Annotated in this window: 50 protein-coding genes, 1 tRNA gene and 1 riboswitch (2 of these 52 running past the window's edge); of the genes, 34 read left to right on the top strand and 17 right to left on the bottom strand. The window is 63.9% G+C overall.

The genetic code is table 11. From position 1 onward, the window contains the following. Positions 1-134, top strand: partial view of a DUF924 family protein gene (locus JI749_RS17180; RefSeq protein ID WP_201656815.1) — the 3' portion only. 412 nt of this gene lie to the left of the window's left edge; only the last 134 of its 546 coding nucleotides appear in the window; its start codon lies beyond the left edge, outside the window; the stop codon is at positions 132-134. 26 nt (positions 135-160) lie between these two features. Here the strand turns inward: JI749_RS17180 and JI749_RS17175 are convergent, their stop codons facing one another. Beyond that, the gene (locus tag JI749_RS17175) at positions 161-1,072 is read right to left on the bottom strand and encodes a sugar kinase (RefSeq protein WP_233280806.1); all 912 of its coding nucleotides are present in this window, start codon (positions 1,070-1,072) and stop codon (positions 161-163) included. A gap of 125 nt (positions 1,073-1,197) precedes the next feature. Here JI749_RS17175 and JI749_RS17170 point away from each other — a divergent pair, with 125 nt between their 5' ends. Beyond that, the gene (locus JI749_RS17170) at positions 1,198-2,667 is read left to right on the top strand and encodes a mannitol dehydrogenase family protein (RefSeq protein WP_201656812.1); all 1,470 of its coding nucleotides are present in this window, start codon (positions 1,198-1,200) and stop codon (positions 2,665-2,667) included. 163 nt (positions 2,668-2,830) lie between these two features. On the opposite strand, the gene JI749_RS17165 is transcribed toward JI749_RS17170, so the two are convergent. From JI749_RS17165 to JI749_RS17140, 6 genes are all read right to left on the bottom strand, one after another. Continuing rightward, positions 2,831-3,151 carry a hypothetical protein gene (locus tag JI749_RS17165; RefSeq protein WP_201656809.1) on the bottom strand — a complete coding sequence of 107 codons (321 nt, stop codon included), beginning with the start codon at positions 3,149-3,151 and terminating at the stop codon, positions 2,831-2,833. A 50-nt stretch (positions 3,152-3,201) separates the two neighbouring features. Then, entirely contained in the window at positions 3,202-4,356 is a 1,155-nt protein-coding gene (locus JI749_RS17160) for an iron-containing alcohol dehydrogenase (protein WP_201656806.1), read from the bottom strand. 149 nt (positions 4,357-4,505) lie between these two features. Then, positions 4,506-5,888: an aldehyde dehydrogenase family protein gene (locus tag JI749_RS17155; protein WP_201656803.1), complete on the bottom strand. Its 1,383-nt coding sequence runs from the start codon at positions 5,886-5,888 to the stop codon at positions 4,506-4,508. A gap of 149 nt (positions 5,889-6,037) precedes the next feature. Continuing rightward, positions 6,038-7,399 (bottom strand): glutamine synthetase family protein, encoded by a 1,362-nt coding sequence (locus JI749_RS17150; RefSeq protein WP_201656800.1) that lies wholly within the window; start codon positions 7,397-7,399, stop codon positions 6,038-6,040. Positions 7,400-7,572: 173 nt separating this feature from the next. Then, positions 7,573-9,081, bottom strand: coding sequence for an amino acid permease (locus tag JI749_RS17145; RefSeq protein ID WP_201656797.1), 1,509 nt, complete (start codon positions 9,079-9,081; stop codon positions 7,573-7,575). A 37-nt stretch (positions 9,082-9,118) separates the two neighbouring features. Then, entirely contained in the window at positions 9,119-9,904 is a 786-nt protein-coding gene (locus JI749_RS17140) for an N-formylglutamate amidohydrolase (protein ID WP_201656794.1), read from the bottom strand. A gap of 77 nt (positions 9,905-9,981) precedes the next feature. Here JI749_RS17140 and JI749_RS17135 point away from each other — a divergent pair, with 77 nt between their 5' ends. Continuing rightward, positions 9,982-10,815: a MurR/RpiR family transcriptional regulator gene (locus JI749_RS17135; RefSeq protein ID WP_201656791.1), complete on the top strand. Its 834-nt coding sequence runs from the start codon at positions 9,982-9,984 to the stop codon at positions 10,813-10,815. Between the two features lie 32 nt (positions 10,816-10,847). On the opposite strand, the gene ppk2 is transcribed toward JI749_RS17135, so the two are convergent. Beyond that, entirely contained in the window at positions 10,848-11,705 is an 858-nt protein-coding gene (gene ppk2, locus JI749_RS17130) for a polyphosphate kinase 2 (RefSeq protein WP_233280805.1), read from the bottom strand. A gap of 90 nt (positions 11,706-11,795) precedes the next feature. On the opposite strand from ppk2, the gene JI749_RS17125 reads away from it, so the two are divergent. Continuing rightward, on the top strand, positions 11,796-13,082 hold the full coding sequence (locus JI749_RS17125; protein WP_201656790.1) for a sensor histidine kinase: 1,287 nt from the start codon (positions 11,796-11,798) through the stop codon (positions 13,080-13,082). Here JI749_RS17125 and JI749_RS17120 read toward each other — a convergent pair. Together JI749_RS17120 and JI749_RS17115 are read right to left on the bottom strand one after the other, a co-directional pair. Then, complete coding sequence (locus tag JI749_RS17120) at positions 13,079-13,525, bottom strand: VOC family protein (protein WP_201656787.1); 447 nt, start codon at positions 13,523-13,525, stop codon at positions 13,079-13,081. The genes JI749_RS17125 and JI749_RS17120 overlap by 4 nt on opposite strands. A 90-nt stretch (positions 13,526-13,615) precedes the next feature. Continuing rightward, positions 13,616-14,188, bottom strand: coding sequence for a GcrA family cell cycle regulator (locus JI749_RS17115; protein ID WP_233280955.1), 573 nt, complete (start codon positions 14,186-14,188; stop codon positions 13,616-13,618). Positions 14,189-14,558: 370 nt separating this feature from the next. Between JI749_RS17115 and JI749_RS17110 the strand changes: the two genes are divergently transcribed. The 4 genes from JI749_RS17110 to JI749_RS17095 all read left to right on the top strand — a co-directional run bounded on the left by JI749_RS17110 (position 14,559) and on the right by JI749_RS17095 (position 20,063). Beyond that, positions 14,559-15,758 (top strand): aspartate aminotransferase family protein, encoded by a 1,200-nt coding sequence (locus tag JI749_RS17110; RefSeq protein ID WP_201656781.1) that lies wholly within the window; start codon positions 14,559-14,561, stop codon positions 15,756-15,758. Positions 15,759-15,877: 119 nt separating this feature from the next. After that, on the top strand, positions 15,878-16,810 hold the full coding sequence (gene argF, locus JI749_RS17105; RefSeq protein ID WP_201656778.1) for an ornithine carbamoyltransferase: 933 nt from the start codon (positions 15,878-15,880) through the stop codon (positions 16,808-16,810). 109 nt (positions 16,811-16,919) lie between these two features. Then, the gene (locus tag JI749_RS17100; RefSeq protein WP_407644893.1) at positions 16,920-17,951 is read left to right on the top strand and encodes an Hsp33 family molecular chaperone; all 1,032 of its coding nucleotides are present in this window, start codon (positions 16,920-16,922) and stop codon (positions 17,949-17,951) included. Between the two features lie 261 nt (positions 17,952-18,212). Further along, positions 18,213-20,063 carry a glycosyltransferase family 2 protein gene (locus JI749_RS17095; protein ID WP_201656775.1) on the top strand — a complete coding sequence of 617 codons (1,851 nt, stop codon included), beginning with the start codon at positions 18,213-18,215 and terminating at the stop codon, positions 20,061-20,063. Here the strand turns inward: JI749_RS17095 and JI749_RS17090 are convergent, their stop codons facing one another. From JI749_RS17090 to JI749_RS17080, 3 genes are all read right to left on the bottom strand, one after another. Then, positions 20,064-21,956: a diguanylate cyclase gene (locus JI749_RS17090; protein ID WP_201656772.1), complete on the bottom strand. Its 1,893-nt coding sequence runs from the start codon at positions 21,954-21,956 to the stop codon at positions 20,064-20,066. Between the two features lie 117 nt (positions 21,957-22,073). Beyond that, positions 22,074-23,696 carry an ABC-F family ATP-binding cassette domain-containing protein gene (locus JI749_RS17085; RefSeq protein WP_201656768.1) on the bottom strand — a complete coding sequence of 541 codons (1,623 nt, stop codon included), beginning with the start codon at positions 23,694-23,696 and terminating at the stop codon, positions 22,074-22,076. A gap of 90 nt (positions 23,697-23,786) precedes the next feature. Beyond that, entirely contained in the window at positions 23,787-24,665 is an 879-nt protein-coding gene (locus JI749_RS17080) for a LysR family transcriptional regulator (RefSeq protein ID WP_201656765.1), read from the bottom strand. Positions 24,666-24,753: 88 nt separating this feature from the next. Between JI749_RS17080 and JI749_RS17075 the strand changes: the two genes are divergently transcribed. The 13 genes from JI749_RS17075 to JI749_RS17015 all read left to right on the top strand — a co-directional run bounded on the left by JI749_RS17075 (position 24,754) and on the right by JI749_RS17015 (position 39,762). Further along, positions 24,754-25,425: a class I SAM-dependent methyltransferase gene (locus tag JI749_RS17075; RefSeq protein ID WP_201656763.1), complete on the top strand. Its 672-nt coding sequence runs from the start codon at positions 24,754-24,756 to the stop codon at positions 25,423-25,425. Positions 25,426-25,569: 144 nt separating this feature from the next. After that, a complete protein-coding gene (gene ytfQ, locus JI749_RS17070) occupies positions 25,570-26,544 on the top strand; it encodes a galactofuranose ABC transporter, galactofuranose-binding protein YtfQ (protein ID WP_201656760.1) in 975 nt (324 codons plus the stop codon). Positions 26,545-26,715: 171 nt separating this feature from the next. Then, the gene (locus JI749_RS17065; RefSeq protein WP_201656757.1) at positions 26,716-28,233 is read left to right on the top strand and encodes a sugar ABC transporter ATP-binding protein; all 1,518 of its coding nucleotides are present in this window, start codon (positions 26,716-26,718) and stop codon (positions 28,231-28,233) included. Further along, positions 28,230-29,234 carry an ABC transporter permease gene (locus JI749_RS17060; RefSeq protein ID WP_201656754.1) on the top strand — a complete coding sequence of 335 codons (1,005 nt, stop codon included), beginning with the start codon at positions 28,230-28,232 and terminating at the stop codon, positions 29,232-29,234. Before JI749_RS17065 ends, JI749_RS17060 begins: the two co-directional genes overlap by 4 nt. Further along, a complete protein-coding gene (gene yjfF, locus JI749_RS17055) occupies positions 29,231-30,208 on the top strand; it encodes a galactofuranose ABC transporter, permease protein YjfF (protein ID WP_201656751.1) in 978 nt (325 codons plus the stop codon). The genes JI749_RS17060 and yjfF overlap by 4 nt, the downstream gene beginning before the upstream one ends. 1 nt (position 30,209) lies before the next feature. Further along, on the top strand, positions 30,210-30,947 hold the full coding sequence (locus tag JI749_RS17050) for a FadR/GntR family transcriptional regulator (protein WP_201656748.1): 738 nt from the start codon (positions 30,210-30,212) through the stop codon (positions 30,945-30,947). 112 nt (positions 30,948-31,059) lie between these two features. Continuing rightward, positions 31,060-31,989 carry an ArsR/SmtB family transcription factor gene (locus JI749_RS17045; protein ID WP_201656746.1) on the top strand — a complete coding sequence of 310 codons (930 nt, stop codon included), beginning with the start codon at positions 31,060-31,062 and terminating at the stop codon, positions 31,987-31,989. A gap of 100 nt (positions 31,990-32,089) precedes the next feature. Next, positions 32,090-33,604, top strand: a complete 1,515-nt coding sequence (arfA, locus tag JI749_RS17040) for an arabinosylfuranosidase ArfA (protein WP_201656743.1) — start codon at positions 32,090-32,092, stop codon at positions 33,602-33,604. Positions 33,605-33,794: 190 nt separating this feature from the next. Beyond that, positions 33,795-35,672 (top strand): ABC transporter substrate-binding protein, encoded by a 1,878-nt coding sequence (locus JI749_RS17035; protein WP_201662982.1) that lies wholly within the window; start codon positions 33,795-33,797, stop codon positions 35,670-35,672. Positions 35,673-35,949: 277 nt separating this feature from the next. After that, a complete protein-coding gene (locus JI749_RS17030) occupies positions 35,950-36,954 on the top strand; it encodes an ABC transporter permease (protein WP_201656740.1) in 1,005 nt (334 codons plus the stop codon). 4 nt (positions 36,955-36,958) lie between these two features. Then, the gene (locus JI749_RS17025) at positions 36,959-37,816 is read left to right on the top strand and encodes an ABC transporter permease (RefSeq protein WP_201656737.1); all 858 of its coding nucleotides are present in this window, start codon (positions 36,959-36,961) and stop codon (positions 37,814-37,816) included. A gap of 3 nt (positions 37,817-37,819) precedes the next feature. After that, positions 37,820-38,845: an ABC transporter ATP-binding protein gene (locus tag JI749_RS17020; RefSeq protein WP_201656734.1), complete on the top strand. Its 1,026-nt coding sequence runs from the start codon at positions 37,820-37,822 to the stop codon at positions 38,843-38,845. After that, positions 38,842-39,762 (top strand): ABC transporter ATP-binding protein, encoded by a 921-nt coding sequence (locus JI749_RS17015; protein WP_201656731.1) that lies wholly within the window; start codon positions 38,842-38,844, stop codon positions 39,760-39,762. The genes JI749_RS17020 and JI749_RS17015 overlap by 4 nt, the downstream gene beginning before the upstream one ends. 98 nt (positions 39,763-39,860) lie before the next feature. Here JI749_RS17015 and JI749_RS17010 read toward each other — a convergent pair. Then, positions 39,861-39,934 (bottom strand) — tRNA-Gly (locus tag JI749_RS17010). Between the two features lie 103 nt (positions 39,935-40,037). Between JI749_RS17010 and JI749_RS17005 the strand changes: the two genes are divergently transcribed. The 10 genes from JI749_RS17005 (at position 40,038) to JI749_RS16960 (ending at position 51,279) form a co-directional block, all read left to right on the top strand. Further along, positions 40,038-41,090 carry an HD domain-containing phosphohydrolase gene (locus JI749_RS17005; RefSeq protein WP_201656728.1) on the top strand — a complete coding sequence of 351 codons (1,053 nt, stop codon included), beginning with the start codon at positions 40,038-40,040 and terminating at the stop codon, positions 41,088-41,090. Positions 41,091-41,598: 508 nt separating this feature from the next. After that, complete coding sequence (locus JI749_RS17000) at positions 41,599-41,946, top strand: STAS domain-containing protein (protein WP_201656725.1); 348 nt, start codon at positions 41,599-41,601, stop codon at positions 41,944-41,946. Beyond that, positions 41,943-42,311 (top strand): response regulator, encoded by a 369-nt coding sequence (locus tag JI749_RS16995; RefSeq protein ID WP_201656722.1) that lies wholly within the window; start codon positions 41,943-41,945, stop codon positions 42,309-42,311. Before JI749_RS17000 ends, JI749_RS16995 begins: the two co-directional genes overlap by 4 nt. Then, on the top strand, positions 42,308-44,365 hold the full coding sequence (locus JI749_RS16990; protein WP_201656719.1) for a chemotaxis protein CheA: 2,058 nt from the start codon (positions 42,308-42,310) through the stop codon (positions 44,363-44,365). Before JI749_RS16995 ends, JI749_RS16990 begins: the two co-directional genes overlap by 4 nt. Continuing rightward, the gene (locus JI749_RS16985; RefSeq protein ID WP_233280802.1) at positions 44,362-44,862 is read left to right on the top strand and encodes a chemotaxis protein CheW; all 501 of its coding nucleotides are present in this window, start codon (positions 44,362-44,364) and stop codon (positions 44,860-44,862) included. The genes JI749_RS16990 and JI749_RS16985 overlap by 4 nt, the downstream gene beginning before the upstream one ends. Then, positions 44,859-46,949, top strand: coding sequence for a HAMP domain-containing methyl-accepting chemotaxis protein (locus tag JI749_RS16980; protein ID WP_201656716.1), 2,091 nt, complete (start codon positions 44,859-44,861; stop codon positions 46,947-46,949). Before JI749_RS16985 ends, JI749_RS16980 begins: the two co-directional genes overlap by 4 nt. Positions 46,950-47,028: 79 nt before the next feature. Continuing rightward, entirely contained in the window at positions 47,029-47,490 is a 462-nt protein-coding gene (locus JI749_RS16975; RefSeq protein WP_201656713.1) for a chemotaxis protein CheW, read from the top strand. 19 nt (positions 47,491-47,509) lie between these two features. Further along, positions 47,510-48,394 (top strand): CheR family methyltransferase, encoded by an 885-nt coding sequence (locus tag JI749_RS16970; protein ID WP_233280801.1) that lies wholly within the window; start codon positions 47,510-47,512, stop codon positions 48,392-48,394. A gap of 6 nt (positions 48,395-48,400) precedes the next feature. Continuing rightward, positions 48,401-49,525 (top strand): protein-glutamate methylesterase/protein-glutamine glutaminase, encoded by a 1,125-nt coding sequence (locus tag JI749_RS16965; protein ID WP_201656710.1) that lies wholly within the window; start codon positions 48,401-48,403, stop codon positions 49,523-49,525. Beyond that, on the top strand, positions 49,522-51,279 hold the full coding sequence (locus tag JI749_RS16960; RefSeq protein ID WP_201656707.1) for a coiled-coil domain-containing protein: 1,758 nt from the start codon (positions 49,522-49,524) through the stop codon (positions 51,277-51,279). Before JI749_RS16965 ends, JI749_RS16960 begins: the two co-directional genes overlap by 4 nt. On the opposite strand, the gene JI749_RS16955 is transcribed toward JI749_RS16960, so the two are convergent. Then, positions 51,276-52,388 carry a 2'-deoxycytidine 5'-triphosphate deaminase gene (locus tag JI749_RS16955; RefSeq protein WP_201656704.1) on the bottom strand — a complete coding sequence of 371 codons (1,113 nt, stop codon included), beginning with the start codon at positions 52,386-52,388 and terminating at the stop codon, positions 51,276-51,278. The two genes, JI749_RS16960 and JI749_RS16955, sit on opposite strands and share 4 nt — an antisense overlap. Before the next feature lie 79 nt (positions 52,389-52,467). Continuing rightward, positions 52,468-52,543: riboswitch (SAM riboswitch) on the top strand. A gap of 42 nt (positions 52,544-52,585) precedes the next feature. Between JI749_RS16955 and metZ the strand changes: the two genes are divergently transcribed. Further along, a complete protein-coding gene (gene metZ, locus JI749_RS16950; RefSeq protein WP_201656701.1) occupies positions 52,586-53,794 on the top strand; it encodes an O-succinylhomoserine sulfhydrylase in 1,209 nt (402 codons plus the stop codon). Positions 53,795-53,945: 151 nt separating this feature from the next. Then, positions 53,946-54,746 (top strand): transporter substrate-binding domain-containing protein, encoded by an 801-nt coding sequence (locus JI749_RS16945; RefSeq protein WP_201656698.1) that lies wholly within the window; start codon positions 53,946-53,948, stop codon positions 54,744-54,746. On the opposite strand, the gene JI749_RS16940 is transcribed toward JI749_RS16945, so the two are convergent. Next, positions 54,740-55,411 (bottom strand): DUF2161 domain-containing phosphodiesterase, encoded by a 672-nt coding sequence (locus JI749_RS16940; RefSeq protein WP_201656695.1) that lies wholly within the window; start codon positions 55,409-55,411, stop codon positions 54,740-54,742. The genes JI749_RS16945 and JI749_RS16940 overlap by 7 nt on opposite strands. Before the next feature lie 12 nt (positions 55,412-55,423). Next, entirely contained in the window at positions 55,424-55,837 is a 414-nt protein-coding gene (locus JI749_RS16935) for a tellurite resistance TerB family protein (RefSeq protein WP_201656693.1), read from the bottom strand. Between the two features lie 136 nt (positions 55,838-55,973). Between JI749_RS16935 and JI749_RS16930 the strand changes: the two genes are divergently transcribed. Continuing rightward, on the top strand, positions 55,974-57,490 hold the 5' portion of the coding sequence (locus JI749_RS16930; protein WP_201656688.1) for a lysine--tRNA ligase. 133 nt of this gene lie beyond the right edge of the window; only the first 1,517 of its 1,650 coding nucleotides appear in the window; the start codon lies at positions 55,974-55,976; the stop codon falls past the right edge of the window.

Genomic DNA, 57,490 nt, shown 5'->3' with positions numbered 1-57,490 from the left:
TGGATTTCGCCACCAAGCACCATGACTGCATTGCCCGCTTCGGGCGCTACCCCTTCCGCAACAAGGCGCTGGGCCGGCAAAGCACACCCGAAGAGCTGGCCTATATGGAAGAGGCCGGACAGCGCGGATTTTAGGCTCTCCCTTTGGGGAGAAGTCGAGGTCAACCCAGCAGCTTGGGATCGACCAATGCACCTTTCTGCCCGATGACGACGCCCGCGACGCGATGGCCCTCTTCGGCGGCTTCGCGCAGCGACTTGCCGGCCAGCCTGGAAGACAGATAGGCGCCATTGAAGCTGTCGCCGGCCCCGGTGGCGTCGACCACCTTGGCGCCAGGCTTGGGGGCCACCTTGACGCGTTCCGACGCAGTGGCAATCAATGCCTCGCCCGCGCCGTCCTTGACCACGACTTCCTCCACCCCGAGCTCGAGATACCGCTCGGCCGTCTCGTCCACGGATTTGTCGCCGAACAGCGGCGCCTCATCGGTGTGGGTGGGCAAGACGATGTCGCAGAGGCTGGCCGCGGCGGTGAGCACCCCCGCCATGACGCGTGGGCTGGTCCAGAGCGCGGGCCGCAGATTGGTGTCGAAGGCAATCCTGGCGCCGGCATCGCGCGCCTTGACGATGGCGCCGAGCAGGCGGCCGCGGGCGCGCGGCGCGAGGATGGCGAGGGTAATGCCGGAGAAATAGACCATGCTGGCGCCGGCGACGGCGGCATGCAGCGCGCCCTTGTCATCGGCCAGCAACTTTGCGGCCGAGGTATCGCGCCAATAGGTGAAGTGGCGATCACCCTTTTCCTGGTGGATCATGTAGAGGCCGGGACGGCGGCCTGGCACGGTGCGGATATGGTCGGTGCCGATATTGTTGGCTTCGAGAAAGGCGCGGATATCGCCGGAATAGCGGTCTTCGCCCAGCCCGGTGAAATAATCGACCGACCAGTCCTTGCCCAGCAGCGCGCGCATGTACCAGGCCGTATTGAGCGTATCGCCGGCATAGCCGAGGCGATATTGGCGATCCTCGCCGCCGCTCATCTCGATCATGCATTCCCCGATGCTGACGAAGCGCTGCTGTGCCAAAATTCCTGCCCTCCAAGGCTGCCGTAAGGCTTATGCCGGGAAAGCCGATTTGGCCGCAAGCCACTATCTTCCATACAAGCCCGGAAGGCCCTATGGTGCGCGCGATTTTACCGCCGGAGACATCCATGACGCGACTGAGCGCCAAGACCCTGAGCAATGTTCCAGCTGGCGTGGCCCTGCCGAAATACGACCGGGCCCAGATCACGCCCGGCATCGTCCATCTCGGCATCGGCGCCTTTCACCGGGCGCATATGGCGGTCTATGTCGATGACCTGCTGGCCGACAATCCGCATTGGGCCATCGTCGGCGCCAGCTTGCGCCGCCCGGACACCAAGGAAGCGCTCGAGCCGCAGGACGGGCTCTATACGGTGGCCGTGCGCGATGCCGCCGGTACCCACCCGCGGGTAATTGGTTCGATCCTCAAGGTGCTCGACGCCAATACGGAGCGCGAGGAACTGCTGGCACTGATGGCCAGCCCGCAGATTCGGATTGTTTCGCTCACAGTCACCGAGAAGGGCTATTGCCACGATCCGGCGACGGGCGAGCTCGATCAGCGCCACCCCGATATTGCCCATGACCTCGCCATTCCGACGGCGCCCAAATCGGCGCCGGGCATGCTGGTCGAAGCACTGGCGCGGCGCAAGGCGGCGGGCATTGCCCCCTTTGCGGTAATGAGCTGCGACAACCTGCCGAGCAATGGCGCTACGGTGAAACGGATCGTCACCAAATTCGCCACCCTGCGCGATGCGGCGCTGGGCGAGTGGGTCGGCAAGGTTGCCTTCCCCGGCACCATGGTCGATCGCATCGTGCCTTCGACGACAGATGCCGATCGTGAGACGGTCGCCGGCCTGATCGGCGCCGAGGATGCCTGGCCGATCATGACCGAGCCCTTCACCCAATGGGTGATCGAGGACCATTTTCCCCAGGGCCGTCCGCCCTTCGAAAAGGTGGGTGCGCAGCTGGTGGAGGATGTCGAGCCTTTCGAGCGCATGAAGCTAAGAATGCTCAATGGCAGCCACTCGACCATGGCCTATCTCGGCTATCTCTCAGGCTACGAGTACATCTCCGACGTGATGGGCGACGCCGATTTCGTCAAGCTGATCCACGGCCTGATGACCGAGGAGGCCATGCCGACGCTCGACATGCCCGGCGTCGACCTCGGCGCTTACAGGGACCAATTGCTCGATCGCTTCCGCAACCCCGCCCTCAAGCACCGCACCTGGCAGATCGCCATGGATGGGTCGCAGAAGCTGCCGCAGCGCCTGCTGGGTACGATCCGCGAACGTTTGAAGGCAGGGCAACCCTTTGACCGGCTCGGCCTCGGGGTGGCGGCATGGATGCGCTACGTCACCGGCATCGACGAGAAAGGCGAAAGCATCGACGTCCGCGATCCGCTGGCCATGCGCATGATGGCGATTGCGGCCGATGCAGGGAATGACGCCGAGGCGCTCTATGAGGGGCTGGTGGCGCTGACCGAAGTGTTCGGCACGGACCTGGGCGAGAACCAGGTCTTCGGCGAGACCGTGGCGACCCATCTCGACGAACTGTTCGAGGTGGGCGTGAAGGCAACTGTGGCGGGGGTTGTGGGCGGCTGACGCCCCAACCACAGCGTCATTCCGGCGAAGGCCGGAATCCAAATCCGTTGGCTCTTCCCACACGCCACGTCCGCGGAGAAATGCGGACATGGATCCCGGCCTTCGCCGGGATGACATCGCGTGTGGGCGAAGGGGGCTGCCAAGCCCGGCCTTCCATCCCCGGCTAGAAGCTGATGCAGCCGACCTCGCTGTTGAAGTCGGGATGATAGATGATGAAGCTGTCGCCTTGTTCGGCTCGGCTTTCGGCAACGTCGCGCGGCAGCCATTCGGTGACGATGACAGGCGCAAAGGGGTTGCCAGGCGTATCTGTCGTGACCAGGCAGACTTCCTCCACCTCCGGCGGCGGCGCCACGATCACCAGGTCCGGCGGCAGCAGCTTCTTGGCCTGGCCGGGCGGCATGGGGTGGCCGGGCTTATGATGCGCCGATGCATTGGTTACACCGGCGATCAGGGTGAGACAGGTCGCAAGCAGGATCGCGCGCATATCGGGTACTCCATGTGTCCCCGGTCGAACGCACGGTCATCTTGTTCGTTTCAGACCCGGCCCTCCATCGCCCGGTCGAAAATTTCCAGTGCGCGATCCTTGGTCAGTTCCACCGGATTGCCGCCCGCGGTGGGGTCGACGATCGCCATATCCCCGATCAGGTCGCGCTTGGAGCCATCGACCTTGAAGTCGGCCAATGTATGCGGCACGTCGAGCCGGAGGCGCAGGCCGATCACGGCATGCTGGAACGCCTCGAAGCTGGGCGCCAGGCCGAGATAGGCGGCCAGGCGGGCAATTCGGGCCTCGATGGCGGCTTTGTTGACCGCCAGCACATAGGGCATGAACACCGCATTGGTCATGCCGTGATGGGTGTCATAGAGCGCGCCGACAGGGTGGCTGAGTGCATGGATGGCCCCCAGGCCCTTCTGGAAGGCCGTGGCGCCCATGGCGGCGGCGCTCATCATGTGTCCGCGGGCTTCGACGTCGGTCGGGTCGGCATGCACCTTGGGCAGGTTCTCGAACACAAGACGAATGCCTTCAACCGCGATGCCATCGGCCAGCGGGTGATAGCCCGGTGCGCAATAGGCTTCCAGGCAGTGCGCCAACGCATCCATGCCGGTACCCACGGTGATGAATTTGGGCATGCCGACGGTGAGTTCGGGGTCGGCAATGACCACCTTGGGCATCATCAGCGGATGGAAGATGACCTTCTTGGTGTGGGTGGTCTCGTCGGTGATGACGCCAGCGCGGCCCACCTCCGAGCCGGTGCCGGCGGTGGTCGGCACGGCGACGACGGGGAAGATGCCCTTGGGATCGGCGCGGGTCCACCAGTCGCCGATATCCTCGAAATCCCACATCGGCCGGGTCTGCCCGGCCATGAAGGCGATGACCTTGCCGACATCGAGCCCCGAGCCGCCGCCAAAGGCGATGACGCCATCATGTCCGCCCTCGCGCAGCACCTTGATGCCGGCTTCGACATTGGCCGAGATCGGATTGGGCTTCACATCGGCGAATAGACCAACCGGAATGCCGGCGGCCTTGAGCTGGGTCAGCACATTCTGCGTCACCGGCAGGCTGGCAAGCCCGGCATCGGTGACCAGCAGCGGCTTGCTTATCCCTGCCGCTTTGAGGGCCTCGGGCAACTCGGCGATGCGGCCGGGGCCGAACTTGACTGCGGTGGGGTAGTTCCAGTTGGCTTTGGTCATGGCGCTCTGCTTTCACATTCGCGGTGTCATTCCGGCGAAGGCCGGAATCCATGCGGTGGGCGTGCCACACGCTGGATGTTGCCGATAACCACGGACATGGATCCCGGCCTTCGCCGGGATGACGCCGTGGGTAGAATGGTCCGCGGGGTTCATACCCGCTTCAGGTGATAGCTCTTGGGCTGGGTCAAATTCGCATAGCCGATCTCGCTTAGACCCCCGCCCTTGCCGGTGTCCTTGACGCCGGTCCACACCAGTGCTGGATCGAGATAGTCGCAGCGATTGGCGAAGACCGTGCCGGTCTCGACCTGGCCGCCGATGCGGGCGGCTGCGTCGAGATCTTCCGTCCAGATCGAGGCGGTGAGGCCATAGGGGCTATCATTCATCAGGGTGACGGCCTCGGCATCGTCGGCCACCTTCATGATGCCGACGACCGGGCCGAAGCTCTCCTCGCGCATGACGGACATCTGGTGGTTGACGTTGGTCAGCACCTCCGGTGCCAGGTAGGGCGAGCCGGGCTTATCAAGGTCATGTTTGGTGTTGAGGTGGCGCGTGGCGCCGCCGCGCAGCGCCTCTTCGGTCTGCTGGCGCACATGGTCGGCAAAATTGCCGCGCGCCATGGGGCCGACAATTGTGTCCGGGTCGAGCGGATTGCCCAGCGTCCAACCTTTGGCATTCTCGATGAAGCGCTCGACGAAATTGCCGTAGACGGCCTCATGCACATAGATGCGCTCGACCCCGCAGCAGCTCTGGCCGGAATTGAAGAACGATCCATCCACCAGGTTCTCGACCGCGTTGTCGAGATTGGCGTCGGCCCGCACATAAGCCGGGTCCTTGCCGCCCAGTTCGAGGCCGAGCGTGGCGAAGGTGCCGGCCGCGGCCTTCTCGATGCGGCGGCCGCCTTCGACCGAGCCGGTGAAATTGATGTGGTCGATCTGGCCCGAAGCGATGAGCTTTTCCGTGTCGGCATGGCCGAGCACCAGGTTCTGGAACAGGCCCGCTGGCAAGCCGGCGCTTTCGGCGGCGGCGGCAAAGCGCTCGCCCGCCAGCAGGGTCTGGCTCGCATGCTTGAGGATGATGGAATTGCCGGCCATCAGGCCCGGCACGATGGAATTGACCGCCGTCAGGAACGGGTAGTTCCACGGCGCGATGACCATGACGGTGCCCACTGCCTCGCGGGTGATGTAGCGGGTGAAGCCTTCCTTCTCTGGCTTGATCGACGGCGCCAAAGCTTCGGCGGCCAGTTCGATCATGTAGCGGCTGCGCTCGTCGACGCCGCGCTTCTCGCCGCCGAAGCGGACCGGGCGCCCCATCTGCCACGCCAGTTCGGGCACGATGTCGTCATTCATGAGCAGCAGGGCATCGACGAAGTGCGTCAGAATTTTCTGACGCTCGGCAACGGTGGTTGCCGACCAGCTGGCGCGAGCGGTCTTGGCGCGGATGACGGCGCTGTCGATCTCGGCGGGCGAAGCGACAGCGCGTTCGGCATAGACGCTGCCATCGATGGGGGAGATGATCTTGACCGTTTCGGTCATGGTGTCGGCCTCTTCTTTCCACGGTGTCATTCCCGCGAAGGCGGGAATCCATTCTTTTTTGCCAGAGTGGATTCCCGCCTTCGCGGGAATGACGTCTTGGGTGGTTAGTCGCGTGGTGTTTAGTGCGCGCTCAGTGCGGCGGCAATCGGTCAGCTCCGCTCGAACCCGCGCTTGAGTTCCCAATCGGTCACCCGCCGGTCGTATTCGAACTGTTCCCATTCGGCGGTATGCACGTAGTGGCCGATCACCGCCTCCCCGAATGCGTCCTTGAGCATCTTGCTCTTGCGCAGGGTGTCCGTCGCCTCGCGCAGCGTCTTGGGGATTTCGCGCAGGCGCTTGGTGGAATAGGCGTCGCCGATGAAGACCGGCTCGAGCTCCAGCTTGTCCTCGATGCCCTTGATGCCGGCGGCCAGCAGGGCCGCGAGCGCCAGGTAGGGGTTGAGATCGGCGCCGCCCATGCGGCATTCGACGCGGATCGATTTGCTGTGCTCGCCACAGAGGCGGAAGCCGGCCGTGCGGTTATCGGGCGACCAGATGGCCTTGGTCGGCGCGAAGGTGCCGGCCTGGAAGCGCTTGTAGCTGTTGATATAGGGCGCGAGGAAATAGGTGATGTCGCGCGCATAGGCGAGCTGGCCGGCCATGAAATGCTTCATCAGGTCGCTCATGCCGCGCTCGTCCTTGCTGTCGGCAAAGAGCGGTCTGCCGGATTTGTCGGCCAGCGACATGTGGATGTGGCTCGACGAGCCGGCCAGGCCATAGTCCCACTTGGCCATGAAGGTCACCGCCTTGCCCTGGGCCCAGGCAATTTCCTTGGTGGCGTTTTTCAGCACCACATGGCGGTCGGCCATGGTCAGGGCATCGGCATATTTGACGTTGATCTCTTCCTGGCCCGGACCCCATTCCCCTTTCGAGCTTTCCACCGGAATGCCGGAAGCCTGGAGGTGCTTGCGCAGGGCGCGCATCACGCCTTCTTCCTTGGTGGTCTGGAAGATGTGGTAATCCTGGATGTAGTCGCCAGCGGTCTGCGCCTTGGCGTGACCCTTCTGCGCGATGGTGCGGTAGTCCTCATCGAAGAGGTAGAATTCGAGTTCGGTCGCCGCATTGGCGGTATAGCCCATGGCGGCAAGCCGCTCGAGCTGCCCCTTGAGAATAGCGCGCGGGCTATGGGCGATCGGCTGGTGGTGATGGTGGTCGCTGAGGTCGCAGACCACGATCGCGGTGCCCTCGAGCCAGGTCGCCTTCATCAGAGTATTAAGGTCCGGCTTCATGACGAAATCGCCATAGCCCTTGCCCCAGTTGGCGGCCTCGTAGCCGGGCACCGGCTCCATGTCGATATCGTCGGCCAGCAGGTAATCGCAGCCATGCGTCTCGTCATTGGCCACTTCGAGGAAATATTCGGCCTGGAAGCGCTTGCCGATCATGCGGCCCTGCATGTCGGGAAAGGCGACGAGCACGGTATCGATGGCTCCGGCCGCGACGTCCTTCTTCAGGTCGGCAAGGGTATAGGGCATTGGATTCTCCTCTTTGGTCATTCCCACAGGGTCATCCCGGCGCAGGCCGGGATCCATGTCCGTGATGTTCCGCAACAACCAGCGTGTAGATGGGTCACCGCATGGATTCCGGCCTGCGCCGGAATGACATCGTGGGGGTGGGAGGGCGCGGTGCCCAACCGCGCCCTCATTGCTTACGCCTTGTGCTCGAGCGCGAACTCTTCTTCGGGCGACATGATCAGCTTGTGGCGGCCGATCACGGCGAAGTAGGCGATGCCCACCGCGCACCACAGCACCACCCAGATTACGCCCTTGAAGAAGTTCGGATCCTGCAACTGGTAGAACAGCGTCACCGCGGCAATGATGATGGTCAGGATAGCGCCGGGCACGCCCACCGGCGAGCGGAAGGGCCGCTCGATATTGGGCAGCTTGCGGCGCAGGATGATGAAGCTCAGGGCCTGCATGATATAGCTCAGCATCGCGCCGAACACCGCCATGTTGAGCAGCACCGAGCCGATGATGTCGTCGCCCAGCTGGGTTTCGCCCGGGCCGCCGCCGCCATTGACGAACCAAATGGCCAGCATGACCACAAGGCCGAGCAGGGCGCCCGCAATCATGGCGACATGCGGGGTCTTGTACTTGTCATGCGTCACCGACAGGCCGGACGGGAAGTAGCCCGCGCGGCTGAGCGAATAGACCTGGCGACCCTGCGCATAAAGGATGGTGTGGAACGAGGCCACGAGCCCGATCAGCGCCACGACGCCGAAGATCGGCGCGGCGGCATCGCCGTAGATGGCGCGGATGCCGTCAAGGGCCGGTTCAAGCGACGAGCCCAGCGCGAAGCTGCCGACGCCCGGAATGGAGGGGTTGAGCAGCACGATCATGAAGGCGGAGAGCAGCAGGGTGCAGAAGCCGAGCAGAATGCCGCGTGGCAGGTCACGCTTCGGATCGACCGATTCCTCGGCCGCCAGCGGCACCTGCTCGATGGCAAGGAACAACCACACCGCGAAGGGCAGCGTGGCCAGAACCCCCTGCCAGCCGAAGGGGAACCACGACCCATTGCCCTCGGGCAGTTCGACTGCCCCACCATCGGGACCGACGCCGATATTGAGCGCCCAGCGCGAGAAATCGATATTGGGGAAGGCACTGACCCAGAAGAACACCAGACCTGCCAGCGAGATCAGGGTCACGACCAGCGTCACCTTGTAGCTGAGCGCCACCCCGAAGATGTTGAGGGCAAGGAAAATGGCGAAGAATACCACCCACAGGATGGGGTAATAAACCGTGTCCAGGCCCGTGATGGAGCCGAAATAGCCCGAGATGAAGGTGCAGATCACCGCGGGCGTAAGGACATATTCGACATTTTCGAACAGGCCCGTGATGAAGCCACCCCACGGTCCCATCGACGTGCGCGCGAAGGAATAGGCCGCGCCGGTATGGGGCAAAGCCGGGCTCATTTCGGCGATCGACGAGACCAGCCCCAGATACATGATGGCGATGATGATGCCGGCCACCAGCATGCCGCCCCAGCCGCCGGTCATGAAGCCGAAATTCCAGCCCGAGAAGTGGCCGGAAATCACCGCGCCCACGCCCAGCGCCCACAGCGACCAGATGCCGGCATAGCGTTCGAGCCCGCGCTTTTCGAAATAAGATTTGTCGCGTGTCGCATAGGCGACACTGCCGACCTTGGTCGTCTCAGCCATAGTCACGTCCCCCTGAAATGGTTGCCCCAAGTGAAGTCTAGACTGCCATTGCCCCTTTGCGCGCGAGGCGCGCCGTTTCGAGACAACGGGCCAGCCGGTTGGACCACAGGGTCACGCCGGCGGGTTCGAGAATTTCGTCATGGCGTATTTCGATCATCGTGGCGTCGAGCCCGCGGCCGTCGCCATGCCGCTCAAGCGTCAGTGTCACGCCATGAAGCGCGGCGTAAGGCTCGTTCCAGCCGATATTGAGCCCGGGTTCGTCCGCCGCCAGGGCCTCGAACAGCGCGCGGGTATAAGTCTGGTCGACGCCGTGGATCAGCCCGATCGGCCAGGGCCGGGCTACGCCATGATAGACCGGCGTGAATGAGTGCATGCAGACCAGCACCGTTTCCTGCCCGGCATGGCGCCGTGCCTCCAGCAGCGTCTCGATGGAGGCGTGATAGGGCTTGTGGAAATGCTCGATCCGGTACTGCCGCTCCTCGGCATCCAGATTCTCGTTGGCCGCGATGCGCGTGGCTTCCGACAAGGTCCAGATCAGGTCAGGCGCATCGAGATCCCGGTTGCAGTCGATGATGAGGCGGGAAACGGTCGACTGTACGAGCGGTGCATCAAGCAGTTCGGAGAGCCGACGGCTGACGGACAGGGCGCCCGGATCCCAGGCAATGTGGCTTAGCCGTTCGGTCTGAGTGAGGCCCAGGTCACCATATTTCTCGGGAATCCGGTTGCTGGCATGGTCGCAGACGATGACGAAGGGCGAGCGCCCTCGTGCATTGGAGACCAGCACCGCCTTTTGCCCGCCAATATCCACTTTGCCCCTACGCATCGCCGCTTAACTTCTGTATCAGTAGTTCCACATTGGCTAAAACTGTCAATGCTGAAATCAGAAATTCAGAGGGGCGGATGGAGGGGAAGTCGGTCGCGGGGCGTATCCACGACGCCATTCATCGGCTGACGGCAGCAGAAAAGCGGGCGGCGCGTGGCCTGCTCGGCTCATACCCGACCCTGGGCCTGGCGCCTGTTGCCGAGTTTGCCCAACAGGCCGGCGCCAGTTCCGCCACCGTGCTGCGCTTCGTTGCCCAGCTGGGCTACAAGTCCTATCCCGATTTCCAGCGCGCCCTGCGCGAGGAACTCGACGAACGTTCCAAGTCCCCGCTGCAGCGCAGCCAATCGGTCGGCAGCCAACCCAGTGGCGATAACTTTCTCGATCGCTTCGTAACCCAGGAAATCGAAAACCTGCGCGGCTCGGCCTCGCTCATCCCCGCCTCCGAATTCGAGGAGGTCTGCGAGCGGCTGGCCGACACCCGGGGGGCGTGCTGGCTGGCCGGCGGCCGATTCACCGACTTCGTCGCCGGCTATATGGAGGCGCATCTGCGGCTGATCCGTCAGGGGGTGCGACGCCTGGACGGCCGGGCCGCGACGCGCGCCGACCAGCTCATCGACGTCAAGCCGGGTGACGTCGCCATCATCTTCGATGTCCGCCGCTACGATCCCGGGCTGGTCGATGTCTCGATCGAGCTGGCGGCCCGGCGCGCCCAGATCGTGCTGGTCACCGACGAGTGGATGAGCCCGGTCAGCCGCTTTGCCAAGCTGGTGCTGCCGTGCCGGACCGATATGGGCCGCACCTGGGACGCCAACGGCGCGCTGTTCACCGTCATTGAAGCCGTGATTGCCCGGACCACCGAGTTGAGCTGGCCAACGGCCAGCAAGCGCATGGGGAGTATTGAAGGAGCGTAGGGGGCAGGCATTGGCCCCCCGCACGCACAAGCTCATTCCGTCTTCTTCAACTTCAGAAAATCCTCGGCCTGGTAGGTGATCTTTGGATCCACCTCGCCGATGGCCTTCTTGTCCTTGCCCGGGAAGTCCAGCTTGCCCAGCACCGTCTGGATGACATTGATGCGGCCGCGGCGCTTGTCGTTGGCGCGGATGACGGTCCAGGGGGCATGCGGGCAGTCGGTACGCTTGAGCATCTCGTCGCGCGCCTCGGTATAGGCGTCCCACTTGTGCAGCGCTTCGATGTCGATCGGTGACAGCTTCCACACCTTGAGTGGATCGTGGCGCCGGTCGTGGAAGCGCTTGAGCTGCATCTCCCGGCCGATCGACAGCCAGAACTTGAACAGGTGGATGCCGTCACGCGTGATGCGCTTTTCGAATTCCGGCGCTTCCTCGAGGAAATGCTCGGTCTGCTCGGGCGTGGCAAAGCCCATGACCTTCTCGACGCCCGCCCGGTTATACCAGGAGCGGTCGAACAGCACGGTTTCGCCGGCCGCCGGGAACCAGTCCACATAGCGCTGGAAGTACCACTGCGTGCGTTCGCGATCGTTTGGCTTAGGCAGGGCGGCGATCAGGTTGTAGCGCGGATTGAGGTTTTCGAGATACGTCTTGATGGTGCCGCCCTTGCCGGCGGCGTCGCGTCCCTCGAACACGATCATGATGCGCTCGCCCGAAGCCGCCAGGTGTGCCTGCAGCATCACCAGCTGCTTTTGCAGCTCATACATCTGCGCTTCATAGATATCGCCATCCAGCTTATCCTCGTAAGGATAGCCGCCCGAAGCCATTGCATGCTTCTTTATCGCCTTGGGCAGTTCGGGATTGTCGAGGTCGAAGCCATCAAGGGGATCGGTCACTGGTGTCTCTCCGTTGTCATCTTCACCGTGCTATGAAGGCGCCCCCGCGCGCAAGGGGCCCCGCAACTGTCTGATTCCCAGAAGCAAAACATGGACGAACTCCCAGCGACGCGACCGGTCTCCCCGCTGACAGTCGCCCTGGCGCGCGTCATCGCACAGGGTAGCCTGCTGGCGGGCATCTTCGGCGTCTTTGCGGCACTCGTCCTGTTCGGTGAAATCGGGACCCCCGCGGCCGTGCTGGGGTTCCTGGTGATCCTGGTGGCCGTGGTCATCCTGCCCGGCAGCACCATTACCGTGACCGAGACGGTCGAGGCTGCGTCGCGATTGGCCACCGCCGATGACGAGGACGCCGTAATCGCCTTTGCCGACGCCCTTGCCGATCCCTGTCTGGTGCTCGACCGGCGCAGCATCGTGCGGCACGCCAACGCCGCCGCGCAGCGGCAGTTTCCCACGCTCAGCAACGGCAATCCCATTACCTTCTCGCTGCGCAATCCCGAACTGGTCAGCGCCATCGACCTGGCCATGCGCAATGGTGCCGTACGTACGGTCGAACTGCACGAGACCATCCCGTCCGAAACCTGGGACAAGGTCGTGGTTTCCCCCTTGCGGCGGCCAGGGCGCGATTGGTTCGCCGATGAAGACCGGCAGTTGGTGGTGACCTTTCAGAGCCTCACCGAGCTCAAGCGCGTCGATGCCCTGCGCTCCGATTTCATCGCCAATGCCAGCCACGAATTGCGCACGCCGCTGGCCTCGCTGCGCGGCTTCATCGATACGCTGCTCGGGCCGGCGGCCAAGGACGCCGCGGCGCGGGAGAAATTTCTCGTCATCATGCGCGGCCAGGCCGAGCGCATGAGCAAGCTCATCGATGATCTCTTGAGCCTGTCGCGCATCGAGATGCACCAGCATGTTCGCCCCACCGGCAGCATCGACCTGGCGGCGCTGCTGCGCGAAGTGCGCGAGGGGCTGATGATGCAGGCCAAGGCGGCCGATGTCGAAATCCGCCTCAGCCTCTTCGAGGGGCCGAGTACCACGACCGGCGACCGTGGCCAGCTCTATGAAGTGTTCGAAAACCTCCTGGACAATGCGGTCAAGTATGGCGCTTCGGGCAAATTCGTCGAGGTGAGCCTCGCACCCGCCGGCCGGCCCGGCTTCCAGCATCAGGTGACGGTCATCGACCATGGTCCGGGTGTCGAGCCCGAGCACGTGCCGCGCCTCACCGAACGCTTCTACCGCATCGACGCCGAAGCCAGCCGCAAGAAGAAGGGCACGGGCTTGGGTCTGGCCATCGTCAAGCACATCGTCAACCGCCACCGCGGCCAGCTCTCCTTCAAGAGCCAGCCCGGCGAGGGCATGCGGGTGGACGTGTTCCTTCCCTAGCCGGCACCACCCAGTTCCTGGGCAAGCCCGATCAGCAGTCCCTCGGGCCCGCGGATGTAGCAGAGCAGGTACACGTCCTGATAATTCACGACCTCGCCAACCAGTTGTGCGCCGTGAGGGCGCAACCGCTCAAGGGTCGCTGCGAGATCATCCACGGCGAACATGACGCGCAGATAGCCCAGCGCGTTGACCGGAGCCGTCCGGTGATCGGCCACGACCGATGGCCGGATGAAGCGGGAGAGCTCGAGCCGGCTGTGACCATCGGGCGTGCGCATCATCGCAATCTCGACATGCTGGTCGCCCAGACCCGTGACCCGCCCGGCCCACTCGCCTTCGACCGAACCTTTTCCCTCGAGCTCGAGGCCCAGCTCGCGAAAGAAGGCGATCGTGGCGTCGAGGTCCTCCACGACAATGCCGACATTGTCCATGCGTTTGACGGCCATGGTCTGCGCTCCCGCTGTCTTGCTGTGCCAGAGGTCTGGCCAGACAAAAGGGCGCCACATGGGCGCCCTTTCTTATTTCGTTCGCAGCGACTAACGCCGCTTCTTGTCGACCTGATGATAGGCCCGGCGCGAGTGGAATTCGCAATAGGGGCCGGTTTCGAGGCTATGCTGGCCGCAGAAGTAGAAGTCCTTGCTGAGCGGATCGCCGATCGGCCACTTGCAGGTGTGCTCGTTGAGCTGCAGCAGGCTCAGGCGCTTGTCCTCGGGAATGAAGAGCTCGGCGGCGGCCGGCGCGACATAGAGCTGCTGCTCCATTTCCGGATCATGGGCCAGCGCGGTCGCGCCGATCGACTGGGGCCGCGAGGCCGCCATCTGCGGGCGGGCCTTGGCGGCGGCGCCACCCATGCCGCTCATGCCGGCCGAGGGGCTCGCCACGCGGCGCGGTGCCGGACGTGCCGCCGGACGCGCACGGGGCGTCGAGTTGGTGGGCTTGGCCCGGGCCGAAAGCTTGAGGCGGTGCACCTTGCCGATGACGGCGTTGCGGGTAACCCCTTCGCCAAGCTCCCCGGCGATCTGGCTGGCACTCAGGCCCTCCATCCAGAGCTTCTTCAAAGTCTCGACGCGCTCGTCAGTCCAGCCCGCCGATTGTGCTCCTGAAACCATCGTCAAAACAGAATCCTTCATTGCGCCGCCATAACAGACATGGCAGCCATAAACGCTAGGCGTCGTATGTCAGGTGGGTCCGCCACACGAGATATCGTGTTCCCAATGCCACAGAGTTTACGACATCGGCGGAATCGGGATCAAGAGTCGGGGGCAACTTTCCCCGTAAATCCACTGGTTAAAATTGCCCTAACAATCCTTGAGTCAAATCAGGCACTTGGGCGGCGATCATTGACTTAGCTGGGGAAATTGGCCTAACTCTGGCGCAGAAACGCGCTGCGCAATGAGCGCGTTTTTGCCATTTGTGGCGGTATTGTCACGCTCCGCTGCGACGGTCTTTTTCAGCTCTCAGAGAAGAAGGAATTTGTCCATGTCTGCGCTCTACGGCACCTATGCCCGGTCCGATCTCGCTTTCGAGCGGGGCGAGGGCATGCGCCTGTATGACCAGCATGGCCGAGACTATCTCGATTTCCATTCCGGGATCGCCGTCAATGCCCTGGGGCATGGCGACCAGCACATCGTCACGGCGCTGAAATCGGCGGCCGACAAGGTCTGGCACACGTCCAACGTTTTCACCATTCCCGAGCAGGAACGGCTGGGCCAGCGGCTGGTGGATGCCACCTTCGCGGACTCGGTGTTCTTCACTAATTCGGGGGCCGAGGCGCTCGAATGCGCCATCAAGACGGCGCGGCACTATTTCTGGGCCAAGGGCGAGACCGATCGCTACGAAATCATCGCCTTCACCGGCTCCTTCCACGGCCGTACCATGGGCACGATCGCGGCCGGCGGCAATCCGAGCTATCTGGAAGGCTTTGGCCCGCCAATGCCCGGTTTCAAGCATACCAAGCCCGGCGACCTCGAAGCGGTCAAGGCTCTTATCACTCCCCAGACCTGCGCCATCCTGATCGAGACGGTGCAGGGCGAGGGCGGCGTGACCGCCATGACGACGGAATTCATGCAGGGCCTGCGCGCGCTGTGCGACCAGCACGGCATGCTGCTGATCCTGGATGAAGTGCAGTGCGGCTATGGCCGGACGGGACGCTTCTTTGCCTTCGAATGGGCCGGTATCACGCCCGATATCGTCGCGGTGGCCAAGGCCATCGGCGGCGGCTTCCCGCTGGGTGCCTGCCTCGCCAAGGGCGAGGTTGCCGCGTCCATGGTGCCGGGCACGCATGGCTCGACCTATGGCGGCAACCCGCTGGCCACCGCCGTGGGCAATGCCGTGCTCGACCGCATCCTGGCGCCCGGCTTCATCGACCATGTCAACCAGATGGGCCAGAAGCTGGCCTGGCACCTGCAGCAGCTGGCGCAGAAATATCCCGACTATGTGCTCGAACTGCGCGGCAAGGGTCTGCTTGCCGGCATCAAGATCACCCCGCCGGTACGGGATTTCGTGGCGCGGCTGCGCGACGATCACCGCATGCTGGCCATCGGCGCCGGCGACAACGTATTGCGGCTCATTCCGCCGCTGATCGTCACCGAGGCGGAGATCGAGGAAGCCATGGCCAAGCTCGGCGCCGCCTTCGACGCCATAGAGGCCGAGACGGCGTCGGTTCCGGCAGTCGGCTGAAATGAAACTGGCTGTCCGCTATTATGGTCGGCGACGACGCGGTTTGTTTCCTCCGCCCTGAGGCGGGGAGAACGCGCATTCGCATCGACCATCCATAGCGTCACAAAGGAACCCGGCCCATGACCTCGACCGGCACCCCAAGGCATTTTCTTTCCATCGACGATTTCACCTATCCCGAACTGCGCGGCATGCTCGATGCCGCAGTCTCCCTCAAGGCGGGCCTCAGGGAAGGCCACCGCCCGCAGCCGCTCAAGGACAAAGTCCTGGCGATGATCTTCGACAAGCAGTCGACCCGCACCCGCGTCAGCTTCGACGTCGGCATGCGCCAGCTGGGCGGCGAGACCATCATGCTCTCCGGGCAGGAGATGCAGCTCAGCCGCGAGGAAACCCTGGCCGATACGGCCAAGGTGATGAGCCGCTACGTCGATGCCATCATGATCCGCATCCTCAGCCACGCCGACCTGCTCGAGCTGGCCGAAGGCGCCACCGTCCCCGTCATCAACGGCCTGACGCGCCGCGCCCATCCCTGCCAGATCATGGCGGACCTGATGACGTTCGAGGAGCACCGCGGTCCCATCAAGGGCGCCAAGGTCGCCTGGGTGGGTGACAGCAACAATGTGCTCCATTCCTGGGTGAACGCGGCCGAGCTGTTCGAATGCGAACTGACCATCGCCGTGCCGGATGAATACAGCCCGGAAAAAGACCTGATGGAAGACATCCGCCGCGCCGGCAAATATGTGAAGCTCATTGAGGACCCGCGAGAGGCCGTCGAAGGGGCGGACCTGGTCCTGGCCGATACCTGGGTGTCCATGGGTGACGTGGATGCCGCCGAGCGCCGCCGGGTCTTGAAACCGTACCAGGTCAACACCAACTTGATGGCCTTGGCGGACAAGAACGCCCTTTTCATGCACTGCCTGCCCGCCCATCGCGGCGACGAGGTGACCGACGAGGTAATCGATGGTCCCCAGTCGGTGGTGTTCGACGAGGCCGAAAACCGCCTGCATGCCCAAAAAGCCATCCTGTGCTGGGCCTTCGGCGTCGAGACCAATTAGTCGGTCCGACTTTAGCCGCCTGTGATACCATCGCTGCGTCGCTCCCGCCGGACGGGAGTGACGCAGTGGTCTTTCCGGGCGCCCGAAGGATCGGCCTACCGAAAGCCACGTGACCACAATGACCACGGATACGACTGCCATGAGCGAGAACCTGATGAGTGCCCTGGGGCTCGACCGGCCGGAAAGCGGCGATGATACCGTGGTGCCGTTCACCCTGGACAAGCTCGATACCCGCGGCCGCAGCGTGCGGCTGGGCGACGCGCTCGATACCATCCTCAGCCGCCACAATTATCCGGCCCCGGTTGCTCGCCTGCTCGGCGAGGCCGTGGTGCTGGCCGCCCTGATTGGCTCGTCCCTCAAGTTCGAGGGCCGTTTCATCATGCAGACCCAGACCGACGGGCCGGTCAACCTGATCGTCGTCGACTTCGACGCACCGGACGGGCTGCGCGGCTATGCCCGCTTCGACCGCGACGCGCTGCTCAAGGCCGCCGAGGAAGGCCGCACCAGACCCAGCGAGTTGCTGGGCAATGGCCACCTGGCGATGACCATCGACCAAGGTGCTCATACCGAGCGCTACCAGGGCATCGTGGCCCTGCATGGCAATTCGCTCGAAGAAGTGGCGCACACCTATTTCATGCAGTCCGAGCAGATCCCGACGCAGGTACGCATTGCCGTCGCCGAATTCACCAGGAAGGGCGACCACCGGCCGCATTGGCGCGCCGGCGGCGTGCTGATCCAGCATCTGCCCGAGCATGGCATGTCGCAGATGGCCGACTTGCCCGGCGATGGCAATTTCGACAATCCGGAAACGGCCGATCCCGATTTCGTCGAAGCCGATGGCTGGAACGAGGCCAAGGTGCACCTGGCAACGCTGGACGATCTCGAACTGGCGGACCCGGACCTGAGTTCGGAACGCCTGCTGTTCCGGCTCTACCACGAGACCGGCGTACGGGTGTTCACGCCGCTGCCTGTCGTCGAGCGCTGCACCTGCTCGGCCGATCGTATCGAGGACATGCTGGCCACCAGCTTCACCGCCGAGGATCGCGAGGAAATGGCAGTCGACGGCGAGATCGAAGTGGTCTGCGAGTTCTGTTCGACCGCCTATCGGTTCAACCCGCATCAGTTCAACGCCAAGCACTGAGTATCGGGAACGGCTGCCGGCCCGGCCGCCGTTCCCATCCTGGCACGCCAAGCATTTCCACTCGATCGTCCCGCACGCCATAGTATCGGCCTGGCCGAACTGGCTTTTTATTCAAATCCATACCAGTATCGATCCCGCGAGGTCTGCGCCCCTGGTGCAGGCCGTCTCTTGCTGGGGGGCAGGGTCATGCGGATAGACATGGCAATTTGGGTCTTGGTGGGTCGATGGTCGAGGCGCCAGCGCTGATCGAGGTCCTCGACCATGTCCGATGCGCTGGACCTAACCCAGGCCATTCTCGGCGAGCGTGACGATGCCCGCGCCCTGCGGGTGCTGGAGGCCGCGCTCGAACGCGAAGTGGACGTGCTGCGCTATTGCGCCGCCACGCTGGGTCTTGGCACCGACCTGGTCATGGAGCGGGCCGCCAGCTGGGCCGGCTACGCCTTTTATGAGCGAGTGCCACCTGGCGTCATGGGTGATGCGCAACCAACCCGGCTCGAGGCTCTCGCCAGCATTCGGATGCTTCGCGTGCAATTGTTCGACCGCGAGGTGGCCTTCACCGCGCCCGAATTCTTCGAGGTCATCCGCCTCAAGCACAAGCGCAGCGTCACGCCGCGGCTTGCCAACCTGTTGTTCTTCGTGCCCGAGCCGGCGCTGCGCGAGTATCTGGCCGAGGCGGCAGGCCCTGCGCTGATCGACGCGGCCCGCCAGGAACTGGCGCGGCGTTGGCCCTATGCCTCGGCCAGTCTGGAACTCACGCGGTTGGCGCGCACCGGCTTTGTGTCCGCGCTGGCGCTGCTGTCTTGCATGTTGCTGCTGGCGCCGTTCGTCGCGCAGCTTTGGTTGCTGCCGCTGGCTTTCGTCATGCTGGTCTTGCCCGCCGCCATCCGCCTTGGCGCGATGTTCACCCCGGTCAAGCCACCCCCGGCGGCCCGGCGCCCGCCCGACGAGGAATTGCCCGATTACTCGGTGCTGATCCCGCTGCACAACGAGGCCGGCATGGTCCCCCAGCTCTATGCCGCCATGGCCGCGCTGGACTATCCGGCCGAGCGTCTGGATATCAAATTCGTGGTGGAGGCGCGCTCGGTCGAAACCATAAAGGCGGTCCGCGCCGGTCTGGCCGATCCCCGCTTTTCGCTGGTGACGGTGCCCGACGCCATGCCCCGCACCAAGCCCAAGGCGCTCGACTTTGCCCTGCCGCTGTGCCGGGGTGAGCATGTCGTTGTCTTCGATGCCGAGGACGTGCCCGATCCCGATCAGCTATGGAAGGCCGCGCTGCGCTTTCGCGACGATGACGACCTGGTCTGCCTGCAGGCGAGCCTGGTGATCGACAATAATCGCCGCAACTGGCTGGCGGCCTTGTTTGCCGGTGAATATGCCGGCCTGTTCCTGGTGCTGCTGCCAGCGCTGGCCCGCTGGCGCCTGCCCATGCCGCTGGGCGGAACCTCCAACCATTTCCGGCTCAGGGCCCTGCGCGAGCTGGGTGGCTGGGACGCCTACAATGTCACCGAGGATGCCGATCTCGGCCTTCGCCTGGCGCGGCGGAAACTCCGGGTCGACGTGCTGGCCTCGGCGACGCGCGAGACGGCGCCGACCCAGCTCGGGCCGTGGATCGGTCAGCGTACCCGCTGGATGAAGGGCTGGATGCAGACCTTTATCGTGCACAATCGCGATCCTGGCCGGCTGATCGCCGAGATGGGCTTGCCATCTTTCCTGGTGGTCGAGGCCCTGCTGCTTGGCATGATCCTGGCGCCGATGCTGCATTGCGGCTTTGCCATTGTGCTGCTGATACGCGGCTTTGCCGGGCTGGGTTGGTTCGACAGCGACGTATGGAGCGCGTTTTATATAGCGGTGCTGGCGCTGGGCTATGGCAGCGCCCTGGCCATGACGGTGCTTGGCCTGCTCAGGCTTGGCAGGATGGCGCTGCTGCCCGCCCAGGCAGGCCTGCCGGTCTACTGGCTGTTGATGGGCTATGCGACCCTTCGCGCCGCCATCGAACTCCTCTGGCGCCCCTTTTACTGGTTCAAGTCGCCGCATCGGCCGATCGACCGGCCGCGAATGCATTGGAGGCGGCAAGCCCGCTGGTGGGGCAGGCGTGCCGATCAGCTCGACTAGCTACCGGCTGAGCGTGCCGTATTTGCGCTGGTTGCCGGCGACACGCGTGCCGAACACGCGGTCGCGGCCGGCAGCCTTGGCGCTGTAGAGCGCCTCATCGGCAGTCTGGATGAGTTCGGCCGCGCTGCGATGGAGATTGTCCTGCATGTAGGTGGCGACACCAACGCTTGCCGTCAGGAAGCGCCGCTCGCTGCCGCGATGAGGCAACTTGGCCTCGGCGAGTGACCGCCGGAAAGCCTCGGCAACCAGGTAGGCACCGTCTTCGTCGGTATCGGGCAGGATGGCGGCAAATTCCTCGCCACCATATCGCGCCGCCGCGTCGGCGGGTCGCTTCAGCGCACCGCGAAGGTGCCTGGCCACCAGCTTGAGCGCCTCGTCGCCGGCCGGGTGGCCGTATTCGTCGTTATAGGCCTTGAAGCGGTCGACATCGATCAGCAGCAGGCTCATCGGCAGCGCGGCGCGCGCGCTGCGGGCAATCTCGGTTTCCATCACCTCGTCGAAGGCGCGGCGGTTGAGCAGGCCCGTCAGGCCGTCGGTGCGGACCAGGTGCTTGAGCTGATCGGCGGCAGAATGCAGCGCGAGCTCGGTGGTCTTGAGCCGGGTCACATCTGTTACCACGACCAGGGTCTTGCCTTCGCTGGTCGGACGGGTGCGCAACTGCAGCCATCGTCCGTCGAACAGGTTGACCTCTTCTTCCGTCTCGCGGTGGAGGTTGGCGAGGATCTGGTCCATCCAGGCCCGCTCCTGGCCGGCGGGAACATTGAGTTGCTCGCCGGTCTTGACCACCTCCTGCAGGACGTCACGCAGGTTGGCGCCGGCCCGGCGGAGGTGGCTGGTATAGGGAAAACTGGCGCTATACTGCTCGTTGCACAGGATGATATTGCCCTGGCGGTCGAACATGGCCAGGCCATCCGACATTTCCGCCAGCGCGTAGGACAGCGTATTGCGGCTGTCGATCAGATCCTGCTGCAACTGGCGGTCCGCGGTGATGTCGCGGGTGACGCCGGCAATGCCGATCATTTCGCCATTGGCCGAATGCAGCGGCACCTTGGCGGTGGCAAACCATCGCTCGTTACCGGTCTCGTCGACCAGCGCCTCCTCGAACTCGACCTGCGGCTCTCGCCGCTCGATGAGGCTCTGCTCGGCTGCGAACAGCGCCTCGGCTCGCTCAGGCGTGGTGATGTCGAAATCGGATTTGCCGATCATCTCACCCGGATCGGAAAATCCGTGCAGCCTTGCCACCCGCTCGTTGACCGCAGCGAAGCGACCGTTGCGATCCTTGATGTAGTTGTAGTCGGGCGACTGGGCCAGGGCGGCTGCCAGTAGGTCATGCTCGGCTGCGAACCGGCGGGCATGGAGGAAAATCACGCTGGCCAGCATGATGGCAATGGTATTGAGCACTGCCAACGGCACCAGGTTCTGCGGGTTGGCGGTTTGCTGGAGGACGGCGCTCACGGTCGAAGCCATCGCGGTCGCCACACCCAGGCCCAGGGCGTGCCAGACGGTGATGGTCCTCCCGCTGACAAGGAAGCGGAACCCCAAACCCATAAATGCCACCACGATCATGGTCGCCATGGCTGGCAGGGCGCCGGCCCCGCCCATGATCGCCCGATAGGTCAATGACATGAGAAGCGTGATCAGACCGGCCAGTGGTCCGCCGAAGAACGCGGAAACCGCCACCAGTGACAGGCGCAGGTCGAGGAAGCGGCCCGGAGTAACTTCGGCAGACATCAGCATGGTGCTGACCGCGCCCATGCCCATGCACAGGCCGAACAGGGCGGCGCGGACGGCGCCGGGCACCCCCCGCAGCCAGAAACGGGCATGGGCCCATGCAAGGACAAACAGAGCGACGACGGCAAGATTGCCAGCCAGCATCTGCCATGATGACGTCAATCAGGCCTCCTGTCAGGCCGGGGCCGTCTGCCCCATGGACCTCCCAGAAGTATCAGCGAAGCGTTGTCCAATCCTGAATCGGAAAGCGACATTCATCCGCTTGCCGTCAGCACCTCGTTAGCTGCGCAGGCCAGGCGCCTCGTGGCCGGTCGATTGCACATATTCGGTGTAGCCGCCGCCATAGACATGCACGCCCTCTGGCGTCAGCTCCAGCACGCGGTTGCTGAGCGCCGCCAGGAAATGGCGGTCGTGGCTGACGAACAGCATGGTGCCTTCATACTGGCTGAGCGCGCTGATCAGCATTTCCTTAGTGGCGATGTCGAGGTGGTTGGTCGGTTCGTCCAGCACCAGGAAATTCGGCGGATCGAACAGCATCATCGCCATCACCAGCCGGGCTTTTTCGCCACCCGACAGCACGCGGCACTTCTTGTCGATCTCGTCGCCCGAAAAACCGAAGCACCCTGCCAGTGCCCGCAGCGGCGCCTGGCCAGCCTGGGGGAAACTGCTCTCGAGCTGCTGGAACACGGTCAGCTCACCGTCGAGCACATCCATGGCATGCTGGGCGAAATAGGCCATCTTGACCGAGGGGCCACGCGTTACCGTGCCGGTATCGGGGTCGGCCGTGCCGGTGACCAGCTTGAGCAAGGTCGACTTGCCGGCGCCGTTCACGCCCATGATGCACCAGCGCTCGCGACGGCGCACATGGAAATCGAGCCCGTCATAGATGGTGCGGTCGCCATAGCTCTTGGAAACACCCTTGAGCAGGGCCACGTCTTCGCCCGAGCGCGGGGCAGGGCGGAATTCGAACTCGACCGTCTGGCGCCGCTTGGGCGGCTCGACCCGGTCGATCTTGTCAAGCTTCTTGACCCGGCTCTGCACCTGCGCGGCATGGCTCGCGCGCGCCTTGAAGCGGGCGATGAAGTCGAGCTCCTTGGCCAGCATGGCCTGCTGGCGCTCGAATTGCGCCTGCTGGTTCTTCTCGGCAATGGCGCGCTGGGCCTGGTAGAATTCATAGTTGCCCGAATAGGTGGTCAGCGACCCCGCATCGATCTCGATGATCTTTGTGCAGATGCGGTTCATGAATTCGCGGTCATGCGAGGTCATGAACAGGGCGCCCGAATAGTTCTGCAGGAAATCTTCCAGCCAGATCAGCGACTCGAGGTCGAGGTGGTTGCTCGGTTCGTCGAGCAGCAGGGCATCGGGGCGCATGAGCAGGATGCGGGCCAGCGCCACGCGCATCTTCCAGCCGCCCGAGAGCGCGCCGACATCGCCATCCATCATGGCCTGCGAGAAGCCCAGGCCATCGAGCACTTCGCGGGCGCGACCATCGAGCGAATAACCGTCGAGTTCTTCGAACTGGTGCTGCACTTCGCCGTAGCGCTCGATGATGGCGTCCATCTGGCCGGCCTTGTCGGGGTCGCCCATATCGGCTTCGAGCGCCCGCATCTCCGCGATGAGCGCGCTGACCGGGCCGGCGCCGTCCATCACCTCGGCAACGACAGGACGGCCGCTCATCTCGCCGACATCCTGGCTGAAATAGCCGATGCTCGTGCCGCGATCGACCGACACCTGGCCCTCGTCGGGCTGTTCCTCGCCGGTAATCATGCGGAACAAAGTGGTCTTGCCGGCGCCATTGGGGCCGACCAGGCCCACCTTCTCGCCCTTGAGCAGGGTCGCCGATGCGTCGATGAAGACAATCTGCTTGCCGTTCTGCTTGCCGATGGATTCAAGACGGATCATGCCGGGGGACGTTCCTGTACGCGGGAGTGCGCCCGTAAAGCATTGCTGGCCCCGGGGCGCAAGGCTGCCGGTGTCACAGGAGGCATGCGATCAGCCCAGCGCCGCAGCCAGGTGATCGAAGACCAGCCGGATGCGGCGGCTGGTATGGAGCTCGCGATGCACCGCCAGCCAGATCGGCACCTCGAAGGGCGGCAGCTCCGGCAAGACCGGCTCGATGCCCTCGACGCCTTCGGCGGCGTCGCGGAACATCACGCCAATCCCCAGGCCTTGCCGGATCATTTCCCAGGCAGTCACCACGCTGCCGGTGGTCCAGCGGAAGTTGCGCCGCGTCACCGGCACGCCGCGGGCATTGAGCTCGCCCACCAGGCCATCGGTTGCCGAATAGCCAATGAAGTCGGCCTCGGCGAGCGCGGCGCCGGTGTTAGGTCGGCCTTGGGCATCGAGGTAGTCCGTGGCAGCGTAGAGGCGCGCGGTGGTGCCGCGACAGCGCCGGGCGATGAGGTCCGGTTGTTCGGGCGGGACGTGGCGGATGGCGATGTCGGCTTCGCGGCGCATCAGGTCGCGGACGTCGTTGGCGGCGATGATTTCGATCTCGATCCCGGGCGCCGCCTCATGCAGGCTCTTGAGGATAGGCGGCAGCGTATAGGCGGCGACGATGTCGCTGGCGGTGATGCGCACCAGGCCCTCGATCGATTGCGACTGGCCGGAGGCGATGAGCGTGAGCCGGCTGGCGGCCTCGCTCATTGAGCGCGCCGACTCGAACAGCTCGCGGCCCGCCGCGGTCAGGCTCAGCGAACGCCCGACCCGCTCGAACAGCATCACGCCCAGGTCCTGTTCCAGCGCGGCTACCTGGCGGCCCACCGTAGGTTGAGTGAGGCCAAGCTCCCGTGCGGCGGCCGACAGCGAGCCGGTCTCGACGGTGGCGAGAAAGGCGTGCAGCTGGTTCCAGTCGGGATAGTGCGAATTCATGCACCCACGTATATTCCTCGTACGAATTTCTGCAATTTTGTTTCACGGCATTGCTCCCTATCCTGCTTTTAGATTTGAGGAGTGGGACATGGGCGAAGACAGGTTCTGGGACAGGTTGGCCGACCGCTATGCGCGCCAGCCGATCGCCGACGAGGCGGCGTATCAGCGCAAGCTGCAGATCACGCGCGGCTATCTGCAGCCCGACATGGAAGTGATGGAATTCGGCTGCGGCACTGGTGGGACCGCCATTCATCACGCGCCATACGTCCGGCACGTTACGGCCATCGACTTCTCGGCCGCCATGCTGGCCATTGCCCGCGACAAGGCTGCAAGGGCAGGGGTGTCTAATGTCAGCTTCGCGCAGGCCGACATCACCGGCTTCACAGCCCAGGACAACAGCTTCGACGTGATCCTCGGCCTCAGCATCCTGCACTTGCTGGCCGACAAGGATGCCGTCATCGCCAAGGTGTTCCGCTTGCTCAAGCCTGGCGGGCTGTTCATCAGCAGCACGACCTGTCTTGGCGATACGGCGGCCGCATTCAAGTTCATCGCCCCTCTGGGCAAGTCACTGGGCCTCCTCCCGCAACTTGACGTCATGACGACCAGCGACCTCGTGGCCAGCATTCGAGGGGCCGGATTCATCGTCGAGGAGCAGTGGCAGCCCGGCAAGGGAAAGGCCGTCTTCATCATCGCACGCGCCCATTCTCCCTCGAACAGCACAGAGGAGGCCAAAACTGATCGAGCTATCGTTCAGCGCTGACATAAGAAAAATCAGTTGATTAGTGCGGTCGGGACCACAAGTTCCACCGCCGCGCTTTCCCTATTTACATATAATAGTACTTTATATAGCGTCTGCCCATCGTCGCAGGTGAATACGCCGCGGCGTCCACATTGGGAGGACATCGTGACCCTTATCTCCAAGCTCGCCATCGCGGCGAGCCTCGCTACCGCTTTGACTTCTGTCAGCATCGCCCAGGAAAACCTCAAGGGCCTGACCATCGGCTTCAGCCAGATCGGTTCGGAATCGGGCTGGCGCGCTGCCGAAACGTCGGTCACCAAGCAGCAGGCCGAAGCCCTCGGCATCGACCTCAAGTTTGCCGACGCGCAGCAGAAGCAGGAAAACCAGATCAAGGCCATCCGCGGCTTCATCGCTCAGGGCGTTGACGCCATCCTGGTCGCCCCCGTTGTCGCCACCGGCTGGGAAGACGTGCTGACCGAAGCCAAGGAAGCCGAAATCCCTGTCATGCTGCTCGACCGCGGCGTCGATGCCCCCGAAGACCTCTACCTGACCTCCGTCGCGTCCGACCAGGTTCTGGAAGGTCGCGTGGCCGGCGAATGGCTGGTCAAGGAAGTCGGCGACGCTGACTGCAATGTCGTCGAACTGCAGGGCACCGTCGGCTCGACCCCGGCGATCAACCGCAAGAAGGGCTTTGAAGAAGCCATTGCCGGCCACGCCAATATCGTGATCGCGCAGAGCCAGACCGGTGACTTCACCCGCGCCAAGGGCAAGGAAGTCATGGAAGCCTTCATCAAGTCGTCCAACAACGGCGCCGACATCTGCGCTGTCTACGCCCACAATGACGACATGGCCGTTGGCGCCATCCAGGCGATCAAAGATGCCGGCCTCAAGCCCGGCACCGACATCAAGGTCGTTTCGATCGACGCAGTGCCCGATATCTTCGCCGCCATGGCTGCCGGCGAAGCCAACGCGACCGTTGAACTGACCCCCGACATGGCCGGCCCGGCCTTCGCGGCTCTGTCGGCCTACCTGGCTGACGGCACCGAGCCGGAAAAGTTCATCATCACCGAGTCCAAGCTCTACACCCCTGCCGACGATCCGCAGGGCGAATATGATCGCCGCAAGGGCCTGGGCTACTGAGCTCGGATTAAGACTTGCCACCGGACGGCACCTCCCCCTTGATGGGGGAGGTTGGGAGGGGGTGTTGATAGCCACGATATCGGGGCTCTCGCACCCCCTCCCTTGATCCCTCCCCACAAGGGGGAGGGGTGTCGACTGATCGCTCGGTGGTCACCAAGGGGGAGCGGCAACATGGCAGACGGCGAATACGTGCTGGAAGCACGCGGCGTCCTCAAGATTTTCGGCAACCACGTCGCCCTCGATGGCGTCGACTTCGGGTTGCGCGCTGGCGAAGTCCACGCCCTTCTGGGCGAGAACGGCGCGGGCAAATCCACCCTCATCAAGATCCTGACCGGCGCCTACCAGCCCGATGGCGGCGGCGTATATGTCGATGGCACCAAGGTGTCGCTCGACAATCCCCTCCACGCCCAGACCTTCGGCATCGGCACGGTGTACCAGGAGGTCAACCTCCTGCCCAACCGCTCGGTGGCCGAGAACCTGTTCCTGGGTCACCAGCCGCGCCGCTTCGGTTTTGTCGATTTCCGCAAGATGGAAGCCGATGCCCGCGCGCTGCTGGCAAACTACGACCTCCATATCGACCCATCGAGCGAGTTGGGCACCCATTCGGTCGCCGTGCAGCAGATCGTCGCCATCGCCCGCGCCGTCCAGCTGTCGGGCAAGGTGCTGATCCTGGACGAACCCACGGCCAGCCTCGACCGCAACGAGGTCGAGCGCCTGTTCGAAGTGGTACGCGGCCTCAAGGCCAGGGGCCTCGCCATCATCTTCATCACCCATTTCCTCGACCAGGTCTTCGCCATTTCCGACCGCGTCACCGTGCTGCGCAACGGCAGGCTGATCGAAACGCGCGACCTCACCACCCTCAGCCGTACCGATGTCGTGCGCCTCATGCTGGGCAAGGACATCGCCTTTTCCGGCGCCACCGATGTGGAGCCGAGCGAAAATCCGGACGAGGTGCTGGTCGAGTTCAAATCCTATGGCAAGAAGCGCAGCGTGCAGCCCTTCGATCTCACCATCCACAAGGGTGAGGTGGTCGGCGTCGCCGGACTGCTCGGCTCCGGCCGCACGGAAATGGCGCGCATCATGTTTGGGCGCGACCCGGCCGACCAGGGGACGGTGGCCGTCAACGGCATAGCTACCGCCATTCGCAAGACCACCGACGCCATCAAGCTGGGCTTCGGCTTCTGCCCCGAGGATCGCAAGGCCGAAGGTATTCTCGGCGACCTCAGCGTGCGCGAGAACATCGTCATCGCGCTCCAGGGCAAGCTGGGCTGGTTCAAGGCGCTCAATCGCGACGAGCAGCTCGAAATCGCCGGCCGCTTCGGCGAGGCCATGGACATCCGCGCGGCGTCGCTCGACATGGCGGTCAAGCTCCTTTCGGGCGGCAACCAGCAGAAGGTGATCCTGTCGCGCTGGCTGGCCACCGATCCGGCTTTCCTTATTCTGGACGAACCCACCCGCGGCATCGACGTCGGCGCCCATGCCGAAATCGTCCGCACCATCAACCGCCTGCGCGAAGACGGCATGGCCATGCTGGTCATTTCGTCCGAACTGGACGAGGTCGTCGCCTACAGCTCGCGCATCGTGGTGATGCGCGATCGCGAAATGGTCGCCGAGCTGCGCGGCAAGAACATCAACCCCGGAGTGATCGTGCAGGCCATCGCCAACTACAATGATGAGGCCGTGGCATGAAACGGCTCCATCTCGAACGCCTTGCCAATCCGCAACTCCTGGCCCTGATTGCCGTCCTGCTGATCAACTGGATGCTGTTCCCCAGCTTCTTCCGCATCTCCTGGCAGGATGGGCGCCTGTTCGGCAGCCTGATCGACGTGCTCAATCGCGGTGCGCCGGTAGCGATCCTTGCCATCGGCATGACCGGCGTCATCGCCACCAAGGGCGTGGACTTGTCGGTGGGCGCCATCATGGCCGTCTGCGGCGCCGTCGCCGCCACCATGGTGGTTGCCGGTTATCCGACGCCCATCGCGGTCGTAGCTGCGCTCGCGGTCGGCCTGGTCTGCGGCCTGTGGAACGGGTTCCTCGTCGCCGTGCTCGATATCCAGCCCATCATTGCGACGCTCGTGCTGATGGTGGCCGGGCGCGGCATCGCCCAGCTCATTACCGAAGGCTATATCGTCACCTTCAACGAACCCTCGCTGATCTTCATCGGCACGGGATCATTCCTCGGTTTCCCCATGGCCGCGGTCATTGCGCTGGTGCTGATGATCCTGGTGACGCTGCTGGTGCGGCGCACCGCGATCGGCCTTTTCGTCCAGGCCATCGGCGTCAACCGCGCGGCCGCTTCGCTGGCCGGCATCCATAGCCGCATGCTGCTGATGCTGGTCTATGCGCTGAGCGGCTTCTGCGCCGCCGTCGCCGGCATCATCGTGGCCGCCGATATCCGCGGCGCCGATGCCAACAATTCCGGCCTCTGGCTCGAACTCGATGCCATCCTGGCCGTGGTCATCGGCGGCACGTCGCTTTTGGGCGGCAAGTTCTCGATCCCGCTGGCGGTGGTCGGCGCCCTTATTATCCAGGCCATGAATACCGGTATCCTGGTCTCCGGTTTCCGGCCAGAATTCAACCTCATCGTCAAGGCCGGGATGATCATCCTCATCCTTATGCTGCAGTCGCCCCTGGTGACCAACGCAGCCGGCTTCTTCAAACGCGACGTCAGGCAGGCGGGCCCGAAATGAAACGCAGTCTTCGGCCCCTGGCCGCTACCGCCGTCATCTTTCTGATCTGCTACGCCCTGAGCGTGGTGCAGTTTCCCGGCATGCTGTCCACCCGCGTGCTCGGCAATTTCCTCACCGACAATGCCTTCCTGGGCATCGCAGCGGTGGGCATGACCTTCGTCATCATCTCGGGTGGCATCGACCTCTCGGTGGGGGCCGTCATCGGCTTCACCGGCGTGCTGGTGGCGGTGCTGATTTCGTGGATGGGTTTGCATCCCCTGGTGGCCTTCGTCATAGCGCTGGCCATCGCGGCCCTGTTTGGTGGCGCCATGGGGGCCGCGATCCACTACCTGCAGGTTCCCAGCTTCATCGTGACCCTGGCCGGCATGTTCCTGGCCCGCGGCGGTGCTTCGGTCATCACCCAGGATTCGGTGCCGATCAACCACGAGTTCTACACCACCATATCCGATCTCATCATCCGCCTACCCGGTGGCGGTCGGCTGAGCTTTATCGGCCTGCTGATGGTCGCCGTGTTCCTGGTCGGCGCGCTGCTGGCGCACCGCACCCGGTTCGGCTCCTATGTCTATGCGCTGGGCGGCAATCCCGTCTCGGCCTCACTCATGGGCGTGCCAGTGGCGCGCACGACCGTGCAGATTTATATGCTGTCGAGCGTTCTGGCGGCCTTGGCAGGAATCGTCTTTTCACTCTACACATCGGCCGGCTATCCGCTGGCGGCAGTGGGCGTGGAGCTCGACGCGATCAGCGCGGTGGTCATCGGCGGCACGTTGCTGACGGGCGGTTACGGCTTCATCCTGGGCTCGTTCGTCGGCGTCATGCTGCTTGGCCTGGTCCAGACCTACATCATCTTCGACGGCACGCTGTCGAGCTGGTGGACCAAGATCGTGATTGGTGTGTTGCTGTTCTTGTTCATTGTGCTGCAGCGCATCATATTTGCCGCCTCCGCTCCCGGAGAAGAGGCGCCCGAGAAAGCGTAGCATGATCGAAGCAGGCAGCCTTATCCGCTCGCTGTCCGGCCGACCCGCTGCGCGGAACTTCCATACATTCGTCATCAACGAGATCGGGCAGGGCATCGTCACCGGCAAATATCCGGTGGGTTCCATTCTCGCGAGCGATGCGGTGATGATGGAAACCTACGGCGTCTCGCGCACCGTGCTGCGCGAGGCGCTCAAGACGCTGGAGGCCAAGGGCCTGGTCGAGGCGCGGCCCAAGGTGGGCACCCGGGTATCGCTGCCCAGCCGTTGGAGCTTCTTCGACCCGCAGGTGCTGTCCTGGCATTTCTACGCCGAGCCCGACCGGCACTTCTACGAGAGCCTGTTCGATATTCGACGGGCGCTGGAAACCCGGGCAGCGGCCCTCGCGACCCAGCGGCGTACCGCCGAAAACATCCGCGTCATGAAATACTGGCTGCACCAGATGGAGTCCGCCGGCGGCGATCTGGAGAACCACGGCGTCGCCGCGCTTGAAATCCACCGCACTATTGCCGAGACCTCCGGCAGCCCGCTGCTGCGCTCGGTCACCGGCATTGTCGAGCTGACGCTCGCCCTGGCGCTCAAGCAATGCCTGGCCACCGGTCCGGGGGACTATCTGTCGACGACGCTCGAAGCGCTGACCCGGCTGGTGGCTGCCATCGGCAGTGCCGACGCCGCCACGGCCACGGATATCGTCACCGAAGTCATCGACCTCGACGAGAACAGGGTAATGGCTCTGCTCTAGTTCGCCGGACAAAGTCTTGCGGCGCGCTGCATTGACAGCGGGCCGCATCCCGCCGGATAAGTATCGTAGGCTTTGATACAAATAGCGCCCAGCCCGCAGCAACGGATGTACAATGAGCCGGAATTTTCTGCTGATCGACCCCGAGGAAGGCATGGAAGTGCTCAAGGGGCTGGCTTCGCCGATCCGGGTGAAAATACTCAAGGCGCTCCGCCAGAAGGGTCCGCTCAACGGCAATGAAATTGCCGAGCATCTTGACCTGCCGCAGTCGACGGTCTCGACCAACCTGCAGATCCTGGAAAGCTCCGGCCTGATCCGCATGGAGACGCAGAAGGCCCGCAAGGGCAATCAGAAGGTGTGCCACTCCGCCTTCGACGAAGTGGTGGTGATGTTCAAGGAGGATTCCAGTCCTCCGCGCGAAAACACCATCGAAGTGGCCATGCCGCTGGGGCTCTATACCAGCTGCGAAGTCTCGGCGCCCTGCGGCTCCTGCTCGGTCGAAGGCATTATCGGCCTGCTCGATGTGCCCGATTCCTTCCTCAATCCCGAGCGCATGAAGGCGGGATTGATCTGGTTCACTCGGGGGTATCTCGAATACCAGTTTCCCAACAACGCCAAGTTGGCGCTGCGCAAGATCGAGGCCATCGAATTCTCGATGGAACTGAGCTCGGAAGTACCCGGCACTTCGGCCGACTGGCCCAGCGATATCACGCTATCGGTCAACGGCACCGAGATCGGCAACTGGACCTCGCCGGGGGATTTCGGCGACAAGCGTGGCGTCTATACGCCCGACTGGTGGAAGCTCAAGGGCAGCCAGTATGGCAAGCTCAAGAGCTGGCGGGTGACGCAGAACGGCACGTTCGTCGATGGAATGAAGATATCCCCAGTCTCGCTGGGTGACCTCGACCTCACGACGCACCACTCCATCCGGTTGCGCATTGCGGTCAAGGATGATGCCAAACACCCGGGCGGCGTGAACATTTTCGGTCGCGGCTTCGGCAACTACGACCAGGACATCATCATGCGGCTGCAAACCGAGCGGTAGCATTTATCATATTTTTCCTCGCCCCTATTGCGTCGGCGCACAGCGCTCGTTTAAAACGCAGTACCTGATATAAATCAGAAAATGGGTACGGAGGAAAACAATGAAGGCGTCCGTCGTCGCGCACAAGGACTTTACGATCAGCAAGATCGATGATCGCGTCTATGGCGCATTCCTGGAGCATCTCGGCCGGGCCATCTACGAGGGCATTTACGAGCCCGACCACCCGACCGCCGACAAGGACGGGATGCGGGGCGACGTGGTCAAGCTTGTCAAGGATCTCAACGTTCCCGTCGTGCGCTACCCCGGCGGCAACTTCGTTTCTGCCTATAACTGGGAAGACGGCATCGGCCCGCGCGACCAGCGCCCGGTCCGCCTCGATCTTGCCTGGCACACCTCCGAAAGCAATGCCGTTGGCATCCACGAATTTGCCGACTGGTGCGCCACCGTCGGCACCGAAATGATGCTGGCCGTGAACCTGGGTTCGCGCGGCGTCGACGATGCCCGCAACTTCCTCGAATATGTGAACCATCCCGGCGGCTCCTACTGGAGCGACCTGCGCATCAAGAACGGCCGCAAGGAGCCCTGGAACGTCAAGCTCTGGTGCCTTGGCAACGAAATGGACGGCCCCTGGCAGGTCGGCCACAAGGATGCCGATGAATACGGCAAGCTGGCCGCCAACACGGCGCGCGCCATGCGCATGTTCGACAAGTCGCTCGAACTGGTAGTCTGCGGTTCCTCGCACATGGACATGCCCAGCTTCCCCGACTGGGAGCGCATCGTGCTCGAGCACACCTACGAGCATGTCGATCACATCAGCCTGCACATGTACTTCGCCAACCGCGATGACAACACGCCCAACTACCTCGGGCTGAGCCACAAGCTCGACCGCTACATCGAGACGGTGGCCTCCACAATCAAGCAGGTGAAGGTCAAGAAGAAGTCCAAGAAGGACGTCTACATTTCCTTCGACGAATGGAACGTCTGGTACCACTCCAACAAGAAGGACCGGGAAATCCTGGACGGCAACAGCGGCTGGCCGCATGCGCCCGGCCTGCTCGAAGACATCTACAATTTCGAAGACGTGCTGATGGTGGGGCTGATCCTCAACACCTTCATTCGCCGCTCCGATGTGGTGAAGATCGCCTGCATCGCCCAGCTGGTGAACGTGATTGCCCCGATCATGACCGAAAAGGGCGGCCCGGCCTGGGCGCAGACCATCTACTACCCATACTTCTTCGCCTCGGTCTTTGGTCGCGGCACGGCCCTTCAGTTGGTGACCAGTTCGCCCGGCTACGAAACCACCCACGCTGCCGATACCCCCTTCGTCGACGTGTCCGGCGTACACAATGAGGAAGAGGGCACCCTGAGCTTTTTCCTGGTCAATCGCCACACGTCGGAAACCATCGAAACCGAGGTCAGCCTGCAGGGCTTCGGCAACGGCACGGTCATCGACCACCAGGTGATGACGCATCCGGACCTGAAGGCGGTCAACACCGCCAGCAAGCAGCAGGAAGTTGCCCCACGCAAAGGTGATGGCGCCAAGATCGCCAATGGCACCCTGACTGTCGCTCTGCCGCCATACTCCTACCAGATGGTGCGCGTGAAACTGGGCTGAAACGCCTTGGGCTCCATCAAAACTGATGGGGCCCAGCCTTTGTATCCGACAATTTGATGAACATCACGATCCCAATTGACATCAGTCAGTGGGGCCTTAGTATGACTAATGAGGGCGCTGGAGGGCGTCCCAAAGGGAGGAAAAATTGGATAGACGCAGTTTTCTTATCGGTACTTCCGTCACCGCGCTGATGGTGGCGAGCAGCCGTCTTGCCATCGCGCAGGACGCTGCCGAGGGCGTGGCCCCCGACCTGACGAGCTTTCCGCGCAACGAGACGGTAATCGTCCACAACCCGGAAGGTGTCATCCGCAATCCGGCATGGTTCAATCCGTGGGTCGTCGGCAGCGGCGCCGGCACCAGCAACGGCCTGCACAACCTGACCACCGACACGCTCTGGTTCATCGATCCCGATGCCGGCGTCGAAGGTGCCAGCGAAAACGCGGTCTACAACTCGCTGGCTGATGGCCCGTGGGAATACAATGCCGACTTCACCGAGATGACCGTCAAGCTCAAGAAGGGCATCAAGTGGAGCGACGGCGTCGATTTCACGGCGGCCGACGTGGTCTATACCGTCGAAAAGCAGAAGGCTACGCCCGGCACCCCCTACAACGGCGCCTTCACGGCCCAGGTCAAGTCGGTGGAAGCACCGGACGACTACACCGTCCATTTCGTGCTCAATGCTCCCAATTCGCGCTTCCACGCCCTGTTCTCGGTGCGCTGGACTGCTGCTTGGATCATGCCCAAGCACGTCATGGAAGCTCAGGAAGACATCCTGAAGTTCGACAACAACCCGCCGGTGAGCCTGGGGCCGTACACGCTCCATTCCTTCGACCCGAACGGCACCTGGTATATCTGGGAAAAGCGCGCCGACTGGGAAGCTACCGCCCTTGGCATGGTGGGCGAGCCCAAGCCCAAATACATCATCTACCGGAACAACATTTCCACCGACAATCGCCTGATCGAGATCCGTAACGGCAATCTTGATATGGTTCACGACCTGACGCCGGAAGGCACCTTCTCGGTCGTGCAGCAGGATCCGCAGATCCAGGGCTGGTTCCCGGGCTTCCCCTATGCCCACCCCGATCCGACCCTGGTCATGGCGATCTTCAACCACCAGAATCCCAAGTTCCAGGACAAGCGCGTCCGCTGGGCCCTGGCGCTGATGCTCGATGCACGGGCTATGTCGATGGCATCCTATCGTGGCGCGGCCACCCTGTCGGCCATCTCGGTGCCGCCGACCGGCACGCATCCGCGTGACTACCATGGTCCGTTGCAGGAATTCCTGACCAACTACGAGATCGACACCGGCACCAGCAAGGTGAAGCCCTACGACCCCACCATCGGCATGCAGATCGCCGATATGGTGCGGCCGCAGTTCGGCGACGCTGTGCCGACCGACGAGACCGCCATCCGCAACGCCTTCGGCTATGGCTGGTGGAAGCAGAACATCCAGGCGGCCGAAGAACTGCTGACGGCCGCCGGCCTCACCAAGAACGGCAACCAGTGGATGCAGGCGGACGGCACCCCGTTCGGCTTCAGCGTCATGGTTCCTCAGGAAGGCGTGGTCAATCGCCTCGGTGTCATCATCGCCCAGACCTGGGCGCAGAACGGCATCGCGGCGGAAGCCGAAGTGGCCTCCGACACCTGGGATCGCCAGCGCGTCGGCAACTACGAGTGCAATATCGCCTGGGCCGTGGAAACCTGGGGCGGTCACCCCGACCTCAGCTTCTTCCTCGACAGCTACCACTCGGCCTATGTGGCGGCGCCGGGTGCATCCCAGCCCGATCGCAACTGGATGCGTTGGAAGGATCCGCGTCTCGACGAAATCATCGAGAAGATCCGCGGCATCGATTTCAACGATCCAAAGGGCATCGAGTACGGTACGGATTTCGTCAAGCTTCACCTCGAAGAAATGCCGAACATCCCGATCATGGCCTACAACGTGTTCTCCATCCAGTCGAACAAGTACTGGACCGGCTGGCCGAATGCGGAAAACAACTACGCCAACCCGGTGACCAACTGGTCGAACGGGCGGTATATCTTCACGCAGATCACGCCCGTGGCGTAACATTGTCCTCCCGGATGGCCCGGCATGTTTGCCGGGCCGTTCTGAGGGGCACGAGTCTTCCTTCGTGCCCCTCGCCATTTTTCGGTGGCCGCAAGCCAAAAATCGGAACGGCGCCTCCCCGCGATGGGCGAGGTTGGGAGGTGGAGTCAGGCGCACCGAACTCTCGGACACGCATCTCCCTTCCTGCTCGACCCAGCGGAGTCGGCAAGCCAGCTCCGGTCTCGCGTCCCTCCCCAAGGGCGGGGCGAGATTGAATAAGGACGGTTGAGGAGTCTGCATGCACGGTTATCTATGGTTCGTCGCCAAACGCGCGCTGCAGATGCTGGCGGTCATTTTCTGCGGTATCTCGGCGACGTTTCTTGTGACGCATCTGTCGCCGATCAATCCGGTGGAGCAGGTCCTGGGGCGTCTCTCGGCGCGCGCCAATCTGTCCCCCGAAGCCATCGCCTCGACCCGCGCGGCCCTCAACGATCTGTTCGGAACAGGCGCGCCCCTGCATGAGCAATATGTGAATTTCTGGCTCCGCCTGATCCGCGGCGACCTGGGACCTTCGCTGATGGCGTTCCCGACGCCGGCGATGGATATCGTCAGCCGCGCCATGCCCTGGACGCTGGGCCTGCTGGTTTCGGCAACGCTGATCACCTTCGCCATCGGCAACCTGCTCGGTGCCCTGGCTGGCTACAACCAGAACAACCGCTTCTTCAAGATGTTCGGCATCATCGCCATGGGCATCCAGCCTATTCCTTACTACGTGGTGGCCTTCATCCTGCTGATCATCTTCGGTTTCCTCTGGCCGGTGCTGCCCATTTCCGGCGGCTTCGCCATGGACGTGACGCCCGGCTACAACTGGCCTTTCATCAGTTCGGTGCTGCAACACGCCATCCTGCCGGCCTTTTCGGTCGTGCTGGTCGGCTTTGGCGGCTGGTTCATCGGCATGCGCGCGCTGGTATCCAATGTCATCAACGACGACTACGTGACCTATGCCGAGCTGGCGGGCGTAAAGAAATCCACCATCGTGGGCAGCTATGTGATCCGCAACGCCGTCGTGCCGCAGCTGACGGCACTGGCCCTGACCTTGGGTGGCGTGTTCTCCGGGACCGTCATCACCGAGCAGGTCTTCAACTATCCCGGCCTGGGCTCCCTGCTGATCGATGCCGTCAATGCCGGCGACTATTCGCTGGTGTTGGCCGTGTCGACCGTCTCGATCACCGCCGTCGCCGTCGCGATCTTCATCGTTGACCTGCTGCATCCGCTGCTCGACCCGCGCGTGAAGACGGAGTAACCCCATGTTTGCCGTTTTCCGCGACCTGGTTCGCTACAATATCGAATTCACCATCGGCCTGATCCTGGTGGCGATCGTGGTGGTGTTTTCGGCGGCGAGCTTCTTCTCGCCGGTCGATCCCTCGCTGATCTACATGACCATTCCCGATCAGCCGCCGTCCCCCCAATTCTGGTTTGGCACCAATTCGCGCGGCCAGGATATGTTCTGGCAGCTTTCGGCTGCCTTCAAGAACAGCCTGATTTTCGGGCTGACCGTCGCCGTGCTCAGCCGCATCATTTCCATCGCGGTTGGCCTCACTGCCGGCTATCTTGGCGGCTGGGTCGACCGGGTGCTGATGTTCATCAACGACATCTTCGTGTCCGTCCCGATCTTCCCCATTCTGGTGCTGTTCTATTTCGTGCTGCGCAGCAACATGGACAGCCTCACCCTGGCGCTGATCATGGCTGGCCTGGGCTGGCCGTTCGACGCGCGCCTGATCCGCTCGGTAGCCGTGGGCCTCAAGCATCGCGAATTCACCCGCCACGCCGTCTTCGCCGGCATGAGCACGCCCAAGATCTTGCTCGAAGAGCATCTGCCCTATGTGATGCCCATCGTCTTCGCCACCTTCATGAACAACATGCTGTGGTCGATCGGTCTCGAAGTGACGCTGGCCGTGCTGGGTTTCACCAATATCAACCAGCCCACCATCGGCACGGTGCTCTACTGGGCCAACAGCCACTCGGCCATGGTGGTGGGCACCTGGTGGTGGATCGTCATTCCGGTGATCCTGATCGTGATGACGTTCCTGGGCCTGTTCCTGCTGGCCGTCTCGATGAACGAATATATCGATCCGCGCAGCCGCCTGCGCCGCATGGGAGCCTAGGCCATGACCCAGGATCTGCTCAAGGTCGAAGGCCTCAAGGCCTACTACCAGATGAACTACTACGGCGTGGAACGCGAGGTGCGCGCCGTCGACGACATCACCATGACCATCCGCAAGAACGAGATCTACGGCATTGCCGGAGAGAGCTCGTCGGGCAAGACCAGCTTCATCAAGGTGCTGGCGGCGGCCATCCGGCCACCCATGCGCATCGTCGACGGGTCGGTCAAATATGACTTCAAGAACGGACCGATGGATGTGGCCACGGCCACGCCAGCCCAGATCGAGGCCGTGCGCTGGAAGCACCTGAGCTACATCATGCAGGGCTCGATGAGCGTCCTCAATCCGGTGCGGCGCATCGGGCGGACCTTCGAGGATTTCGCCAAGCGCCCGCTGGGGCTGAGCGGCCCGGCGTATCGGGAGCGCGTGCTCAACCATCTCGAGCGGCTCAAGCTGCCGGCCGAAGTGCTCAATGCCTATCCCCATGAGCTGTCGGGCGGCATGCGGCAGCGCGTGACCATTGGCCTGGCCACCGTCTGCCACCCTGAATTTGTCATCGCCGATGAACCCACCACCGCGCTCGACGTCGTGGTGCAGAAGGAAGTCCTGGGGCTGATCCGCGAGATCCAGCAGGATATGGGCTCGTCCGTCGTCTTCGTGACCCACGACATGACGGTCCATGCCAACATGACCGACCGGGTGGGCATCATCTATGCCGGCCGGCTGGTCGAGGAAGGCCCGACGCGGCAGATGTTCTTTGCGCCCAAGCACCCCTATACCGCCCATCTGGTAGCCAGCCTGCCGCGCATCGGCGACACCGCCCAGCGCCCGGCGCTGGAAGGCCGGCCACCCAGCCTGGCCAATCCACCCAGCGGCTGCCGCTTTCATCCGCGCTGCCCGCTGGCCATCGACAAGTGCCGGACCGACGTGCCGCCCCTCATTCCGGTCGCCAACGATCATCGTTCGGCCTGCTGGCGCTGGCAGGATGTGGAACCCCTGGTGGCCCCGCAACATCAGGCGGTGATGGCATGAGTACCCTGCTCGACGTCTCCCACGTCTCCAAGCGTTTCACCATGGGCGGCCTGCTGTCGCGCAAGACGGTTGAGGCCGTGCAGGATGCGAGCCTGTCGCTCAGCGTCGAAACGCCCGAAATCTTCACGATCATCGGCGAATCCGGTTCGGGCAAGACCACGCTGGCTCGCATGATCCTGGGCCTGGAACTGCCCACCGACGGCGAAATCAGCTTCCGCGGCAAGACCGTGAGTCACCGCGTCGGCCGCCGGGAGCGACTCGACTTCATGGGCCATGTGCAGCCGGTATTCCAGAACCCGTTCGAGGCCTTCAATCCGCTCAAGCGCATCGACCGCTATCTCGAATCCACCGCCCGGCGCTTCCTCAAGCTGCGCCATCGCGATGACCTGGACGCCGCGATGGATGGCGCCCTGCAGAAGGTGGGCCTGAGCCTTGCCGAGGCCCGCGGCCGCTTTCCCCATGAAATGAGCGGCGGCCAGCTGCAGCGCGCCGCCATTGCTCGCGCCCTGATCCCCAATCCGTCGCTCCTGGTGGCCGACGAACCCGTGAGCATGGTCGATGCCAGCCTGCGCATGAGCATCGTCAACCTGCTCAAGAGCCTGCGCGACGACCTCAAGGTCAGCGTTATCTACATCACGCACGACCTGGCCACGGCCTACTACATCTCCAACCGCCTGATCATCATGCAGCGCGGTCGGATCGTGGAAATGGGGGATGCGCGGACCGTGCTCGACAATCCCGAGCATCCCTATTCGCGCCTGCTCAAGGCCAGCGTGCTGTCGACCGAGGATGCCGGCAGCGGCAAGCTCCAGACCGATCCCGGCATGGCCGACCGCGCCACGGCGCTGGTCCGGCAACAGGGCAAGCTCGTATCGCGCCCCGATGGCCGCAGCGTCCGGGTCTACGAGGGCGCCTGAAGCGCGGACTAAGTCGGGCCAGTGAGGTACGGGCGAGAAACGCAACATCGGCCGCAGCGTCGCCGCCTGGCTGAATAAATCCGCGTCCGCTGGAAGGCTGGAGCGGGTGAAGGGAATCGAACCCTCGTCGTAAGCTTGGGAAGCTTCTGCTCTACCATTGAGCTACACCCGCGATGCGCAACTAGATGCTGGAAATTGCCGGGTGCGTCAAGGCATGCGATTAACAGTCGCATAACGGCTCCCGGCCTATGCTCGCCGCGTTTCCGGGGGCGGATATGCGTGTCTTGATCGTTGATGACAGCCGGTCGAGCCTGGCCATGATCGGTACGATCGTGGGGGCGGCGACCAATGCCGAGATCGACACCTGCCTGCACCCCTTCGAGGCGCTCGAGCGCTCCGGCCAGACGCAATACGATCTGGTGCTGGTCGATCACATCATGCCCGAAATGGACGGCGTGCAGTTCACCAGTGCGCTCCGCGCCCGCGAGGCCTACCGGCTGGTGCCCATCGTCATGGTGACGTCCGACATGGACCGCACCACGCGCATCGAGGCCATCCGCGCCGGCGCCACCGACTTCGTCAACAAGCCGTTCGATCCCACCGAGCTGCAGGCCCGCGTCGCCAACCTGCTCACCCTGCGTGCGGCGCAGGTGGAACTGGCCGACCGTGCCAGCTGGCTGGCGCGTGAGGTGGATATCGCCACCGCCCACCTGCTGGCGCGCGAGGAAGAGATCATCTGGCGGCTGGCGCGCGCCATCGAATATCGCGACGGCGATACTGGCGAACATGTCTCGCGCGTGGCTCAGATCAGCCAGCTCATCGCCTCGGCCATCGGCCTGAGCGCCGAGCGCTGCCGCATCATCTACTTGGCTGCCCCCCTGCACGATATCGGCAAGATCGGCATAGCCGACGCGATCCTGGGCAAGCCCGGCAAGCTGACGCCGGAGGAATTCGGGATCATGCGCAGCCATGTAACCATCGGCGCGCGCATCCTTGAAAACGGGTCGTCAGAGCTGATCCGGACGGCCGAGCTCATCGCCCAGAGCCATCACGAGCGCTGGGATGGCACCGGCTATCCCGACAGATTGTCGGGCAATGACATTCCGATCGAGGCGCGCGTGGTGGCCCTGGCCGACGTCTTCGACGCGCTTTGTTCGGAACGGCCCTACAAGCCGGCCTGGCCGCTCGACAAGGCCTATGCCGAAATCGTAGCGTGCAGCGGCACCCATTTCGACCCTGCCTGCGTTGCGGCCTTCTGCGCCAAGTGGTCGGAAATCGAGGCCATCATGGGCGCGGCCCAGGTTGAAGCCGAAGCCGTCGGCTTCTGACCTAGCTTTTTCACAGAACGCGCGATCAGCTTGCAGGCGCACCGCCCGGAGCCGAGTTGGAGCCGTCCGCGCTCCGCTCCGCAAGATCAGGTCCATCGCAGATCGCGGCGCGCAACAAAAATACTTCGCCTGATAGCAAGTAATACTTGGTCCATGACTCGCCCGGGACTCGCTGTCGCCGAGTCGAAGATTCAACGACCTTGAATCGAGACTGAATCAATCTGTCAAAACCGGCTGAACGACTCGCACTGGATGACAAGTTATTAGTCGCGAGCGTTTAATGAAATTTGGCGACGTCAAAGTATCGCGCAGTAAGGGTGCCTTAATCAACTTCCCTTACGGTCTGTAATGCATCGGATGGGAATACGGTGCGCGTAATGAAGTCAAGGAATGCGTCGCTTTGGCGGAAGTATCAGCCGGTAGGTAAGACGGTTTCTGCTGCGGCGACCCATCCAGCGGTAGTAAAAAGTATGCGTTGTGTTTTGTGCTCCTCGGCGCGGTCATTGCCATGACCCGAGGCCGTGCTCATCTCGTCAAAATTTCGGGCGATGCCGGCCTTCGTGCGGCCCAGGATATCGCCTTGTCCCTGCGCCAGGCGCTGGCCGGGCATGGCCGGGTTGCCATCGCGACCGAGGGCGTCACCGGCGCCGATCTCACCACGATCCAATTATTGCTGGCCGCCAGCAAGCAGGCCCAGGCCTCCGGCAAGTCGCTCGCCCTGACGGCGCCGCCTGCCGGCTCCCTGCGCGACCTGTTGATCGACGTCGGCTGCCTTGACGCCGACGGCCTGCCGCTGACGCCCGAGAGCGCCTTTTTCACCCAAGTTGCACCACCTGCCGAGGGCAAGCCCGCATGAGCAAGACCATTCTGACGATCGATGACTCCGCCTCCATCCGGCAGATGGTGGTCATGACTCTGTCCGCAGCCGGCCTCGACGTCATCGAGGCCATCAACGGCGCAGATGGCTACGACAAGGCCACCGGTCAGACCGTCCATGCCGTGATCACCGATCTCAACATGCCTGTCATGAACGGCATCGAGTTCATCAAGAAGTATCGCCAGCACCCCGCCAGCAAGGGCGTGCCGATCATTCTTTTGACCACCGAGTCGGACGAGGAGCTCAAGCGCCAGGCCAAGGAAGCCGGCGCCACCGGCTGGATCGTCAAGCCGTTCAAGCAGGAGCAGTTGCTCGCCGTGGTCAAGAAGGTGACCGGGGCATGAGCTTTCCGGACCCCACCGAGACATTCCGGCAGGAGGCGCGCGAGCTGCTCGAGCAGCTGGAGCTGGGCCTGCTCGACCTCGAGCAGAACCCTGCCAATGACGACCTGATCAACTCGACCTTCCGGGCACTGCACACCATCAAGGGGTCGGGCGCCATGTTCGGCTACACCGCCGTGGCCGCTTTCGTGCACGAATTCGAGACCGCCTTCGACCAGGTGCGCAAGGGCCTTGCGCCTGCGACATCCGAGCTGATCGCGGTGGCGCTCGATGCCAAGGATCACATCCACCGGCTGATCGAGGAGCCCGACGGCTCGCAACTGGGTGGCCAGGCTATCCTGGACGCGCTGCATGTCGTGATTTCCGGCGCCCTGGCCGCGACTGCGGCAGTGGGGGCCGCCACGCAGCCCGAACCTGCACCAGCCACTGCACCCGTTGCATCGGCGGCAACCCGCTGGCGGCTGCGCTTCCGCCTGCCCGGCGATGCCCTGGTCTACGGCACCAATCCCCGCCTGTTGCTCGACGAGATCCGCGAGATCGGTCCCTGCACCATCACGGCGCTGACCGACACCATTCCCTCGCTCGAAGTCATCGATCCCGAAGTGCCCTATCTGGGCTGGCAGATCGATATCGAGCATGACGACCCGCGCGGGGCCATAGACGACGTCTTCATGTTCCTCAAGGACGGCATGGAGCTCTCGGTGGAGCCGCTGAGCGGCGCGTCGACGGACGAAGCGCCTGAAGGCGCCGAGATCGACCTGTCGCTGGAGCCCGAACCGGAGCCCGTGGTCGAGGCGCCCGTCGCAGCAGCCGTTCCCGAGCCCAAGGCTCCGCCCGCAGCGGCCGAACCTGCGGCGAGGACCGCGCCGGCACCGGAACGTGCCGCCGCATCGTCCATGCGCGTCGACGCCGAGCGGCTGGACGAGCTCATGGATCGCGTCGGCGAGCTGGTGATCGCCCAGGCCCGCCTGACCCAGATCGCCAACATGAGCCAGGACGCCAACCTCAAGACCATCGCCGAGGAACTGGAACGCCTCAGCTCGGGGCTGCGCGACACCACCATGGGCATCCGCATGGTGCCCATTGGTAGCCTCTTCAGCCGGTTCCGCCGCCTGGTGCACGATCTCAGCCGCGACCTGGGCAAGGAGATCGAGTTCATCACCTCCGGCGAAGATACCGAACTCGACAAGACCATGATCGAGCGCCTGGCCGACCCGCTGGTCCACCTGATCCGCAATTCGGTCGATCACGGCCTCGAAAGTGCCGACAAGCGCCTCGCCGCCGGCAAGCCGGCCAAGGGGACCGTGCGTCTTTCGGCCGTCTATGCCGGCGCCGAAGTCGCCATCTCGGTCACCGATGATGGGGCAGGGCTCAATGCCGAGCGCATCCGCGCCAAGGCCGAGGAGGCGGGCCTGCTCGCACCCGACGCCAAGATCGCCGATGCCGATCTCTGGCAGATGATCTTCGCCCCCGGCTTCTCCACGGCCAAGGAAGTTACGTCGCTTTCGGGTCGTGGGGTCGGCATGGATGTGGTCAAGCGCACCATCGACGGGCTGCGCGGCAGCATCGACGTCTCGACCGTCAGGGGTGAAGGCTCCACCATGACCCTGCGCCTGCCGCTGACGCTTGCCATCATCGATGGCATGCTCGTGCGCGTCGGCAATGGCCGCTACACCATCCCGCTGGCCGCCGTGGAGGAGTGCGTCGAACTGCCCGAAGGCATCGAGGCCAATGCGCGCGGCCGCAACTTCCTCGATATCCGCGGGAGCCTCGTGCCCTTCCTGCGCCTGCGCGAAGTGTTCCGCACCAAGGCGCCGCTCGAGCCGCACCAGAAGGTGGTCATCGTCTCGTCCGGCGAAGGCCGCGTGGGCCTGGTGGTCGATCAGATCATCGGCAACAACCAGACGGTCATCAAGCAGTTGAGCAAGCTGCATTCCTCGCTCAAGTCCTTCTCGGGCGCGACCATCCTGGGCGATGGCACCGTGGCGCTCATCCTCGATACGGCGCACCTGGTTGCGCATGGCCAGTTCTATGTCGACCAGGGGAGGGCGGCATGAGCGCCATGACCACAGGCTCAATGACGGCGCTGACGCTGCGGCTGGAGGACGAATTGTTCGCCATCGAGGCGGGCAGCGTGCGCGAGATCCTTGACCTCGTACCCATCACCGAAGTGCCCAACGCCTCGCCCTTCGTCAGTGGGCTGATCAATGTCCGCGGCCGTGTCGTGCCTCTGGCCGATCTGCGCGTGACCTTCGGCATGGACCGGCCCGAGCCCGACCAGGACACCCGCATCGTGGTCATGGAGATCGATATCGACGGCGAGCCGACCGTCGCCGGCATCCTGGCCGACAAGGTCCACGACGTCACCGATATCGAAGCCGCCTCCATCGAGGAGGCGCCCAAGGTCGGAATGCGCTGGCCGCCCGAATTCATTCGCGGCATCGGCAAGCGCAATGGCGGCTTCATCATCATCCCCGATCTGGGGCGAATTTTCGAAACTCAAGGCGCCAGGACGGCGACCCCCGCAGCATCAGAAGAAAGGTCTGCATCGTGAGACTGACAATCAAGACCAAGCTGGCGGCGACCTTCGTCGCTGTCGTTGCCCTGTCGGGCGTTAGCATGTTCCTGGCGTTACAGAGCCTGGGCCGGCTGAATGACTCGCTCGGCGAGATCGTCGACGTCCAGGCCACCAACACCATCGCCATTTCGGATGTGCAGACGTCGCTGGAGAGCATCAGTTCACGCCTGCGCGCCATGATCATCTCCAGCGATCCAGAGCTGCAGGCCCGGCTCAGCGCGGAGATCAACAGCGAATTGGCCCATGTCGCCGAGGCGGACCAGCAGCTCGAGGCCAACCTTTTCGATCCGCAATTGCGCGAGCAGTTCGCCCAGTTCGAAGCCAGGCTCGCCGAATATAGCGCCATCGTCCCGCGCATCGACGAACTGACCCAGGCCAACAGTGACGCCACGGCACTCGCCATTTCCCGTTCCGAAGGCAGCGAGTCGCTCGGTCGTGTCGAGGAGGCCATGGGCAACCTCAGGAAGGCCCTGGCCGCCCGCGTCAATGCCGGCGAGCCGGGCAGCTTCGTTGCCTACCAGACGGCCAGCGACAGCTTCCTCACCATGACCGACATTTTCCGTCAGCAGCGCAACATCCTGCTGGCCGCCGGCGACCCGGAACTGCAGGACAAGTGGCATGCCGACTATGTGAGCGGTATCGCCGCGATCGACGAGGCCATGCCGACCCTGCAGCGCGCCATGTCTCCCGCCGATATGCCGCTCTTTACCGAGGCCAAGGCCGCATACGACGGCATGGTGGCCGCCATGGACAAGGCAGTAGCCGTTGCCATCACCAAGACCGACTATAACGCGACCGTGATGGCCGACGAAGCCAGCGTCATCAGCGCCGCGGCCGACGACATCCTCGACACCATGATCGCACGCAATGGCGAACTGCTGCAAAATGCGGATGCTCAGGCCGACCAGTTGTACAATTCCTCGATGATGCTGCTTGTCGGCCTGCTCGCCGGCTCGGTGCTGATTGCGGCCATTGCTGCCACCTGGATCGTCGTCTCGATTTCCCGTGCCCTGGGCAGTGCCGTGCGCCTTGCTAATGAAGTGGCCGACGGCAATCTCAGCGCCAGCGTGGCCAACAAGTCCGATGACGAGGTAGGCGACCTGATCAAGGCCCTCAACGCCATGACGCAGAAGCTGCGCGAAGTGGTGAGCGAGGTCACCTCGGCAACCCGCAACGTCGCTGCCGGCAGCCAGGAAATGTCGGCCACGGCCGAACAGCTCAGCCAGGGTGCCACCGAACAGGCCTCCTCGACCGAAGAGGCGTCCGCCTCGATGGAAGAAATGGCCGCCACCATCAAGCAGTCTGCCGACAATGCCAGCCAGACCGAAAAGATCGCCCGCCAGTCCGCTGCCGATGCGATCGCCTCGGGCGAAGCGGTGACCAATGCCGTGACCGCCATGCAGACCATCGCCGAAAAGATCATGGTGGTGCAGGAAATTGCCCGCCAGACCGATCTGCTCGCTCTCAACGCGGCGGTGGAAGCCGCCCGTGCCGGCGAGCATGGCCGCGGCTTTGCGGTCGTGGCATCCGAAGTGCGCAAGCTGGCTGAACGCAGCCAGGCCGCCGCTGCCGAAATCTCGACCCTGTCGGGCACCACGGTCAAGGCAGCCCAGTCGGCCGGCGAGATGCTCAGCAAGCTCGTCCCAGACATTCAGCGCACGGCCGAACTGGTGGAAGAAATCTCCGCCGGCAGCCGCGAACAGAATGCGGGTGCGTCCCAGATCAACACGGCTATCCAGCAGCTCGACAAGGTGACCCAGCAGAACACCTCGGCCGCCGAAGAAATGTCGGCAACCTCCGAGGAACTCGCCAGCCAGGCCGAGCAGCTCCAGGCAGCGATCAGCTACTTCAGGATCGATGCGTCGTCTCAGCCTGCCGCCATAAGGAGCGAAGCCGCTCCAGCCGCCGATCTCAAGCAGGCCATCATGGCCAAGGCGCCGCACATGGCCCCGCGCAAGGCCACGGCCAAGGCCAAGCCAACCAGTTCGGGCGGCTTCGACCTCGATCTGGATGACGGCCAGGATGACCTCGACGCCGAGTTCTCCCGCCGCGGCGCCGCCTGACCTGACAGGCTCTGAACTGCCGGTGACCGCAGCATGCGGTCACCGCACTCTCCCAGACAGCGAACACCGAGGCCCGACCATGGCTGAACGCGCACAATACGTCACCCTTGGCGTGGCCGATGAACTGTTTGCCGCGCCGGTTGAAAAGGTGCAGGAAATCCTCGACATGCAGCCGATCGCCCGGCTGCCGCAGGCGCCCTCAACCCTCTTGGGGATGATCGACGTCCGTGGCCAGGGTATCCCGGTGGTCGATCTGCGCCTGGTTCTGGGGCTGCCCCCGGCTTCCGACACCGAAAGCACGCGCATCATCGTGCTGGCGCTTGCCGGGCAGGATGGCGACCTGCGTCTCGGCCTGCGTGCCGACCGGGTCTTCGAAGTGACCGTGCTGGACGATGAAACCCTCGACCCGCCGCCGGTGGTGAGCGGCGCCTGGGCGGGCCACTGCATTGCCGGCATCGGACGTCGCAACGGCCGCTTCGTCACGGTGCTCGACCTCGAGCGCCTGCTTGGCCCCTTCCAAGACGCCTCACGGGCGGCCTGATCGGTCGGAGAACAGTTCCTTGGTGCCTTCCGCTCTCCAGACCACCTTCCAGGTGGAAGCTTCCGACGACGATCACCTGTCGCTGCGCGACTACAAGCGCATATCCGACCTGATCGGCCGGGAAGTCGGCATCAAGTTGCCGCCGACCAAGCGGCTGATGGTCGAAGGCCGGCTGCGCAAGCGTGTACGCGCGCTGGGCCTTGCCAATCTGGATGCCTATGGCACCTACCTGTTCCAGCATGATGGACTGGCGGCCGAGCTGGCCTTCCTGATCAACGCCGTCACCACCAACAAGACCGATTTCTTCCGCGAGCCCGAGCATTTCGACCTGCTCGAAAACCGGCTGGTGCCGGACCTGATCGCGCTGCGCAAGGCCGAGCGCAAGCCCCTGCTCAAGATATGGAGCGCCGCCAGCTCGACCGGCGCCGAGGTTTATACGCTGGCCATGGTGCTTGCCGACCTCCTGGCGCAGCGCAACGACTTCCGCTTTGCCATTCTGGGCACCGACATCTCGACCGCCGTGCTCGCGCAGGGCGAGCGGGCTGTCTATCCGGCGGAACTCATCGCACCAGTGCCGCCAGGCAAGCAGCAGCGCTATCTCATGTTTGCCCGCAAGCCGGGCCCCCGGCCCGAAGTCCGCATCGTTCCTGAATTGCGGCGGCTGGTGCGCTTCGCCCGGCTCAACCTCATGGATGCCAGCTATCCATTCGACCGTGACGTCGACGTCATCTTCCTGCGCAACGTGCTGATCTATTTCGACAAGGCCGACCAGGAGAAGGTGATCCTGCGGCTGGTCAGCCACCTGCGGCCGGGCGGTTATCTTATTCTTGGTCATTCCGAATCCATGATCGGAACGGCCGTGACCATGCGTCAGGTCGCGCCCGCGGTATTCCAGAAGGCCTGATTTGCCATGACCAACCGCAAGATCCGCGTGCTGATTGTCGATGACAGCGCCTCCGTGCGCATGACGCTCAGCCAGATCATCGACAGCGACCCCGACCTCGAGGTCATGGCGACTGCCGCCGACCCCTACCTGGCGGTGGAGCGTATCCGTCACGAAGTCCCTGACGTCATCTTCCTCGACATCGAGCTGCCGCGCATGGACGGCCTGACTTTCCTGCGCAAGATCATGAGCCAGCGGCCCATTCCGGTCGTGATCTGCTCGAGCCTGGCCGAGGAGGGTTCGGATACGCTGCTCCAGGCGCTTGAGGCCGGCGCAGTCGACGTCGTGGCCAAGCCGCGCGTCGACACCACCCACTTCCTCCAGGAATCCCGCATGCGCATCTGTGACGCCGCCAAGGCCGCAGCGCATGCCAAGTTGCGGGGCGTCAAGAAAGCGCCGCCTCCGCCGATCAATGTCGAGGCCAAGCTGACCGCCGACGCGATCATTCCGCCCTTGTCGGAGGCGCGCGCCGCGTCCTTGCGCGCCAAGCAGCCCCAGACTGAACCGATCATCTGTATCGGCGCCTCCACCGGTGGCACCGAGGCTCTGCGCGACGTGCTGGAGAAGCTGCCGGCCAACAGCCCCGGCATCGTCATCGTGCAGCACATGCCCGAAAAGTTCACCAATGCCTTCGCCCGCCGCCTCGACAGCCTCTGCGCCATCGAAGTCAAGGAAGCCGAAGATGGTGACGTAGTGCAGGCTGGCCGCGCGCTGATCGCGCCGGGCAACCAGCATATGGTGCTGCACCGCACCGGCAGCCGCTACACCGTCAATATCGTCGATGGCCCCCACGTGTCGCGCCACCGTCCCTCGGTGGACGTGATGTTCCGCTCGGCCTCGCAGGTCGCCGGCCGCAACGCCATGGGCGTGATTCTGACCGGCATGGGCGACGATGGCGCCAGGGGGCTCCTCGAAATGCGACAGGCCGGCAGCCACACCATCGCCCAGGACGAGGAGACCTCCGTGGTCTTCGGCATGCCCAAGGAGGCCATCCAGCGCGGCGCCGCCGTCAAGGTCGTGCCGCTGGGGCGGGTCGCCGCCGAAATCGACCTCTACGCCCGCAATATACCGCGCACGGGAGCTGCGTCATGAGTGCCCTCGCTACCCAGTTCGCCCCCGCCGCGACGCCCGAAGCCAGCCGGCTCCGGCAGATTGGCGAGGCCCTGGCAGCACCTCGCGAGCAGATCGAAAGCACCTTCGTTACCGTTGGCGCGCGCCTCGCCGAAGGCGCCGCCATGCTCAACCGCCTCACCAAGGTCTTCGAGGCCCTGCCGGCGCAGCTACAAAGTCCTGACCTGGTCGAAGCCTCCACCCGCCTGGCCGACGTTGGCCGGCAGGCGCAGACCATCTCGGCCTTGTTCGCCACCGAACAGGCCGACCTGGCCCGCCTCGTCGATGTCGTTGCCGCCGCCGAGCACCCGATCGGCGAGCTCCGCCGCACCGTCAAGATGATGGGCATCGTCGCCATCAACGCCCGCGTCGTGGCCGCCGCCATTGTCGGCGACAGCGACGACTTCGACGTCTTTACCACCGATATCGCCAAGCTATCGGAAAGCGCCAGTTCCACCATTCAGCACTTCACCGCGGCCTATCGCCAGCTGACCGACGAAGTCGGCCTTGCCGCGCGACAGCGCAGCCAGTTCGAGAATGCCCATGCCGATACGCTGAGCGGCCTGGCCGCCGACATGGACACGGCGCTGGCAGAACTTGCCCGCCAGCGCGCGACTTCTGCCGACAGCAGCGCGCAGACCGGCCGCGTCTCCCGCCAGATCGTCAGTCGTATCGCCAACGCCGTCATGGCGCTGCAGGTCGGCGACGCCACCCGTCAGCGCATCGAGCATGTCGAGGCGGGCCTGGCATCGCTGGCTGACCTGCTGTCCTCAAGCATTCTCCAGCAAAATCACCAGCAATCGGCAAGAAATCTTGCTGGTTGCTTGCAGGTTGCCCAGCTCTCGGCCGCAGCCGAGGCTTTCGAGAATGACGTCGCCGAAGCGGGAACCGCACTACGCGATCTCGCCACCGACGCGCGGGTCATCATGGACCAGAGCCGCGCCATCTATGGCCAGGACGACCAGGGCGGCGCGTCCTCGCTTGCCGCTTTGAGCGATGCCGTACGTCACGCCGCGCTGGTCCTGCGCGACTGCGAGGCCGAGCGTGGCAAGCTGGAAAGCGTTGCCACAGCGGTACTTGGCACGGTCGGCACCCTGCTCAGCCACGTCGAGGCGGTGCAGGAAATCGAGGCCAATATGCGCCTCGTCAGCCTCAACGCCGCCGTCAAATGCGCCCAGCTGGGCCCGCGCGGCGCCGCGCTCAACGTCATCGCCCGTCAGCTGCGCGAGCTCACCGGCGAGACCGTCATCGCCGCCGAAGGTGCCATGGCCGGCCTGCATGAAGCCGCCGGGCTCGCCCAATCCTTCGGCGCCGCCGCCAATGGCGATACCGCCGGTCGCGTCGGTCAGCTCGAGCATGAAGCAACCGCCGCATTGCTCTTGCTGCAAGGGGTCGACACCGCCCTTGCCGAAGCTCTGGGGGCGCTCAACCGGGATGGTCCCAGCGTCATCGGCCTGCTCGAAACCGCCGCCGAGACTTTCGCCAACCAAGCGGCAATTTCGGAAACCATGCGCGACCTGGAAATGCAACTGGTGGCCGAGTGCCCGCCGGGGGCTACCGATACCCCCACAGGCCCAGTTGCCGACCTTCTCGCCGCGCATCGGGCCCGCTACACCATGGATGCCGAGCGCAGGATCCACGAGCAGATGTTCGGGACCGAGCCCGCTCCGGCGGAACCGGCAGTCGAGCCGGGTGAGGAAACCGATCTCGATGACCTCGACGCGCTGTTCCTCTAGCCCGAATACGGCTTGAAGTGCTTGGAGAGCTTGAGCGTCTGGGCCTGGTAGTTGGAGCCCAGCGCCGAGCCATAGAGCCGGTCCGGCGCCTCGGCCAATCGCTCGTAGATCAGCCGGCCGATGGTCTGGCCGTGACCGAGCAGGAACGGCACTTCGCGGCTGCGCACTTCCAGCACCGCACGGCTGCCGGTGCCGCCGGCCGATGAATGGCCAAAGCCCGGGTCGAAGAAGCCGGCGTAGTGGACGCGGAACTCGCCCACCAGCGGATCGAAAGGCACCATTTCCGCGGCGTGGGTTGGCGGTACATGCACCGCCTCGTCGCTGACCAGGATGTAGAACTCGTCTGGATCCAGGATCAGCTCCTCGCGACCGCGATTGAGCAGCGGATCCCAGAAGTCGAGCACATCGAGCGCCGCTTTCTTGTCCACATCGACCACGGCCGTATGGCGCTTGGAGCGGAAGCCGATGAGGCCATTGCGGTTCTCGCCCTTGAGGTCGATCGACAGCGCCACCCCCTCGCCAACCGGGACGTTGTTGTTGAACACCAGCGTATCGGAGGCGTGCAGCGCCTGGTGTTCGGCTACCGTCAGGCGATTGTCACCCGAGCGGAACCGCATCTGGCTGAGCCGTGAGCCGGTGCGGACCAGCACGGGGAAGGTGCGCGGGCTGACTTCGAGATAGAGCGGGCCCTGGTAACCCGACGGCATCTGGTCGAAACCGCGGGCCCGATCACCGATGACGCGGGTGAATACGTCGAGCCGGCCGGTGGAGCTCTTGGGATTGGCCGAGGCGCTGACCGTGTCGGGTAAAGCCAGTCGCTCCTGCAACGGCACCAGATAGACACAGCCACGCTCCAGCACGGCGCCCTTGGTCAGGTCGATCTCGTGCAGCTTGAGCGCCTCGATGCGCTCGGCAACCGAATGGCCCGGCCCCGGCAGGAAGCTCGATCGGACCCGATAGGCGACGTCTCCCAGTCGCAGGTCGAGGCTGGCTGGTTGCACCTGGTCGCTGTCGAACGGACGCGTTGCGACGATGGCGCCCTGCTTGTGCAGGAGCTCGATCAAACGCGCCGGAAAAACGCCCTGCGGCCAGGCCTGTTGCTTGTCCATGCTGCTGCGGTTCCCGCCTCGCCCTCCCATGTTCCCTAGCAACCCTTCCAATTGACGCCAACAGGCAATTGGCCTTACATCACAACCCAGTGGTGATTTGGCCGGTCGCTTGCAGCCACTTAAAACAAGTTGCTAAAGACCGTTTGGGAACCGGCCGCCAATATGCGTGCCGGTTTTTTGTTGTGAAGGCGTTTGCGATGTCCCGAGAGAACAACCCCCTCCTTGATCCGAAGCGGCTCGGTGCAGCAACGCAGATGGTCCATGGCGGTGACAAGCGCACGCCCTTCAACGAGACCAGCGAGGCGGTCTTCCTCAATTCGGGCTATTCCTATCCAAGTTCCGAGCACGCCGAACTGCTGTTCCAGAACAAGATTCCGGGTGGCCACAACTATTCCCGCTTCGCCAACCCGACGGTTGATATCTTCCAGGAGCGCATGGCGCTGATCGAAGGCGCCGAAGCCGGCCGGGCCTTTGCCTCGGGCATGGCGGCCGTCACCAATGCGGTGATGAGCCAGGTTCGTGCGGGTGATCACATCGTTGCGGCCCAGGCCCTCTTCGGCGGTTGCCGCTATGTGGTGGAAGACTATGCGCCGCGCTTCGGCGTGCAATCGACGCTGGTCGATGGTCGCGACCCCCAGAATTTCGCCCGCGCCATGCAGCCCAACACCAAGGTCGTGTTCATCGAAACGCCGACCAATCCGACCCTGGAACTGGTCGATATTCAGGCCGTGGCCGACATTGCCCATGCCCACGGCGCCAAGCTGATCGTCGACAACGTGTTTTCAACGGCCCTTTACCAGAAGCCGCTGCAACTGGGCGCCGACCTCGTCACCTATTCGGCGACCAAGCATATCGACGGGCAGGGGAGGGTGCTCGGTGGCATCGTGCTCGGCTCAAAGGCCCTTATCGAGGGCGACGTCCACACCTTCCTGCGCCAGACCGGGGCGACGCTCAGCGCCTTTAACGCCTGGGTACTGCTCAAGGGTCTTGAAACCTACGAATTGCGCATCCGGCAGATGACCGACAGCGCCGAGAAGGTGGCCGCGGCTCTCGAAGGCCATCCCAAGGTCAACCGCGTGATCTATCCGCATCTCCCCAGCCACCCGCAATACGCACTGGCCAAACGGCAGATGACCCGTGGCTCGACGCTGCTGGCCATCGATGTCAAGGGCGGGCAGGAGGGCGCCTTCACTCTCTCGGACAGCCTAGCGGTCATCCTGATTTCGAACAACCTGGGCGACGCCAAGTCGCTGATCACCCATCCGCGCACCACTACGCATGCGCGACTGACCGAAGAGGTGCGGTTGGAAACCGGGGTAACGCCGGGCTTGTTGCGGCTATCGGTCGGGCTCGAAAGCCCCGACGACCTCATTGCCGATCTGATGTATGGGTTGGATCAGGTTTAGGTCGATCATGGTCCGGTTCGCGTTGCCCCACCCCCTCCCAACCTCCCCCATCAAGGGGGAGGTGCCGCGCCGTGGGTTGGCCTGCATCGAGCGACAGGAGTGGAGAGAAACCTCCCCCTCTGATGGGGGAGGTAGGAGGGGGTGGGCCCGTATGCTCTGCACCCTCATCCTGGCCCTCCTCACCAACCCCGCCTTTGCCCAGGCTCTCCCCTATCATTCCGATCCGAGCGCGCGGGAGATCCTGCCCAGCCTGACGCCGGTGCCGGCAATCCGATTTCTCACCACGGCCGATTTTCCCCCCTTCAATTTCCGCGATGCCAGCGGCGAACTGATCGGCTTCAACATCGATCTGGCCAAGCGCATCTGTGCCGAGGCCAATGTTGCCTGCACTATCCAGGCCTGGCCCTGGGAGCAGGCGGCCAGCGCGCTTGCCGACAGCCAGGGCGACGCCCTGATCGCCGGGCTCGCCATGACCGACGAGAACGGCGCACAGTTCGACTTCTCCTCGATCTACCTGGCGCTGCCCGGCCGCTTCGTTACCCGCGCGCCCGATATTGGCGTTTTCGACGCCAACGCGCTGGCCGGCAAGACGGTCTCGGTTCGCGCCGGCAGCACCCACGAGACCTTCCTCACCCGCTATCTGCCCGACGTCACGCTGGCCCGTTTCGACAGCGAAATCGCCGCGCTCGAGGCGGTGGAGGACGGCAAGGCGGATGCCTTTTTTGGCGATGCCATGCGCGCCTCGTTCTGGCTCAACGAGAACCTGACCTGCTGCGGCTTTGCGGGCGAACCCTATTTCCGGCCGAACCTGTTCGGTGAGGGTCTGTCTATCGCGGTCCCCGCCGGCCATGACGCGGTGCGTCACGCCATCGATTGGGCGCTGGTCAAGCTCAAGGACAACGGCACGCTGGACGAACTTTACCTGCGCTGGTTTCCCGTGGGTTTCTACTGAGCTTGAGGCGCGGCCGCTGAAGCGCTGCGATGCTGCATTGCTGCAAGGCGACCAGGCTCGGTCAGTTGGTAGATGCCCGGCTGCACCCGCTCGAACCAGCCATAGACATTGCCGAGCAAGATCTTGCCGGCATCGGGTGCGGCCGGCCGCATGTCCCGCGGCCGCAGCGGTCCGGCAAGCAGCGCCTCGGCGCAGATCAAGGCCTGCTGCCGATAGGCCGTCATGATCGGCGTGCGCGTACTGCCACCCAGGGCCGGGTCGCCACGCCGGCGCTGGTGCTCGCGTACCAGCCGTGACCGGCGTTTCGGGTTGGTGCGCGGCATGGGCGTGACCGACGGAACGATGACGCTGACACTGCCCTGCTCAGTGACGGCGAGCATGCCGATCCCCAGCCGACGGCAGAGGTCGCGATAGCGCTTGTCGACCTCCCGGCCCCTGCCTTTGGAAATCCTTGCGGCGATCCACACTTCGTCGGCGATCGCCGCGCGGTCGACCGCCTGCAGGATCAGTTCGAGATTGAAGGTGAGCTTGAGTTCGCAGATCACCACGACCGGCGGGTCAGACGGGCTCAGGCCGACCAGGTCGCAACTGCCGACCTCGCCCTTGACCGCATAGCCTGCCGCTTCGAGGAAGGCCTTGACCGGCAGGTAGAGCGCCGTTTCCATCAGCGTCGCCCGCTAGCTGGGCATCCTGCGGTGCCGCGCCCGCGCCGCGACTTCGATCGCAGCCGTGGTCAGCCGATCGAGATCGAGCTTGTCGCGCAGCAATTCGAGGAAGCGCAGTTCTTCCTGTTCCAGATAGAGATCGACCGAGGCGACTTCCACGGCCACGGCATAGGCAGTGTCCTGCAGCTTCTTGGGCAGCGCCGCGATGGCGTCGTCGATCACCTGGTCGAGCCCGCCGGGACCGTTGAGCTTGTCGGCGCAGGCATTGGCTACCGCTGCGAGCCGGTTCTTGTCGAAGCCTTCGAACACCGGCAGCCGTCCGATCAGGGTCTGGATGCGCACCAGTTCCTTTTCCGTCATGGCGCTATCGGACGAGGCAGCGACGATCATCAGGTGGATGAGGGCGTCGTGGGCAGCGTTGGACATCAGGCATTCCCGGGTCTGGTGTAAGTTCGATAGCTAGGCGCGTCGCGCCGCCTTGGCAAGCGTCGGCCCCGAAAACGTTGACGTTGCCTCCATTGGATGCAACACACCCGCACTCTTGTTTTGAAAGGTCCTGACCTTGTCGTCCGCCAAGCTTCCGCCCCTCGATCCCGCGTTCTTCGACGCAGCCCAGACTGCCCGCGCCTGGCCGTTCGAGGAAGCCCGGAAACTGGTGAAGCGGCTGGAGAAGTCGGGCAAGGGCGAGGCCCTGTTCGAGACGGGCTATGGCCCTTCGGGCCTGCCCCATATCGGCACCTTCGGCGAAGTGGCGCGCACCACCATGGTGCGCACGGCCTTTCGCCTGCTGACGCGCGACCAGGTGCCGACGCGCCTGCTGTGCTTTTCCGATGACCTCGATGGCATGCGCAAGATCCCGGACACCGTACCCTCCAAGGAGGCGATGGAGCCGCATCTGCAGAAGCCACTGACTTCGGTGCCCGATCCCTGGACCAACGAGTTCGACAGCTTCGGCCACCACAACAACGCCATGCTGCGCCGCTTCCTCGATACCTTCGGGTTCGATTACGAATTTGCCAGCGCCACCGACTACTACAAGTCCGGCCGGTTCGACGCCGTGCTGCGCCGCGCGGCCGAGCGGTACGACGACATCATGAAGGTGATGCTGCCAACGCTGGGCGCCGAGCGCCAGGCGACTTATTCACCGTTCCTTCCGATCTCCCCGATCTCCGGGCGTGTCCTCTATGTGCCGATGAAGGAAGTCGACGCCAAGAACGGCATGGTCACCTTCGAGGATGAAGACGGCCGCGATACCACGGTGCCGGTCACGGGCGGCCACGTTAAGATGCAGTGGAAGCCCGATTTCGGCATGCGCTGGGCGGCGCTGGGCGTCGATTTCGAGATGTTCGGCAAGGACCACCAGACCAACGCCCCGATCTACGACAAGATCTGCGAAATCCTCGGCGGCCAGGCACCCGAACACTACGTCTACGAACTGTTCCTCGATTCCGAGGGGCAGAAGATCTCCAAGTCCAAGGGCAATGGCCTCACCATCGATGAATGGTTGACCTATGCCAGCACCGATAGCCTGGGGCTCTACATGTTCCAGAAGCCGCGCACGGCCAAGCGGCTGCATTTCGACGTCATCCCGCGCGCGGTGGACGAGTATTACAGCTTCAACGCCGGCTACCAGGAGCAGGAGGTTGCGGCGCGCCTGGAAAATCCGGTCTTCCACGTGCATTTCGGCAACGTACCCAAGATCGACATGCCGGTGACCTTCGCCCTGCTGCTGAACCTGGCGACCGCGTCTAACCCGGAAACGCCAGAGGTGATGTGGGGCTATATCTCGGCCTATGCGCCGGGCGTTTCGCCGCAGACCCATCCGCATCTGGACGCGCTGGTCGGCTACGCCATGCGCTACTTCCGCGACTTCGTCAAAAAGACCTATCGCGCCCCTGACGATGTCGAGCGGGATGCGCTCGAAAAGCTGTCCGAGGCTTTCGCAGGTCTTCCGTCCGACGCGAATAACGAAGCCATCCAGAACGCCGCTCTCGACGTGGCCCGTGAGATCGACCGTTATCAGGATCACTCCAAGACCGGCCCCAATGGCGGCCCGGGAGTGTCCGGCGAGTTCTTCCA

The organism is Devosia oryziradicis, from assembly GCF_016698645.1.
Classification (GTDB): Bacteria; Pseudomonadota; Alphaproteobacteria; order Rhizobiales; family Devosiaceae; genus Devosia; species Devosia oryziradicis.
The sequence above is the reverse complement of the archived record's forward strand: the minus strand, read 5'-3'. Positions and strand labels throughout refer to the sequence as shown.

Bases quoted from the DNA above. Each gene is read 5' to 3' on its own strand.
- JI749_RS17155 (WP_201656803.1), bottom strand. From the start codon at position 5,888: ATGACCGAAACGGTCAAGATCATCTCCCCCATCGATGGCAGCGTCTAT.
- JI749_RS17170 (WP_201656812.1), top strand. From the start codon at position 1,198: ATGACGCGACTGAGCGCCAAGACCCTGAGCAATGTTCCAGCTGGCGTG.
- JI749_RS16955 (WP_201656704.1), bottom strand. From the start codon at position 52,388: ATGGACAAGCAACAGGCCTGGCCGCAGGGCGTTTTTCCGGCGCGTTTG.
- JI749_RS17110 (WP_201656781.1), top strand. From the start codon at position 14,559: ATGTCTGCGCTCTACGGCACCTATGCCCGGTCCGATCTCGCTTTCGAG.
- JI749_RS17095 (WP_201656775.1), top strand. From the start codon at position 18,213: ATGTCCGATGCGCTGGACCTAACCCAGGCCATTCTCGGCGAGCGTGAC.
- JI749_RS17115 (WP_233280955.1), bottom strand. From the start codon at position 14,188: ATGGTTTCAGGAGCACAATCGGCGGGCTGGACTGACGAGCGCGTCGAG.
- JI749_RS17140 (WP_201656794.1), bottom strand. From the start codon at position 9,904: ATGCGTAGGGGCAAAGTGGATATTGGCGGGCAAAAGGCGGTGCTGGTC.
- JI749_RS16985 (WP_233280802.1), top strand. From the start codon at position 44,362: ATGAGCGCCATGACCACAGGCTCAATGACGGCGCTGACGCTGCGGCTG.
- JI749_RS16965 (WP_201656710.1), top strand. From the start codon at position 48,401: ATGACCAACCGCAAGATCCGCGTGCTGATTGTCGATGACAGCGCCTCC.
- arfA (WP_201656743.1), top strand. From the start codon at position 32,090: ATGAAGGCGTCCGTCGTCGCGCACAAGGACTTTACGATCAGCAAGATC.
- JI749_RS17005 (WP_201656728.1), top strand. From the start codon at position 40,038: ATGCGTGTCTTGATCGTTGATGACAGCCGGTCGAGCCTGGCCATGATC.
- JI749_RS17050 (WP_201656748.1), top strand. From the start codon at position 30,210: ATGATCGAAGCAGGCAGCCTTATCCGCTCGCTGTCCGGCCGACCCGCT.
- JI749_RS16995 (WP_201656722.1), top strand. From the start codon at position 41,943: ATGAGCAAGACCATTCTGACGATCGATGACTCCGCCTCCATCCGGCAG.
- JI749_RS16945 (WP_201656698.1), top strand. From the start codon at position 53,946: ATGCTCTGCACCCTCATCCTGGCCCTCCTCACCAACCCCGCCTTTGCC.
- JI749_RS17035 (WP_201662982.1), top strand. From the start codon at position 33,795: ATGGTGGCGAGCAGCCGTCTTGCCATCGCGCAGGACGCTGCCGAGGGC.
- JI749_RS16990 (WP_201656719.1), top strand. From the start codon at position 42,308: ATGAGCTTTCCGGACCCCACCGAGACATTCCGGCAGGAGGCGCGCGAG.
- JI749_RS16935 (WP_201656693.1), bottom strand. From the start codon at position 55,837: ATGTCCAACGCTGCCCACGACGCCCTCATCCACCTGATGATCGTCGCT.
- JI749_RS17025 (WP_201656737.1), top strand. From the start codon at position 36,959: ATGTTTGCCGTTTTCCGCGACCTGGTTCGCTACAATATCGAATTCACC.
- JI749_RS17120 (WP_201656787.1), bottom strand. From the start codon at position 13,525: ATGGCCGTCAAACGCATGGACAATGTCGGCATTGTCGTGGAGGACCTC.
- JI749_RS17150 (WP_201656800.1), bottom strand. From the start codon at position 7,399: ATGCCCTATACCCTTGCCGACCTGAAGAAGGACGTCGCGGCCGGAGCC.
- JI749_RS17000 (WP_201656725.1), top strand. From the start codon at position 41,599: ATGACCCGAGGCCGTGCTCATCTCGTCAAAATTTCGGGCGATGCCGGC.
- JI749_RS17045 (WP_201656746.1), top strand. From the start codon at position 31,060: ATGAGCCGGAATTTTCTGCTGATCGACCCCGAGGAAGGCATGGAAGTG.
- JI749_RS17085 (WP_201656768.1), bottom strand. From the start codon at position 23,696: ATGATCCGTCTTGAATCCATCGGCAAGCAGAACGGCAAGCAGATTGTC.
- JI749_RS17030 (WP_201656740.1), top strand. From the start codon at position 35,950: ATGCACGGTTATCTATGGTTCGTCGCCAAACGCGCGCTGCAGATGCTG.
- JI749_RS16960 (WP_201656707.1), top strand. From the start codon at position 49,522: ATGAGTGCCCTCGCTACCCAGTTCGCCCCCGCCGCGACGCCCGAAGCC.
- JI749_RS17075 (WP_201656763.1), top strand. From the start codon at position 24,754: ATGGGCGAAGACAGGTTCTGGGACAGGTTGGCCGACCGCTATGCGCGC.
- JI749_RS17080 (WP_201656765.1), bottom strand. From the start codon at position 24,665: ATGAATTCGCACTATCCCGACTGGAACCAGCTGCACGCCTTTCTCGCC.
- yjfF (WP_201656751.1), top strand. From the start codon at position 29,231: ATGAAACGCAGTCTTCGGCCCCTGGCCGCTACCGCCGTCATCTTTCTG.
- JI749_RS17145 (WP_201656797.1), bottom strand. From the start codon at position 9,081: ATGGCTGAGACGACCAAGGTCGGCAGTGTCGCCTATGCGACACGCGAC.
- JI749_RS17165 (WP_201656809.1), bottom strand. From the start codon at position 3,151: ATGCGCGCGATCCTGCTTGCGACCTGTCTCACCCTGATCGCCGGTGTA.
- JI749_RS17060 (WP_201656754.1), top strand. From the start codon at position 28,230: ATGAAACGGCTCCATCTCGAACGCCTTGCCAATCCGCAACTCCTGGCC.
- JI749_RS17020 (WP_201656734.1), top strand. From the start codon at position 37,820: ATGACCCAGGATCTGCTCAAGGTCGAAGGCCTCAAGGCCTACTACCAG.
- JI749_RS16975 (WP_201656713.1), top strand. From the start codon at position 47,029: ATGGCTGAACGCGCACAATACGTCACCCTTGGCGTGGCCGATGAACTG.
- JI749_RS16940 (WP_201656695.1), bottom strand. From the start codon at position 55,411: ATGGAAACGGCGCTCTACCTGCCGGTCAAGGCCTTCCTCGAAGCGGCA.
- metZ (WP_201656701.1), top strand. From the start codon at position 52,586: ATGTCCCGAGAGAACAACCCCCTCCTTGATCCGAAGCGGCTCGGTGCA.
- argF (WP_201656778.1), top strand. From the start codon at position 15,878: ATGACCTCGACCGGCACCCCAAGGCATTTTCTTTCCATCGACGATTTC.
- JI749_RS17065 (WP_201656757.1), top strand. From the start codon at position 26,716: ATGGCAGACGGCGAATACGTGCTGGAAGCACGCGGCGTCCTCAAGATT.
- JI749_RS17125 (WP_201656790.1), top strand. From the start codon at position 11,796: ATGGACGAACTCCCAGCGACGCGACCGGTCTCCCCGCTGACAGTCGCC.
- JI749_RS17015 (WP_201656731.1), top strand. From the start codon at position 38,842: ATGAGTACCCTGCTCGACGTCTCCCACGTCTCCAAGCGTTTCACCATG.
- JI749_RS17135 (WP_201656791.1), top strand. From the start codon at position 9,982: ATGGAGGGGAAGTCGGTCGCGGGGCGTATCCACGACGCCATTCATCGG.
- JI749_RS17160 (WP_201656806.1), bottom strand. From the start codon at position 4,356: ATGACCAAAGCCAACTGGAACTACCCCACCGCAGTCAAGTTCGGCCCC.